Source organism: Rhizobium leguminosarum bv. viciae, assembly GCF_012276115.1.
Taxonomy (GTDB): Bacteria; Pseudomonadota; Alphaproteobacteria; order Rhizobiales; family Rhizobiaceae; genus Rhizobium; species Rhizobium leguminosarum_T.
Genome location: NZ_WIEU01000035.1, coordinates 1 through 41830, shown reverse-complemented (window position 1 = coordinate 41830; position 41830 = coordinate 1). Strand labels below are relative to the sequence as shown.

General features: G+C 58.9%; 46 protein-coding genes and 9 pseudogenes. 28 read left to right on the top strand and 27 right to left on the bottom strand.

The features are described from left to right. Positions 1–174 precede the first annotated feature (174 nt). Together GFM02_RS35365 and GFM02_RS33345 are read left to right on the top strand one after the other, a co-directional pair. Positions 175–399 (top strand): annotated as a pseudogene (locus GFM02_RS35365) (LysR substrate-binding domain-containing protein); the annotation flags it as partial. A 139-nt stretch (positions 400–538) separates the two neighbouring features. Further along, entirely contained in the window at positions 539–1072 is a 534-nt protein-coding gene (locus GFM02_RS33345; RefSeq protein WP_168324068.1) for a GNAT family N-acetyltransferase, read from the top strand. A gap of 178 nt (positions 1073–1250) precedes the next feature. Here the strand turns inward: GFM02_RS33345 and GFM02_RS33340 are convergent, their stop codons facing one another. Both GFM02_RS33340 and GFM02_RS33335 read right to left on the bottom strand, forming a co-directional pair. Continuing rightward, positions 1251–1820, bottom strand: coding sequence for a pyridoxamine 5'-phosphate oxidase family protein (locus GFM02_RS33340; RefSeq protein WP_168324067.1), 570 nt, complete (start codon positions 1818–1820; stop codon positions 1251–1253). Between the two features lie 94 nt (positions 1821–1914). Beyond that, the gene (locus tag GFM02_RS33335) at positions 1915–2619 is read right to left on the bottom strand and encodes an SDR family oxidoreductase (RefSeq protein WP_168324066.1); all 705 of its coding nucleotides are present in this window, start codon (positions 2617–2619) and stop codon (positions 1915–1917) included. Positions 2620–2735: 116 nt separating this feature from the next. Between GFM02_RS33335 and GFM02_RS33330 the strand changes: the two genes are divergently transcribed. The 4 genes from GFM02_RS33330 to GFM02_RS33315 all read left to right on the top strand — a co-directional run bounded on the left by GFM02_RS33330 (position 2736) and on the right by GFM02_RS33315 (position 5509). After that, positions 2736–3623 carry a LysR substrate-binding domain-containing protein gene (locus tag GFM02_RS33330; protein WP_168324065.1) on the top strand — a complete coding sequence of 296 codons (888 nt, stop codon included), beginning with the start codon at positions 2736–2738 and terminating at the stop codon, positions 3621–3623. A 125-nt stretch (positions 3624–3748) separates the two neighbouring features. Next, positions 3749–3991, top strand: coding sequence for a hypothetical protein (locus tag GFM02_RS33325; protein WP_168324064.1), 243 nt, complete (start codon positions 3749–3751; stop codon positions 3989–3991). Positions 3992–4222: 231 nt separating this feature from the next. Then, positions 4223–4672 (top strand): hypothetical protein, encoded by a 450-nt coding sequence (locus GFM02_RS33320; RefSeq protein ID WP_168324063.1) that lies wholly within the window; start codon positions 4223–4225, stop codon positions 4670–4672. Beyond that, on the top strand, positions 4673–5509 hold the full coding sequence (locus tag GFM02_RS33315) for a hypothetical protein (RefSeq protein WP_168324062.1): 837 nt from the start codon (positions 4673–4675) through the stop codon (positions 5507–5509). Positions 5510–6136: 627 nt separating this feature from the next. Here GFM02_RS33315 and GFM02_RS33310 read toward each other — a convergent pair. Both GFM02_RS33310 and GFM02_RS33305 read right to left on the bottom strand, forming a co-directional pair. Next, a pseudogene (locus GFM02_RS33310) lies at positions 6137–6688 on the bottom strand (phosphotransferase enzyme family protein); the annotation flags it as partial. Positions 6689–6796: 108 nt separating this feature from the next. After that, the gene (locus tag GFM02_RS33305; protein WP_020048927.1) at positions 6797–7429 is read right to left on the bottom strand and encodes a TetR/AcrR family transcriptional regulator; all 633 of its coding nucleotides are present in this window, start codon (positions 7427–7429) and stop codon (positions 6797–6799) included. A 90-nt stretch (positions 7430–7519) separates the two neighbouring features. On the opposite strand from GFM02_RS33305, the gene GFM02_RS33300 reads away from it, so the two are divergent. Both GFM02_RS33300 and GFM02_RS33295 read left to right on the top strand, forming a co-directional pair. Beyond that, on the top strand, positions 7520–8326 hold the full coding sequence (locus GFM02_RS33300) for an alpha/beta fold hydrolase (RefSeq protein WP_168324061.1): 807 nt from the start codon (positions 7520–7522) through the stop codon (positions 8324–8326). A gap of 276 nt (positions 8327–8602) precedes the next feature. Then, positions 8603–9031, top strand: a complete 429-nt coding sequence (locus GFM02_RS33295) for a GFA family protein (protein WP_168324060.1) — start codon at positions 8603–8605, stop codon at positions 9029–9031. Positions 9032–9486: 455 nt separating this feature from the next. Here the strand turns inward: GFM02_RS33295 and GFM02_RS33290 are convergent, their stop codons facing one another. Further along, positions 9487–10392, bottom strand: a complete 906-nt coding sequence (locus tag GFM02_RS33290; RefSeq protein WP_168324059.1) for a LysR family transcriptional regulator — start codon at positions 10390–10392, stop codon at positions 9487–9489. 120 nt (positions 10393–10512) lie between these two features. Between GFM02_RS33290 and GFM02_RS33285 the strand changes: the two genes are divergently transcribed. The 3 genes from GFM02_RS33285 (at position 10513) to GFM02_RS33275 (ending at position 14136) form a co-directional block, all read left to right on the top strand. Further along, positions 10513–11478: a tripartite tricarboxylate transporter substrate-binding protein gene (locus GFM02_RS33285; protein WP_168263195.1), complete on the top strand. Its 966-nt coding sequence runs from the start codon at positions 10513–10515 to the stop codon at positions 11476–11478. Positions 11479–11777: 299 nt separating this feature from the next. Beyond that, positions 11778–12863: a tartrate dehydrogenase gene (locus GFM02_RS33280; protein WP_020048933.1), complete on the top strand. Its 1086-nt coding sequence runs from the start codon at positions 11778–11780 to the stop codon at positions 12861–12863. Between the two features lie 109 nt (positions 12864–12972). Beyond that, a complete protein-coding gene (locus GFM02_RS33275) occupies positions 12973–14136 on the top strand; it encodes a mandelate racemase/muconate lactonizing enzyme family protein (RefSeq protein WP_168324058.1) in 1164 nt (387 codons plus the stop codon). Positions 14137–14180: 44 nt separating this feature from the next. Here GFM02_RS33275 and GFM02_RS35655 read toward each other — a convergent pair. Continuing rightward, positions 14181–14327: pseudogene (locus tag GFM02_RS35655) on the bottom strand (integrase); the annotation flags it as partial. A 151-nt stretch (positions 14328–14478) separates the two neighbouring features. Further along, positions 14479–15357 carry an SDR family oxidoreductase gene (locus GFM02_RS33270; RefSeq protein ID WP_168324057.1) on the bottom strand — a complete coding sequence of 293 codons (879 nt, stop codon included), beginning with the start codon at positions 15355–15357 and terminating at the stop codon, positions 14479–14481. A 126-nt stretch (positions 15358–15483) separates the two neighbouring features. Here GFM02_RS33270 and GFM02_RS33265 point away from each other — a divergent pair, with 126 nt between their 5' ends. Then, positions 15484–16128 carry a TetR/AcrR family transcriptional regulator gene (locus tag GFM02_RS33265; protein WP_132610363.1) on the top strand — a complete coding sequence of 215 codons (645 nt, stop codon included), beginning with the start codon at positions 15484–15486 and terminating at the stop codon, positions 16126–16128. Between the two features lie 97 nt (positions 16129–16225). On the opposite strand, the gene GFM02_RS33260 is transcribed toward GFM02_RS33265, so the two are convergent. Beyond that, positions 16226–16609, bottom strand: coding sequence for a winged helix-turn-helix transcriptional regulator (locus GFM02_RS33260; RefSeq protein WP_026265023.1), 384 nt, complete (start codon positions 16607–16609; stop codon positions 16226–16228). A gap of 135 nt (positions 16610–16744) precedes the next feature. Between GFM02_RS33260 and GFM02_RS33255 the strand changes: the two genes are divergently transcribed. Further along, positions 16745–17479, top strand: coding sequence for an NAD(P)-binding domain-containing protein (locus GFM02_RS33255; protein ID WP_168324056.1), 735 nt, complete (start codon positions 16745–16747; stop codon positions 17477–17479). A 96-nt stretch (positions 17480–17575) separates the two neighbouring features. Here the strand turns inward: GFM02_RS33255 and GFM02_RS33250 are convergent, their stop codons facing one another. The 3 genes and pseudogenes from GFM02_RS33250 to GFM02_RS33240 form a co-directional block, all read right to left on the bottom strand. Continuing rightward, a complete protein-coding gene (locus GFM02_RS33250) occupies positions 17576–18169 on the bottom strand; it encodes a flavodoxin family protein (RefSeq protein ID WP_168324055.1) in 594 nt (197 codons plus the stop codon). Positions 18170–18379: 210 nt separating this feature from the next. Further along, positions 18380–18505: pseudogene (locus GFM02_RS33245) on the bottom strand (ATP-binding protein); the annotation flags it as partial. A 65-nt stretch (positions 18506–18570) separates the two neighbouring features. Further along, positions 18571–19554, bottom strand: coding sequence for a phosphotransferase enzyme family protein (locus GFM02_RS33240; protein ID WP_168324054.1), 984 nt, complete (start codon positions 19552–19554; stop codon positions 18571–18573). A 151-nt stretch (positions 19555–19705) separates the two neighbouring features. On the opposite strand from GFM02_RS33240, the gene GFM02_RS35360 reads away from it, so the two are divergent. Further along, positions 19706–20143, top strand: a complete 438-nt coding sequence (locus tag GFM02_RS35360) for a hypothetical protein (RefSeq protein ID WP_432444461.1) — start codon at positions 19706–19708, stop codon at positions 20141–20143. Between the two features lie 225 nt (positions 20144–20368). Here GFM02_RS35360 and GFM02_RS33230 read toward each other — a convergent pair whose 3' ends face one another. After that, positions 20369–21238: a LysR substrate-binding domain-containing protein gene (locus GFM02_RS33230; RefSeq protein ID WP_168324053.1), complete on the bottom strand. Its 870-nt coding sequence runs from the start codon at positions 21236–21238 to the stop codon at positions 20369–20371. A gap of 203 nt (positions 21239–21441) precedes the next feature. Between GFM02_RS33230 and GFM02_RS33225 the strand changes: the two genes are divergently transcribed. Further along, positions 21442–23247 (top strand): amidohydrolase, encoded by a 1806-nt coding sequence (locus GFM02_RS33225; protein ID WP_168324052.1) that lies wholly within the window; start codon positions 21442–21444, stop codon positions 23245–23247. Between the two features lie 124 nt (positions 23248–23371). Here GFM02_RS33225 and GFM02_RS33220 read toward each other — a convergent pair whose 3' ends face one another. Further along, positions 23372–23716, bottom strand: a complete 345-nt coding sequence (locus tag GFM02_RS33220; protein ID WP_129418290.1) for an ArsR/SmtB family transcription factor — start codon at positions 23714–23716, stop codon at positions 23372–23374. Positions 23717–23822: 106 nt separating this feature from the next. Here GFM02_RS33220 and GFM02_RS33215 point away from each other — a divergent pair, with 106 nt between their 5' ends. Beyond that, entirely contained in the window at positions 23823–24569 is a 747-nt protein-coding gene (locus tag GFM02_RS33215; protein WP_246792583.1) for a glucose 1-dehydrogenase, read from the top strand. Positions 24570–24906: 337 nt separating this feature from the next. Here GFM02_RS33215 and GFM02_RS33210 read toward each other — a convergent pair whose 3' ends face one another. Continuing rightward, positions 24907–25095 carry a hypothetical protein gene (locus GFM02_RS33210; RefSeq protein WP_017959409.1) on the bottom strand — a complete coding sequence of 63 codons (189 nt, stop codon included), beginning with the start codon at positions 25093–25095 and terminating at the stop codon, positions 24907–24909. Between the two features lie 505 nt (positions 25096–25600). Between GFM02_RS33210 and GFM02_RS33205 the strand changes: the two genes are divergently transcribed. Then, entirely contained in the window at positions 25601–26338 is a 738-nt protein-coding gene (locus GFM02_RS33205) for an SDR family NAD(P)-dependent oxidoreductase (RefSeq protein ID WP_168324050.1), read from the top strand. Beyond that, on the top strand, positions 26335–27252 hold the full coding sequence (locus tag GFM02_RS33200; RefSeq protein ID WP_168324049.1) for an RNA polymerase sigma factor: 918 nt from the start codon (positions 26335–26337) through the stop codon (positions 27250–27252). Before GFM02_RS33205 ends, GFM02_RS33200 begins: the two co-directional genes overlap by 4 nt. Before the next feature lie 221 nt (positions 27253–27473). Here the strand turns inward: GFM02_RS33200 and GFM02_RS33195 are convergent, their stop codons facing one another. Continuing rightward, positions 27474–28037 (bottom strand): BA14K family protein, encoded by a 564-nt coding sequence (locus GFM02_RS33195; protein WP_168324048.1) that lies wholly within the window; start codon positions 28035–28037, stop codon positions 27474–27476. A 183-nt stretch (positions 28038–28220) separates the two neighbouring features. On the opposite strand from GFM02_RS33195, the pseudogene GFM02_RS33190 reads away from it, so the two are divergent. The 5 genes and pseudogenes from GFM02_RS33190 to GFM02_RS33175 form a co-directional block, all read left to right on the top strand. Further along, positions 28221–28343: pseudogene (locus tag GFM02_RS33190) on the top strand (CopG family transcriptional regulator); the annotation flags it as partial. A 116-nt stretch (positions 28344–28459) separates the two neighbouring features. After that, complete coding sequence (locus tag GFM02_RS33185; protein ID WP_131666400.1) at positions 28460–28870, top strand: hypothetical protein; 411 nt, start codon at positions 28460–28462, stop codon at positions 28868–28870. 24 nt (positions 28871–28894) lie between these two features. Beyond that, a complete protein-coding gene (locus tag GFM02_RS34865; RefSeq protein ID WP_205930573.1) occupies positions 28895–29578 on the top strand; it encodes a hypothetical protein in 684 nt (227 codons plus the stop codon). 3 nt (positions 29579–29581) lie between these two features. Continuing rightward, a pseudogene (locus GFM02_RS33180) lies at positions 29582–29777 on the top strand (CopG family transcriptional regulator); the annotation flags it as partial. Beyond that, positions 29778–30086, top strand: coding sequence for a hypothetical protein (locus tag GFM02_RS33175; RefSeq protein WP_246792581.1), 309 nt, complete (start codon positions 29778–29780; stop codon positions 30084–30086). Between the two features lie 317 nt (positions 30087–30403). Here the strand turns inward: GFM02_RS33175 and GFM02_RS35355 are convergent. The 5 genes and pseudogenes from GFM02_RS35355 to GFM02_RS33150 all read right to left on the bottom strand — a co-directional run. Further along, positions 30404–30546, bottom strand: a pseudogene (locus tag GFM02_RS35355) (non-homologous end-joining DNA ligase); the annotation flags it as partial. A 140-nt stretch (positions 30547–30686) separates the two neighbouring features. Continuing rightward, positions 30687–31199: a hypothetical protein gene (locus tag GFM02_RS33165; protein WP_168324047.1), complete on the bottom strand. Its 513-nt coding sequence runs from the start codon at positions 31197–31199 to the stop codon at positions 30687–30689. 111 nt (positions 31200–31310) lie between these two features. Next, a pseudogene (locus GFM02_RS33160) lies at positions 31311–31876 on the bottom strand (GNAT family N-acetyltransferase). A gap of 171 nt (positions 31877–32047) precedes the next feature. Further along, on the bottom strand, positions 32048–32482 hold the full coding sequence (locus GFM02_RS33155) for a hypothetical protein (protein WP_131641559.1): 435 nt from the start codon (positions 32480–32482) through the stop codon (positions 32048–32050). 72 nt (positions 32483–32554) lie between these two features. Continuing rightward, the gene (locus tag GFM02_RS33150) at positions 32555–33445 is read right to left on the bottom strand and encodes a LysR family transcriptional regulator (RefSeq protein WP_168324046.1); all 891 of its coding nucleotides are present in this window, start codon (positions 33443–33445) and stop codon (positions 32555–32557) included. A 104-nt stretch (positions 33446–33549) separates the two neighbouring features. On the opposite strand from GFM02_RS33150, the gene GFM02_RS33145 reads away from it, so the two are divergent. Beyond that, positions 33550–34419: an SDR family oxidoreductase gene (locus tag GFM02_RS33145; RefSeq protein ID WP_168324045.1), complete on the top strand. Its 870-nt coding sequence runs from the start codon at positions 33550–33552 to the stop codon at positions 34417–34419. Between the two features lie 32 nt (positions 34420–34451). Next, positions 34452–34925 carry an AtaL-like protein gene (locus GFM02_RS33140; protein WP_168324044.1) on the top strand — a complete coding sequence of 158 codons (474 nt, stop codon included), beginning with the start codon at positions 34452–34454 and terminating at the stop codon, positions 34923–34925. A 333-nt stretch (positions 34926–35258) separates the two neighbouring features. Here GFM02_RS33140 and GFM02_RS33135 read toward each other — a convergent pair whose 3' ends face one another. The 5 genes from GFM02_RS33135 to GFM02_RS33120 all read right to left on the bottom strand — a co-directional run bounded on the left by GFM02_RS33135 (position 35259) and on the right by GFM02_RS33120 (position 39077). Next, positions 35259–36197, bottom strand: coding sequence for a sialate O-acetylesterase (locus tag GFM02_RS33135; RefSeq protein WP_168324043.1), 939 nt, complete (start codon positions 36195–36197; stop codon positions 35259–35261). A gap of 429 nt (positions 36198–36626) precedes the next feature. Continuing rightward, on the bottom strand, positions 36627–37355 hold the full coding sequence (locus tag GFM02_RS35650) for a hypothetical protein (protein WP_348644012.1): 729 nt from the start codon (positions 37353–37355) through the stop codon (positions 36627–36629). 54 nt (positions 37356–37409) lie between these two features. After that, positions 37410–37865, bottom strand: coding sequence for an NAD(P)-binding domain-containing protein (locus GFM02_RS35645; protein ID WP_348644011.1), 456 nt, complete (start codon positions 37863–37865; stop codon positions 37410–37412). Between the two features lie 392 nt (positions 37866–38257). Continuing rightward, on the bottom strand, positions 38258–38746 hold the full coding sequence (locus tag GFM02_RS33125; protein WP_205930572.1) for an SRPBCC family protein: 489 nt from the start codon (positions 38744–38746) through the stop codon (positions 38258–38260). Continuing rightward, a complete protein-coding gene (locus GFM02_RS33120) occupies positions 38721–39077 on the bottom strand; it encodes an ArsR/SmtB family transcription factor (RefSeq protein ID WP_168258105.1) in 357 nt (118 codons plus the stop codon). The genes GFM02_RS33125 and GFM02_RS33120 overlap by 26 nt, the downstream gene beginning before the upstream one ends. Positions 39078–39228: 151 nt before the next feature. Here GFM02_RS33120 and GFM02_RS33115 point away from each other — a divergent pair, with 151 nt between their 5' ends. From GFM02_RS33115 to GFM02_RS33105, 3 genes are all read left to right on the top strand, one after another. Beyond that, positions 39229–39870 carry a dihydrofolate reductase family protein gene (locus GFM02_RS33115; RefSeq protein WP_168324041.1) on the top strand — a complete coding sequence of 214 codons (642 nt, stop codon included), beginning with the start codon at positions 39229–39231 and terminating at the stop codon, positions 39868–39870. Positions 39871–39936: 66 nt separating this feature from the next. Further along, positions 39937–40299 (top strand): ArsR/SmtB family transcription factor, encoded by a 363-nt coding sequence (locus GFM02_RS33110; RefSeq protein ID WP_168324040.1) that lies wholly within the window; start codon positions 39937–39939, stop codon positions 40297–40299. Further along, entirely contained in the window at positions 40280–40774 is a 495-nt protein-coding gene (locus GFM02_RS33105; protein WP_168324039.1) for an SRPBCC family protein, read from the top strand. The genes GFM02_RS33110 and GFM02_RS33105 overlap by 20 nt, the downstream gene beginning before the upstream one ends. Before the next feature lie 23 nt (positions 40775–40797). Here the strand turns inward: GFM02_RS33105 and GFM02_RS33100 are convergent, their stop codons facing one another. Both GFM02_RS33100 and GFM02_RS35800 read right to left on the bottom strand, forming a co-directional pair. Continuing rightward, positions 40798–41532 carry a phosphotransferase enzyme family protein gene (locus tag GFM02_RS33100; RefSeq protein ID WP_168324038.1) on the bottom strand — a complete coding sequence of 245 codons (735 nt, stop codon included), beginning with the start codon at positions 41530–41532 and terminating at the stop codon, positions 40798–40800. Between the two features lie 187 nt (positions 41533–41719). Beyond that, a pseudogene (locus GFM02_RS35800) lies at positions 41720–41830 on the bottom strand (IS110 family transposase); the annotation flags it as partial.

The window sequence follows — 41830 nt, the reverse complement described above, 5'->3', positions numbered from 1 at the left end:
CAGATCATGAAAGACGCTATTGTCGTGCCGCACGGTGTTGCTCCTCTTTCGTGTCCGGGAACGTCGCCAAACGCTCGAACATGAGTAGAATCAACACCGTGCACCATGTCCACTAAATTTAAACCGGGCAGCAGTGGCTCGAGGCCTGGGATGACGGAGGGTGGGGCGCCGCCGAGCACCCTGGAGCCGCTCATCTATCTCGCGGAGCGATCTTTCGGGATCACCTGTCTTCCGGCATTTGCCGTGGCCTCCGAGGTTGCTGAGGGCTACCTGGTTTCGCTGGATGATTATCTGGCGGACACCGGGACGTTTCGGGTCCTCTGGCCGACAAACAGATATCTTTCCCCCAAGGTTCGGGTGTTCGTTGACTACATGGCCACTAATCTGTTCTCCGGGTGATGGCTCCGATCGCTGGGCGAAGCGCTTGTCTGCCTTCGCGGCTCCTGGCGCATTGCGACGGCTTTGCGCCAGGGATCTGCCGTTGCTAAGGTCGCAATGGCGTTTAAAGTAGGTGCGGCGGATCAAGCGGGAACCCAAAGTGATTGAGACGACGCGCCTGAAATTGCGCCATTTCGCCGACCATCACCGATCACCATTTGCCGAGATGCACGCCGATCCAGAAGTGATGGCGGATCTCGGCGGCCCAATCGACAATGTCGAGAGCGACCTCAAATTTGCCCGCTACCTCGCCGCACAAGCCGAACATGGAGTCGCGCGATGGGCTGTGGAAGACGTGAATGGCAATTTCCTAGGCTATTGCGGGGTGATGCCGCGGATGGACCCAAAACATCCGCTGGGTTCCCACTACGAAGTGGGTTGGCGATTCCGACGAGCGGCATGGGGAAATGGCTACGCTTTCGAGAATGCCAGAGCAGCCCTCTCTCACGCGATCCATGATATCAGGCTAGACCAAATCGTCTCATACACCGGTGGTGACAACCTCCGCTCCCAAAGTGTGATGCGGAAGCTCGGACTTGTCCGCGATTCATCGCGAGATTTCACGATACGAACGTCTCGACCTTGGCAGGGATTAGTATGGTTGGTTCCAGTCGGGTCTTGGCCGCGTTCTTGATGGCCACGTCGGATCGACAGCGGCCGAAGTGTCTCGACAACGTCCCGCCATTTGCGGACCTCTGAACAGATTGGGGAAAAACCTACAGTTCCGGAACAGTCGCGCAACCTCCGGACGTTCGAAATCCCGACCGACCTACCGCAAAGGCTGATAGCTGTTCATCCACATCGTCTGGCGTTCAGGGATTGACCCAGCGGGAGGAGGTCAGCGCGCCCAGATTGTCGTAGGCAAAGACTGCGCGTCGGTTGTCGGCGTGGCGCAGCTGGAACCAGTCCAGCGTCTCGGCCCGGAAGATCAGCACCCCGAAGAAGGCCTGTCCATCGGCCTCTGCGGCCGTACTCTCGCTTGCCGGCCGTTCGCCGATGTCGTCGCCCGGCGGCCCGCCCATATAGGTGCTGCGCGTCGATCGCGGCAGCAAGCTCCAGGCCTCCGCCGCGCGTTCGCTTGCCGGTCCATTGAGTTCGGCCGATCCCTGAAGGCGAAGCTGCACTTTCGGTTGCGGCCCAAAGCCGAGGATGGTGACCAAAGGATTGGCCGATATTTCCTGCCATTTCGGGCTTCTGACATCCGTATGGATTTCCAGGACGCGTCGCGCCACATCCACGCGCCGCAGCACCACCATGCGGGCTTGGGGCCGGCCGCCGGCGTCGACCGAACAGAGGTTCAGGTAGCGGAAGGCTGACTGCGGATCAGCGGCAGCAGTTTCGAGTTCGGCCCAGGCCGATGCATCGACCTCGGCGAGGGTCACTGTGCCGCCTCCGCCTCAGCCTTCTTCATCTCGCCGGCCTTGACGTTCCAGTTGAAGCACATCGCTGTTCTCCTTGGCGTTGAGAGCGATCCCGTCAGACGGACCGGGTAAGGCCGCCGTCGATCCTGAGACTCTGGCCGGTGATATAGCCAGCCCCTTCGGAAACCAGGAAGGAAATTGTCGCGGCCACTTCGGCGCTGGTGCCGTAGCGCTTCATCGGCACGCTGTCGCGGCGCTCGTCCGTCGCCGGCAGGCTGTCGATCCAGCCTGGCAGCACGTTGTTGATGCGGATGCCGTCGCCCGCATAGGTATCGGCGTAAATCTTGGTGTAGGCGGCAAGCCCGGCGCGGAAGACGGCCGAGGTCGGGAACATCGCCGACGGTTCGGACACCCAGGCAGTGGAGATATTGACGATTGCGCCCGACTTCTGCGCCTGCATGATCGGCGTGACCAGCCGAACCGACCGGATGACGTTCATCAGATAGACGTCGAGGCCGGTATGCCACTGTTCGTCGGTGACCTCAGTGATCGGCGCACGCGGGCCGTGGCCGGCGCTGTTGACGAGCACGTCGACACGGCCCCATTTCTCCATCGTGGCGTCGACCAGGCGCTTGAGGTCGTCGTTGGACTGGTTCGAGCCGGTGACGCCGATGCCGCCGAGTTCGGTGGCAAGCGCCTCGCCCTTGCCTGACGAGGACAGGATGGCGATCTTGAAGCCATCGGCCGCCAGCCGCTTGGCGGCTTCCGCACCCATGCCGCTGCCGCCAGCCGTAATGATCGCTACCTTTTCTACTGTCATCGTCGCTCTCTCTACTCGATTTGCACCCATTGCCGGGCTTCCATCCTTCGAATACCATGGGCTTCAAGCGGGAGCGAACCAGTTTTCGTGAAATGTCCCAGTAGAAAAACTATCGAATGTCCATGCTGATCGGCAATCTTCCATCCCTCAACGGCCTCAAGGCCTTCGACGTGGCAGCGCGTCATCTGAACTTCCGGCTCGCGGCCGAAGAGCTCGGCGTCACCCAGGGAGCCGTCGCCCAGCACGTGCGAGGGCTTGAGGCGGAACTCGGGGTGACATTGTTCGAGCGCCTGCCGAAGTCTTTGGTGCTGACGGGCGAGGGGCGAAGCTACGTCGCGGACGTCCGGCGTGCCTTCGAATTGCTCGCAAACGCGACGGCGAACCTGAAACCCCAGCCGGTCAAACTGGTGGTCAGCACGACACCGACCTTCGCCTCGAGATGGCTGATCCCGCGTCTTCCTGATTTCACCTCGAGACATCCCGATCTCGATCTCCACATCCTGGCGACGGACCGCATTTCCAGCTTCCAGGCAGACGGCGTCGATCTCGCCGTCCGCTATGGCAGCCCTCCCTTCGGTCCCGGCCTCGCCGCCGAACTGCTGTTCGAGCAGGAGATTATTGCCATCTGCAATCCGAGCCTCGTCGCCGAGGGAGCCGAGCCTCAGAACGCGGAAGAACTCTCGCACTATACGCTGCTTCACGATGCCCATAATTCCTGGCCCGAATATATCGATCGCTTCCTCGGCGGCGGCGATCCCACGCTGTTTCGGGGCATCAGCTTCTCGCAGACATCGCACGCGATCGAAGCTGCCATCGCCGGACAGGGCATCGCCGTGGCGACCCGCGCTTTCGTCTCGACCGAGATCGAGGCGGGCAGGCTGAGGCAAGTCTTCGACGGCGCCCTCAAAACGCGGTCGCACGTCTATCTGGTGAAGCCGCGATATCGGAAGTCCGGAGCGGTCGAAAAACTGCAGGACTGGCTGCGGTCAAAGGTGCAGGTCTGATGGTCGGATTACGACACCTCTTCATCAAGTGGGACCATTTGACTTCTAGACCCGATCGCTCGGCAGATAAGACTTGTCGCCGCCCGAACCACCGTCCGCACGGCAGCTTTTAAAGGAGAGATTTATTGCGACAGCTCGGTTTGGTCATGATGCTGCTCGGCTTGGCTGGAACCGTGATCGGTTACCTCGGCTCGGTGTCGCCGTGGGCCTTGGATTTTAATCTTTGGCTCAATCCCAATTTTCTCCTGGAAGGTTCTTATCCGGAATGGGGATTTGTGTACTTGCTTGTGTGGTCCTTCGTTTTTTGGATTTTCGGCGCTCTTCTTCGCAACCCTCGGCCGTCGCGCAAGAGTGGGCGCAAGCTTTAACGAAACGATACCTCATCATCAAATGATGGGCAGCTATCGGCGCTTTCCGAAGTCGGTAGTCGTCCACTTTCGGCCCAAAGCGGATAATGAATGCCACCGCAGATTGATGATGGCATGTGCTCGATAGAGACCTTGAGAGTCCTGAGGGTCGCCGCGTGCGGTCAGCTTGACTGACTGCAGGAATTGCATAGTGATGGTGTGATTCAGGGATCGCGTTCAGGACGTTACACAATGACAATCGTGCATACTAAAGAAAATCTCATCAACACTATAGAGAAGAAAACTAAGGAAATTTGGGATGAGCACGAGAAACCTTGGCTGCTTTCGGACGTTGAGCCGTTTCTAAAAAGAGAGGGTTTCTCATATAAAGACCTGATCGCACCGTTGACTCTGAAGAAGTTTGCGGCCGGTTTGGACGGTAAGGTCAAAGTAGTGCAGCACTCGTCTCGAAGAGCGCGCGTTGGCATTATACCCGCAGACAAGACCTACTCGTTCGATGGAGAGATACCGGCTGCTACGACGACTCCTGACCGGGAAGTTTCTACAAGCCGCCCGCACTCGCGTAGCACCAAATATGCGGTTATTAATTTCCTGCATGCCATTTCTACACTCGACGAGGCAGACCTCGACAAGATTATCATTCCGACCAGTGTATTGGCTAAGCTTGTAAAAGATAAATAAATGACGTTTCACTTCCTGATCGTCACGACGTCCGAAGACGTCCACCGCCATGTCGGCGTTAAAAAGCTGAACATCATTCCAAAAGATGTCAGGGATAATTTCCCAGACCTCTTTAGCAGTTGCAACGTCGCTTCGATCATTATCGAGCCTGAGAAAAATGCCGTCTCGGTTCTCATCGATTATTTATCTCAAGATATTGATGGACGGACCGGCGTGCTGCTCCTTGTCGAAGATAGTCTTTCTTACGTGTCAAAAATATTAGGCACGGGTTTTTTTATCTCGTTCTATGATCCTGGGCTCGGTGGAAAAAATATCCAGAACTATTTTGGGATGGTGACACCAAAGCTGACAAAGGCGTTCGCATATTTTGCGAGAAAGTTCGACAACGAAACTTTCCGCAAAATGTGCATTCTTCCGATCAGGAATTTTAAATCTCAGGAGTTGGCCGACTTTAACAACATCTTCATCTCGGGAATTCAGCCGAAGGGCTTCGAGGATCAGGTCGACTCGTATTTCAAGAAAATGAGGCAACGGCAGAAGCCGAAAACGACGAGTAACCGAGATGATCAATATTATGTCGACGATAACGAGCGATATTTTTCTTACGGAAAAGAAGAGCACTCGTTACCGGAAACGAAGATGCCGCCTCACGAACATACATGCAGCTTGAACGCGTGGCTTAGGTTCGGAAAAAAATACGATCACGTCCGACACTTCAATGTATCCAACGAGACGGGCACAATCGGCGGTGATTTTTCGAATTGTCACGGCGAAGTGACGACAGTGAAAGGTGGCAGGAAACACGTGAACATGTTTCCGAACGACAATCTGCCATAAACGGCAACGGGGAGTGTACCGAGTACGCTCCCCGTTTAATCGATTGTCTATGTGGACTTTCACTTCACAGCTGCGGTAAAACCAGATCACGACCGATGGCCGCTGTTCCAGAGAACCGACACAGACACTTGGCGAAACGATACCTAAAAAGATAGGCTACATCATAACGCATGAAGTGACACTAGACATTATCATTTATGCGACGCACACTAAAAAATGTCAACGACATTCGCACGCGACGACAAACACGATGTCCTGTTGGGGACAACATAGTAACGACAGCGTAAATTTCAAGATCGCGATCGAACGCACAATGCGACGCGATAATTAATTGGCCGTCGTCTGACCGTTGCAACGACAGAGATAACTATAGCCACTGAGACCTGCCACGATGACCGCTGTTGGCGCCTTCCGGAAGCGGCGATGGCTTGGCCTGACCGGAGTCGTGGGTATCGCCTTCAGTCGCGAAAATCGCACCACGCTTCCTTCGCTGATATCCCTGACAAGTTCCCCTATATCGACCTTCTCGGGCGTTCCTTTACCCTGCCCCAGGAGTGGGCTAAGGTCGAAGCGATCGCTCACCTCCGGGTCTGCTACTCCGATCCTCCGGGCTGAGCAGAACTGAATTCAAAACAGCCGGTCGACACATCGCTCGGTCTCCCACGTCCTGAGGAAATTCGCCTGCCTTGCAATCCAGCCGACAGTCTCGCTTCCCCATTCCTGGGCCCGGCTGGCATATTCGCCCATCAGCCAGATGTGGCGGACGATCACGAAGCGGTGGGCGGCTTCGAAGTCATCAGGCGTGATCGGCCGGACGGCTCGATAGCCATCGACGAAGGCGTCCCACATGGCGGTCGACCTCCGGCCGAAGGATGTTTGCGCCCACAAAAACACCGACAAGTCGTAAGCGAGGTATCCCGGACCGCCGTCGTCAAAGTCGAAAAACACGGCTTCGCCGGCGTCGTTGATCCGCGCATTGAAGCCATGACAGTCGCCATGGCAATAAGTCCATGTCAGATCGGCGAAGGCATCGATCGCCTGTGCGGTCCGCGCCGCGATGTCTTCAAGGTCGCTGCGGACCTCGGCGTCTTCCGGGACAGTTGCCAGTGGCCCTAGCTCCAAGCCCCGGTTGACGCGGCGCGCTTCTGGGTTCCTGCAGAGCGCGTGCGCAGACAACCTCGCTTATCGTTCCCGCACGATCTTCGGAGCGCCGTCCAACTCCGTGAGGTCAAGCTCGAGTTGATCTCGCTCACGTCAGTTGAGCTCGCTCACGTCAGTTGATCTCGCTCACGTCTTGTCCTCGGCAACGCGAAACAGAAGGCGGATATAGCGCTCCAAATGAGCGAGACTTTCGCGCGCCAGCTCCGCATTATTTCCTGCTTTCGCAAGAACAAATCCTCCTTGAATAACCGTCTGCGTGTATCGAGCCAGGCTTTCGGCAGTCCAATCATCCATAATGCCGCGTTCACCGCGGGCCAGTTCAATGTCGGCCTCTAACGTTGACGCATGACCGAATATGCTGGTTCCACACGCATCGCGGATGCGAGGGAAGGTCATGTAGGTTTCTTGAACCATCGTTCCGACTAGGCAGCTAGACTCTGCTACATCGTCGGTAATGATTGCTTTGCGAAAAGCGACATAGGCAAGCACCCGATCCAGCGCGCCGAGAGGATGATGATAGGGAGCAGCGGCGAAAAAGTCCGAGGTGGTCCTCGCCCAAAATTCCGCAGCTGCAACTCCCAGAGCTTCCTTGCTGCCGAAGCTGTGGAAGAATGCCCCCTTAGTTACCGCAGCCGCCTTGCAAAGATCATCAACGCTGGCCGCGGCGAAGCCTTTGGCGCGAATAATGTCTCTTGCAGCTTCCAGGAGCCGGGTTCGAGCATCACCCCGCTCGGGTGCGTGTTTGGTTGGTCTAGACATACGAATATTTATACCGTACGATCGGTATAAGTCAACGATGAAGCATCTATTCGCTGGGGGCGCATAGCTCTTAAAACACGGGGACGCGATATGAGTTTATATGACGACGATCTTAGCCAGTTTGCTGAGCATGGAGCCGGCCTTCCTGCCCCCGATCGCGAGGATCGAGTAGAGCATGACGGAGCCCTGATCTGGTATGCATCATTTGGCAGCGGTCCTCCCATCATCCTCTTGCATGGCGGACTCGGCCACAGCGGCAACTGGGGAAATCAGGTTTCGGCATTGGCGGCGGCGGGCCACCGCGTGGTGACGATCGACAGTCGCGGGCACGGCCGCAGCACCCGCGATGACAGACCATATTCCTATGAATTCATGGCTTCCGACGTCGTGGCTGTGATGGACCACCTGTCCCTCGACAAGGCTACCCTCGTCGGCTGGAGTGACGGCGCCTGCGTCGCTCTGGTGCTTGCCTCCAAGGCACCAGCACGCGTGGCAGGCGTCTTCTTTTTTGCCTGCAACATGGATCCTGGTGGCACAAAGCAGATCGAACCGAGTCCGCTTCTCGATCGCTGCTTCAGCCGCCACAAGAAAGACTACGCCATGCTCTCCGCCACGCCAGGTGACTTCGACCAGTTTGTCGGCGCGGTGGGACTGATGATGCGTACCCAGCCAAACTATACCAAAGAGGACCTTGGCGCCATCAAAGTGCCTGTGGTCATTGCACTCGGCGAGCATGACGAGTTTATCAAGCGAGAGCATGCCAACTACCTGGCTGACGCTATTCCGGGCGCCGAATTGCTCATTTTGCCCGGCGTTAGTCACTTCGCGCCGTTACAGCGTCCGGACGAATTCAACGCGACGGTCCTTGCCTTTGCAGCCAAGGTTTCGGACCGATAACCACTAGAGCAATTCCAGCAAAAGTGCGGAGCGGTTTTGCGTCCGGAATTGCGTGAAAACAAAGAGATAGAGCATTTCCGTGATTCGGAGAAAAACGGAAATGCTCTAGTGGCGGCCGCGCGGAGTTACCGGCGTTGAGTCGTGTTGAATTGCGACGCGGCGAAGGCCGATCACATCCATCACTTGTGCGGGCGCTTCGGCGCTGGGCGGAAACGATCGACGAAGTCTGGGGCAGGGCAGAAGCTCGGCAGCGATGACGACGTGCGGAGAACCTAGATGAGCGAGACCAACCGTAAGCGCCCGTTGCTGGGCACCTGCCTGTGCAAAGCAGTCTGCTATCGGGTCACAGACGCGTTCATCTTTGCAGCAAACTGTCATTGCGCAGCTTGTCGTCGCACAACGGGGTCGGCGTTCAAGGCATTCGCCCGCATCCATGGTAACGAACTGACCATCGTTCGGGGTGAAAGCGAGATCTCCTCATTCGAAAAAGACCAGTTCAGCGATGAGCATTGCAAGACATGCGGCTCGCTGCTGTTTTCTCGCGTTGACGGAGGGTTCGTGCACGTCGCGATGGGGACGCTGGTCGATGCTCCGTCAATTTCACCGACGGACCACATGTTCGTCGGTTCGAAAGCGCCCTGGTTCACCATCACCGACGCATTGCCCCAGCACGAAGGGCACGTAACGCGGAAAGAAGCCGATTAGGCTCGAAATGTGGACCAGCTGCCCGTCAACGGTTTGCTGCATACCTGTAGGGCAAGGTCATCGCTGTGCTGGTCTCTCACATCCCCTGCGGATCGGCATCCCGCATTCGACCCCCATTATGCCACTGTCCCCCATTATGCCACTGTAATGCATCGAGCGTTACGCGAACTGTGGCAAGTTGTCGTGTATCTCGTACCACTCGGCCTTCGAGGCCACGAAATAATGCGCGGTCGGCGGCGCCGGCAAGGGCGTATCGAGCGTCCCCAGCCGCAAGCGCACAAATGCACGGCGTTCAGATCATTGCTGCACCCTCACCACGGGCGTCAGTGTCGCGCGAGCGGCTTAGTCCTCGGGCCGCACCTGACCATAGTTGAGCATGCCCAGCGCGGGGCTGGCGCTCCGTGGGAATATTCGTCTGGTTCCTCTCAGGACCTTACAGCTCAAATCGCCTGAAGTTACTTCCGTGCAGCCATCACCGTCGACCAAAACTGCTCCGCGAGTTCCGTCATCCTCGTCCGGGGACGGATGAGAACGATATGGACAGCAACTGTCCATTCTTCATCCCCCGCAATGGCGAGCTTGCCGTCGCTAGCCAATTCTGCAGCCGCCAGACTCTGTGGAATCCACGCGACGCCCTTTCCCTCCATCGCCAGAGCCTTCAAGACCATCGCGAGGTGGGAGGTGAATACCCGAACTAGCTTCAGGTGTCCCGCCCCAGTTGGGATGGTGGCTGCCAGTATCCGTCCCATGCCAGACTTTTCGTCGAACGCGATATGCGGGACGGGGTCTTCAAGCGTTCCAGGAAGCTTGTAGGTTGGTTCCCCGCTGTCGGAGCGCATCGCGACGGGTATTAGAAGATCGCTAGCCAACTGGACATGCTTGAAATCGGTGTCGTGCAGTCGGATCTCGCTGTCTGGATGGTGATGACAGAGCAGAAACTGAGCGCGTCCTTCCGCCATCATCTTCTCGCACTCGTTCATATTGTCGGACAGGAGCCGTATCGGCACCGTCGTGGTGAAAGAGCCCAGGCTCTGGACCCAGCCTGGAAAGAACGTAAACGATAAAGCGTGGGTCGCGGCGAACGTCAGCGTCGCGCTGGCCGATCGTGTCTGTTCAAGCTCGTGTCTCGCCCTTTCGATGCGTTGTAGTACATCGGCGGCTGCCGAAAGCACGATCTCTCCGGCAGGAGTGATCTTCAGGCGGTGCGTGGAGCGGTCGACCAACGGTGTCCCGCTCCAGTCTTCGAGCGCGCGGATCCTTCTTCCGAAGGCCGGCTGTGTGATGTTTCGGAGCTCAGCAGCTCTTGAAAAGTTAAGGGTCTCGGCGAGTGCACGCAAATCGGCAAGCCAGGCGGTATCCATCTCATCTCCTCGTCGGCATCAAATGAAGCCGGATCGGCATTGGACCGTCAACCGGTAGTCGGCAAAGGTTCGCGAAGGAGTGCCGTTGTTGACGTCAACGGCAAAAAGAGGAGGAAAGAAATGAAGCTCGCTCTCACTATAGCCGCGCTTGCGGTTTCCGTCACCCCTGTCTTCGGAGCCGACTATCCGGACCGAAACATCTTCATGGTAGTGCCATATGCGGCAGGAGGCCCCACCGACACGATCGCACGGCTTACCGCCGCCGCGATGTCAAAGTCGCTCGGCCAGCAGATCGTGGTCGAAAACGTGGCGGGCGCAGGCGGCACCATCGGTGCTCGTCGTGTCGCCGACGCAGACCCGGACGGCTACACCATCCTGGTTCACCATATTGGGATGGCGACGGCGCCTGCTCTCTATCGCCAGCTCCCCTACAAGCCGCTCGAAGCCTTCGAGCCCATTGGTCTTGTCAGCGATGCCCCCATGACGGTCATCTCTCGTGCCGACCTGGGCCCGGAGTCCTTCGAAGACCTTCTTGCCTTTATCAAGCAGAAGGGTACCAACGTCACCTATGCTCATGCCGGACTTGGGGCTGCCTCCCATCTGTGCGGCACGCTCTTCATGTCAACGATCGGCACACAGATGACCACGGTCCCATACAAGGGCAACGGCCCCATCATGACCGATCTAATCGGCAAACAGATCGACATGACCTGCGACCAGGCGACGAACACAGTTGGCCCGATCACCCAGAACCAGGTCAAGGCTTACGCGATCACGAGCGACGAGAGAGCCGAAACGCTTCCGGATGTGAGGACCACCACGGAGGCGGGCTTGCCCACGTTCAAACTTGGCGTCTGGCACGGCGTCTATGCTCCGAAGGGCACTACCAAGGAGATCGTAGACAAGCTCTCGTCAGCTTTGCGATCCGCCATGGAGGACGCGACGCTCAAAGAACGCTTTGCCCAGATCGCGACTATTCCGGCGACCAAGGAACAAGCAACTCCCGACGCCCTCCACGCGAAGCTGGACAGCGAAATCAAGCGGTGGGATCCGATCATCAAGGCCGCCGGCCAGTTCGCCGACTGAGGTCGGACTGTGGGCTCAGGATTTCCTGGGCCGACACCAGGTGTTCCAATGGATATAAAAAACCTCGCGGCGTCGCTCCTGTTGTTGGCGACCGGGTTGAGCTTCGGTCTACTCGGCCTTCCCGTCCGGCCCTCGGGCCGTGGATTGGAGTTTGACGAAATGGACTTCATCAGCAACTTGGCGCTCGGTTTGAGCGTAGCCCTGACTCCGTACAATGTTCTCTTTTGCTTTGTCGGAACCCTCCTCGGAACCCTCGTCGGCGTACTTCGTAGAAGAAGACTGATCGATTGGAGACAGGCATGACCAACCAAAAAACGAACAGGATCTACAGGATCGCCTCCATCGCCGGCGACGGCATCGGCAAGGAGGTCGTACCTGAAGGGCTACGAATCTTGGAGGCCGCGTCGAAGAAGTTCGGATTCGAGTTGCAGATCGACTCCTTCGATTTCGCCTCATGCGACTACTATTTGAAGCACGGGCAGATGATGCCCAAGGACTGGAAGGCTCAGATCGGCGGCCACGATGCCATCTTTTTTGGGGCAGTGGGCTGGCCTGAAGCTGTTCCCGATCATATCTCACTGTGGGGCTCTTTGATCCAGTTCCGTCGCGAGTTCGACCAGTACGTGAGTCTGAGGCCATGCCGGCTGATGCCGGGAGTGGCCTCTCCTTTGGCGGGTCGTGGTCCAGGTGACATCGACTTCTACGTGGTCAGGGAGAACACGGAGGGAGAATATTCTTCGATCGGCGGCAAGATATTCCCCGGCACCTACCGTGAAACCGTCGTCCAGGAGACGGTCATGACCAGGATCGGCGTCGACAGGATCCTTAAGTTCGCGTTCGAGTTGGCCGATAAGCGCCCAAGGAAAAGATTGACCTCAGCGACCAAGTCGAATGGGATTTCGATCACGATGCCCTATTGGGACGAACGCGTCGAAGAGATGGCGAGATCTTACCCTGGCATCACCTGGGACAAGTACCATATCGACATCCTGTGCGCGCATTTTGTGCTCAATCCCGACAGATTCGACGTGGTCGTCGCTTCCAACCTGTTCGGTGACATCCTCTCGGACCTCGGGCCTGCCTGCACTGGAACGATCGGAATAGCACCCTCCGGCAACATTAATCCAGAGAGAGAGTTCCCATCGCTGTTCGAACCAGTACATGGTTCGGCACCTGATATAGCCGGGAAAGGCGTTGCCAACCCCATCGGCCAAATATGGTCCGCAGCCATGATGCTGGAGCATCTAGGTGAGGAGGAAGCGGCTGACGCTATCATGGCGGGTATAGAAGGATCGCTCGTCGATTCACGGCTGCGGACGCGGGATCTCGGCGGAACTGCCAATACCGTGACATCCGGAAAGGCCGTGGCCGACTTCCTCATCTGAGTGCGAAGCGGTGGTTGGCGGGCAGCGCGGCGAGGCCCCCGACGGATCACTGCCACGACCCTCAAAGCTCAATACTGATATCAACGTTTTCTATCTAACGGAGTACATGATGCGTATCATCGACGTCTGCGAAGTTACGAAGCCGATCGCTTCGCCTATCCGCAACGCGTATATCGACTTCTCGAAGATGACAGCCAGCCTCGTCGCGGTCGTGACGGACGTCGTGAAGGACGGCCGGCGCGTTGTCGGCTACGGTTTCAATTCGAACGGGCGTTACGGCCAAGGCGGCCTCATCCGCGAGCGCTTCAAGGATCGGATTCTTGAAGCGTCTCCGGATGGCCTGATGAACGACGCCGGCACCAATCTCGATCCGCACAAGATCTGGGCGACGATGATGCAGAACGAGAAACCTGGCGGTCACGGCGAGCGTTCGGTGGCCGTCGGCACCATCGACATGGCCGTTTGGGACGCTGTCGCCAAGATCGAAGGCAAGCCACTCTTTCGACTCCTCGCCAAAATGAAGGGTCGTGAAGCTAACCCGAAGGTCTTCGTCTATGCGGCAGGCGGCTACTATTATCCTGGGAAGGACAACAGCGCGCTGCGCAAGGAAATGCGCGGATACCTCGACCGCGGGTACAATGTCGTCAAGATGAAGATCGGCGGCGCCTCGATCGACGAAGACCGGGGCCGGATTGAGTCGGTTCTCGAAGAGATTGGCTCCGAGGCGCGCCTCGCCGTTGACGCGAACGGCCGTTTCGACCTGGAGACGGGCATCGCCTACACGAAGATGCTCCGCGACTATCCGCTCTTCTGGTACGAGGAGATCGGCGATCCTCTGGACTATGCGCTGCAGGCTGCCATCTCGGAGTTCTACGACGCGCCGATGGCGACCGGCGAGAACCTTTTTTCGCATCAGGATGCTCGCAACCTGCTCCGTTACGGCGGAATGCGGCCCGATCGCGACTATTTGCAGTTCGACTGCGCCCTTTCCTATGGGCTCGTAGAATACCTCCGTACTCTGGACGTCCTGCGCCAGTTCGGCTGGTCGCCGTCGCGCTGCATCCCGCACGGAGGGCACCAGATGTCGCTCAACATTGCAGCCGGGCTGGGGCTAGGGGGCAACGAGAGCTATCCGGACCTATTCCAGCCGTACGGCGGCTTCCCGGACGGTGTCAAGGTCGAGAACGGCCACATCGTGATGCCGGACCTTCCCGGCATCGGCTTCGAAGGCAAGTCCGACCTCATCAAGGTGATGCGGGAACTAGCGGAATAACAAGACGCTGAGCGGGGGACTGCCTCGCCCGCTCTTTCTCAGGACATATTAACAAGGTCGCAGCTTCGGAGCTTACTGTCGATCGCGAGATCAAACAGCGCGCGATCTCTCATGCGCCCCTCCCGGTCGAGGAAGAAGCGGATCACCCAAATCTGACGCTGACTTTTCGGCCGGCGTTCCAGGCCATTTATCCCGCCGTCAGGCGGCTTAGCGCCTTGCGGCGGTAGCAGTGGCTCAGACACCATGCGCGGCAGCGAAGCTACTGCGCCCTTTATCTCACATGCAGGTCCGAGTGGCCCCCTCCAGGGGCGGCAGGTGGCACCACCCGCCAACCGCAGAGTGTCAGATCATGCTCGACATACCGAGCGACGTGAGCAGGTCGTTCTGGATTGGGCTGACGGCTTCGTTCAACCGCTGGACACCGAGATCCATGCCCTCAGGCATGACGACCGTGCGCAATGGACGCCGTTGCGTGGCCTCGACCAACTGCGCAATGGCATCGGCCACACGTTGGGGCCGTGGCGGATTGGCCTCGTCGTGTCCGTCGTTGGCGTGGGCCTTGATCTGACCCGGTATCGCCGCAACCTCGCCGTAGGATGCAAGCACGGTCTGATCGGAGGGCTCCGGGCTCGATGAGATAAGGTTGCTCGGGAATGGCCCAGGCTCAACGATGACGGAGTCGATTCCGAAGCCCTTCAGTTCGTACCGATAGGCTTCGGCAAGCGCCTCGAGCGCGAACTTGCTCGCAGAATAGACGCCGAAGAACGGAAAAACCACGCGCCCCATCAGGGATGTCACATGAACGAGAAGTCCGCTGCCGGCGGCACGCATGTGCGGTAGTACGGCGCGGTCGGCCCGTAGGGCGCCAAAGAAATTGACCGCAAATTGCCGTTCGACGTCCGCGACCGTATAGGCTTCCGTGACCCCGACGGCCATCGTTCCCGCGTTGTTGATCAGGGCATCGATTTTTCCGTGCTGCCTGATGACCTGCTCGATCGCGGAATTGACCGATGCCTCGTCGGCGACATCCATTTCAAGGACGTGCAATACATGCCCTTCAGCCTTCGCCGCGTCGATGAGCTCGCCCCGGACCTTGGCATTTCTTCCTTCGACGTCTCGCATAGTCGCAACCACCGTATGACCCCGCCTGGCGAGCTCCAATACTGTTAGTTTCCCAAAACCACTGCTCGCGCCGGTCACAACAACGACTTTTCTGCTCATCTTAAGTCCTTTCTCTGAAATCCAAGGGGCGTCCCATCCTAATAGACAGACCTGTATGTATTTGCAATCTTTAAATTGACAGAATAGTCTGTATACCAATGTACGAAGAATCTGAGGTGGCGAAGGATGGAAACGCGCGGCATGCTTGAGTTCGTGGATGTGGAGGGGCAGCCGCTCAACGCCCTTGCCCCGCGAGAACGTATATTAAAGACGGCGTCGGACCTGTTTTACCGGTTCAGCATCCACTCAGTTGGGATAGACCGCATCATCGCCGAAAGCGGCGTGGCCAAGATGACGTTCTACAAGCACTTTCCATCAAAGGCAGACCTGATCGCTACCTATTTGCGTTACAAAACGGACACCTGGTTTCAGATGCTCGCAACCTCGACTGAAAGAGCCGGGCTGTCGCCGCTGGAGCGTGTCCTCGCCATCTTTGACGCGCTAGAGGAACCGTTCCGTGCGCCTTCCTTCCGCGGCTGTCCCTTCGTGAAAGGACTGGCCGAGTTCGGGCCGGAGGCTAACTCCCCAGACGTGCAGGCAACCATCGCCGCGTATTTTAAGGGCTTACATGGATTTGTTGCGTCACTCATCGAGCCTTTGCCATTAAGCAAACCCGAAAGAGCCGTGATCCAGATTCTGTCGCTCTTCCAGGGCGCGATGGTGATCGCACAATCGACGCGCGATCCTGCCATAGTGGAGGCAAACCGCGATGCAGCCAGGGTGCTGCTTGAGGATGCGTTGATCACGTCGCCTGAACCTGAATTTCGTTAAGCGGCGGGGTAGACGATCTCGGCCAGCGCGGCTCGACGCAGCGGCTCCTTTTGATCTGGCGATGCACAGCGGGCAGTCACCGAAATATTCTGGTCGCTTACGCCGGATCTTGCGACGCTGCGGCACGCGCATCACGTCGCATGAACGCCCAGTCGATGAGTTCCGCCATCGATGGACCGAGTGCGATCCCCATATCACTCAGTGCATATTCGACCTTTGGCGGCACCTGTGGATAGACGGTTCTTGTCACGATACCATCCTTCTCCAACTCCTTGAGTTGCTGGATCAGCATCTTCTGGTTCACGCCCTCGACGCGCTTTTCGAGTTCCGAGAATCTTAGCGGACCCTTTGCGGCGAAGAGCTGGCAGATGATGACGATCTTCCACTTCCCTTCAAGGACCCGCAGAGCATCCTGGGTTGCCGCCGCCCATATCATTCGCTGCTTCGGGTCGTCGCAGCGCCAGTCTCGTTCAACTGCCATACATACCTCTGGGTAGGTTACCCACCTTTTAGTCGGTTCTTGCCGTACCCGGTAGCTAATCCTATTCTTCGGAGCACAACAAGTCACGCTTCCGTTGGCGTGCGTTGAATCCAATATTCGCAGCAAGGAAATGATATGAAGATCGGAATTGTCGGCGCGGGGAACATCGGCGCGACACTTGCACGCAAGCTCGCGGCCGCAGATCACGAGGTGAAGTTAGCCAACTCAAAGGGTCCGGAATCCATCCGCGATCTCGCCGCGGAAGTCGGTGCGACGGCAACGACCAAGGAAGATGCCGTGACGGGGGTGGACATTGTGATCCTTTCCATCCCGTTTTCGGCTCATCGCGATCTTGCCAATTTATTCGCAAATGTTCCCGAGGACGTCGTTGTCGTAGACACGTCCAATTACTATCCGTTCCGTGACGGAGCGATCACCGATGTTGATGGTGGCAAACCGGAAGCGGTCTGGGTCAGCGAGCAGATCAACCGACCGATCATTAAAGCCTGGAATGCGGTGCTTTCTGCGACTCTCGCGGAAAAAGGCGTAGACAAGTCGCAACCCGGCCGCATCGCCCTTCCGGTAGCGGGTGATGACCTCGAAAAGAAGTCGGTTGTTATGCAACTGGTAGAGGCGACGGGCTTCGACGCTCTCGATGCCGGGGGTCTCGCGACCTCATGGCGACAACAGCCAGGCACGCCTGCCTATTGCACGGAACTGACTGCTGACGAGCTGCAAGCGGCGCTCGAAAAAGCTGATCAGAACCGCTCGGCGGGCAACCGCGACGCCCTGATCAAGGTCTTCATGGAAAAAGGCGGCAGCCTTACTCACGATGAAATCGTAGCCAAAAACCGCGCCGGGACCGCTTGAGCGATAGGAGCATCGTGAAAGATTAGTATCCTCGGACTAATTTTAGGCCGTGATGGCGACTCGAGTTTTTCCAGTGACACCCGTTTACTTGCCTGCCTACCGTACACTTCCGACCCACTGCCGGATATCGTCAGCCAACTGCTCGAGAACGCCCATCGTCCCGGCGGGGAGCGGGTCCGGAAACCGTTGCTCGGGATAGGCGAGCGTTCCCCCCAGATGGACCGGCTGGACGCAGGGCATCTCGTGCTGTTCGAAAAACTTGATCATGTTGTCCGCGCATAGGCGCACACTCGGATCGTCCGCGGGATCGGTGGCGCCGTTAACGATGACCGCTCCGAGTTTTCCTTTGAGCTGTAGTCCGTCGCGCCACAGGGGATCCGATCTGTCGAGCAAGACGACGCCCAGGGCCGGCGGCATTCCGAAGCAGGTGGGAGTAGCCATCAGAATCACGTCCGACTCTTTCATGAGCGACAGAACACGATCGATCCCGTCGCCGTGGTATCCGAACGTTTGATAACACTGCTCGCACCCGAGACAGTCGATACGCTCATCGGCCAGACGCACCTGTTCCACGACCTTCACCCGCCGATCTCTCTCGAGCGAGCGAAGAACCTCGCCGAGCATCCGCGCTGAGTTACTGGACGCGCGTGGGCTGCAGTCTATTCCAATGATGGTCGTCGCTTTGTCCATGTGAGGATCCCTAGTAAGGCGTGACAGCTCGATACCGAATGGCACGGGGCGAAGTTTTGAGTATCCCCACCGATGGCTTCAAAGTCGACGATACTCGCTTTTTACCTTTGAATTTTCCGGATCACAATATTGACCCCTAAGGTCGGTGAGCTGATCCGATCCGTCGAGGCTGCTCGGGTTGCGCACCTGGGCGGTTCAGCGGGTTGGGGTTCAGGCGCGGTTCTTTACGCGCCAGTTCTCGTTGCCGGTCTCGACGATATCGCAGTGGTGAGCGAGCCGGTCGAGGAGCGCGGTGGTCATCTTGGTGTCACCGAAGACCAAGGGCCATTCCCCGAAGGTCGAAGCGATCACCGACTGCGCCGGCGCACCGCCGATCCTCCGGTTGCCGAGCAGAGCTGAATTCAGAGCAGCCGATCGACACATCGCTCGGTCTCCCACGTCTTGAGGAAATTCGCCTGCCTGGCAATCCAGCCGACCGCCTCGCTTCCCCATTCCTGGGCCCGGCTGGCATACTCACCCATCAGCCAGATGTGGCGGACGATCACAAAGCGATGGGCGGCTTCGAAGTCATCAGGCGTGATCGGCCGGACGGCCCGATAGCCATCGACGAAGGCGTCCCACATGGCGGTCGACCTCCGGCCGAAGGATGTTTGCGCCCACAAAAACACCGAGAGGTCGTAAGCGAGGTATCCCGGACCGCCGTCGTCAAAGTCGAAAAACACGGCTTCGCCGGCGTCGTTGATCCGCGCATTGGAGCCGTGACAGTCGCCATGGCAATAAGTCCATGTCAGATCGCCGAAGGCTTCGATCGCCTGTGCGGTCCGCGCCGCGATGTCTTCAAGGTCGCTGCGGACCTCGGCGTCGTCCACGACGCCGCTATCGCATATGCGGGCAAGCGGCCGGTGCAGCAAATGTTCGAGGTCGAGCCGATAGAGCGCTCCGTCCGGCTGGAATGTCTCGGCGGCGTTGTGCATCAGAGCAAGGGTCTTGCCGTTGGCCCGCGCATCGCCGGCATCCGCCGCATCCGGCTTGCGGCCCTCGATCGCCCGGAAGAGCACCGCCTGGCGCACGCCCTCCGGCGCATCTCCTTCAACGAACAAGCTACCCTCGCGGGTCGGGATGGCTGCTGCGACCGGAACGCCCGATTGCGAAACATGCGCCAGGAACGCCGTTTCGGTCTTGACGTCGGCTGGACCGCGGGCGCGGCGATGGGAAAGCCGGAACACATAACGCTCGCCGTTGCTTGCAACGGCAAGATACACGTCATTCAAGCCGCGTTGCAGCATCCGGCAGGAAACCGGCCCAGCAAGCGGATAATGCTGATCGATGAACTGTTCGATAGCCGCAATCTGCGGGGTCGAATAGAGCGGATCAAAGTCGAGCATTGGCGCTGTACCCTCGAGCTTTGCTGGCAGGCTGCTTCCGCGGTGAAAAGGCCATGAAGGCAGTGGCGGCCGCAGGCACCTACGATTGCAATAGGCTGCTGTTTGGATAAGGTGAATGACGCTATTAATAAACCAAGAGATGAAAAACAAAATGCAGGCTTCGCGATTTTTGAAAGAAAACTCTCTTTCGATTTCTGTCCTTTCCATCATTTTCGGCCTGTCTGGATGCGTCACCACTCAAAACGGTGTGGCTATTTCTGCGGATCACAGTCGGGCTCTGAGTGGAGAGCGGACAAAGATGGGCCAGTCCTACAATTTGAATGAAGACTGCACGGCTGCAACAATAGCCAATATAAAATTGGTGGAAGCCCCGGCGCATGGCTCGGTTGAATTCGTTAAAGAGAATATTTATTCCAATTACAAAGATGGCATCCGCAATAAATGCAATTCGAGGAAATCTCTCGGCGTGTCGGAATACTATACTTCCAACAGCGGCTATTCTGGAGGTGACATGTACAAGGTGAGGGTGTCCTACGGGGAGGGGACCATCAAGGACGTCACCGTCAACATCAATGTGATCAAGAACTAAAGTCGCTGGCAGAGCTGGGCTTATGCGGCTTTCTCAACGATATCGTCGCGAAGCGGGGTTGGGTCTCCTTCCGCAGCTGCCGCCCGCTGTTGGTGCTTCCGCGCATTGGGTAGGCTGCTGAGATCGCGGATGCCGCATTTTTCAACATTCGCGGCGTAGTGCTGACCAGGCCAGCCTTTCTCCGGGGCGCGGAGACCATAAAGGCGGGCGTGGCGCACGCTGTGATTAACGAGTTCCAAATCGTTCGATAAGCATCTCGGTGAGGGTTCGCACTTTTCGAGAGGGATATTGGCCGGGCGGCCTCACGACGAAGATTCCGGCTGGCGGAATTGGATGACGCGTCATGATTGGCACCAGTGCACCCGAACAAATATGGTCCGCGACAAGCGGTTCTGGCAGATAGGCGACCCCGAGCCCATCCAGAGCGGCCACTACCAGGGACAACGCGTTATCGGCTATGAATCGTCCCTGGGGACGCACCGTGACAATCTCGTCGCCATCCACGAATTGCCACTTCTCGGCGTCCCGCATGACGACCTGGTGATTCACGATCTCGTCCGGTGTTTCGGGGGCACCGTGAGCCTCGATGTAGGCAGGACTCGCAACCAGCTTGCCAAAGATCGGTCCGATACGTCTTGCGACGAGGTTCGAGTCCGGCAGATGCCCCAGCCGGATTGCGCAATCAAAACCCTCTCCCACGAGATCTACGAAGCGATCGGTATAGGAAGAAAGGATTTGCAGTTGCGGGTGTCGGCTAGCCATCTGGGAGAGGACGGGAGCAAAATAGGTCGGACCAAATGACAGGGGCGCGGCCACGCGCATGCGGCCTCGAAGCTCACCGGCGGGCAGGATCGTTTCGCGCACCACATCCAGGTCAGCAGAAACCCGTGCTGCGTAATCTCTAAATGTAAAACCTGCTTCCGTGAGCGCTATACCACGGGTCGTCCTTGCAAATAGCTGTGCGCCGAGTTCCGCCTCAAGCTTGGTGATCCGCCGGCTGACCATCGACTTGGAGATGCCCAGTCGCAGCGCTGCAGACGATACTCCGCCCGCATCGGCAACTTCGACAAATATTCTGAGATCCTCAAGTTCCACAAAGCGTTCCTTATTTTGCAACACGGCTTCACACGGCCGAGGACTACCAAGGCAAAGAAGAGAATGACAACTTCGCTGCGGCTGACTCTCCCGCGGGCATCCTCGCTAACGGCTTCGGCTCACTTTTTCATCCATCGCACGCATCCGTAAGGCGCCGGCTTGCGCATGACCGCAATTCATAAAATCACTCGAACGAGGGTAAAATGATCAGAAAAATATTCATCGCGTTTGTGACAAGTTTTTCTTTCTCTGCGGTTCAGGCGCAAACGACGCAGGAACAGCCCGGTGCTGATCGGATCATTTTCAACGCAAAGATCTTCACCGGCAACCGTGCTCAGCCCGAAGCCTCGGCTTTGGCGATCAAGGAAGGCCGCATTTATTCCGTCGGCTCTGATGTGGATATTCTCGCTCTGAAAAATTCGGAGACCAGGGTGATCGATGCGCGCAGCCGTCGGCTCATCCCCGGCATCATCGATGCTCATACGCACGTCCTCAACGACATGGCTTACAACTACAATGTAAGATGGGATGGCGTGCCGACGTTGCGTCGCGCGTTGACCATGCTCAGCGAGCAGGCCGCACGCACGCCCGAGGGCCAATGGGTCAAGGTAATCGGAGGCTGGTCCCCCTATCAGTTCGAGGAGAACCGCTTTCCCACGCTGGACGAACTGCACGAGGCCGTGCCCGATCGCCCCATGATCGTGCAATATGCCTACAACCGCGCCTTCTTGAACAAGCAGGCGATGGAGGCACTCGGCGTCGGCACCGATCGGTTCCCAAAGTTGCCGGACACCGAATTCGAAAAGGACAGCCGCGGCAATCCGACCGGTGTGGTCCACGGCTATACCTGGTTGTTTCTCGCCCTCGAGAGCATGGTGCCGCAACCCACGTTCGACGAAGAAGTGAGTTCGTTGATCTATAGCATTCACGGTCTGAACCGGTTCGGCGTGACCTCGATCATCGATAACGGCGGCAGGTGGCCATACCCGGAGGCCCAGGCGAGGGTAGACGTGCTTGCACGAGACAACCGCCTCAATGTGCGCATGCCCTTTGTGGACTTGCAACTCGGCGACGGCGGGCCGGTAAACATGGTGGATCTGGAACTCGACGCGATCACGAAAACGGCGCCAGTAAGCCCAGGACAAAACCTGCACCCCACTCTGGCACATGGCCATGTATATCGAGGGGCTGGGGAGGTTCTGAGCGCGGAAGTGCACGATCATGAGAACTTCGACCGTCCGGCGGTTGTCATCGAGCCTGAGAAGATGCGACGCTTCGTCGAGCAGGATGTGATGAAGCTGGTCCAGCGGCGTATCCCGTTTCGCATGCATGTCAGCTACAACGAGAACATCTCCCCCTTTCTCGACGCTCTGGAGAAGGTGGACGAAACGGTCCCGCTCGATGGCCTGAAATGGAGTCTCGAGCACGCTGAGACCATCAATCCGGAGAACATCGATCGGGTGAAAAAGCTGGGTGGCGGAATTGCCCTGGACGCCAAAATGGCGCTACACGGCGATGGTTTCATCAAAACCCATGGTCGCGAGAAGGCTCTGGAGACCCCGCGTCTGCGCAAGCTCGTGGATAGCGGCATGCCGCTGGCCATGACCACCGACGCCTTCCGGGCAGCCACGTTCAACCCTTGGGTCGGTATAAGTTGGATGGTATCTGGCAAGTCTGTGTCCGGATCCGAAATTCTTGGCGAGGACAATCGCCTATCCCGCGCCGAGGCGCTGAAACTGTTTACCAATGGTGCAGCGTGGTTCATGAATACAGAATCCGAAATGGGCGTCATCGCTCCCGGATACCTGGCGGACTTTGTTGTGCTCGACAGGGATTACTTCACCGTGTCGGAAGATCAGATCAAATCCATCTCTTCCGTGCTCACGATCATGGACGGAGAGGTCGTGTTTGGTGCGCAGGACTATAGCGCTCTATCGCCAAAACTGCCCGCGATCCTTCCGGCTTGGTCACCGGTAAAATCCTTCGGCAGCTATCATGGGGAAAAATGAACCCAGCGGAAAGGTTCTCCCGCTTTCCCCCACAGTTCCATTGCAGAACCTCGTTTGACTCCGGTTTCGCCGCATGGCCGTACCGCCGGCAGCGGCTATTGGGGCTGTGCTGCTTTAGCGGCGATCAGTCCGTCTTCGGCTGCCCGGGAAGCTGGCCGTAAGCCGTCAGGATGGCTCTGATCAGGCCCGGGAAGCGTTCGTCCAGCTCGGTGCAGCGCGTTTGATTGCGCATCTCCACACCCTGGCGCTCGCTCCGGATCAGCCCGGATTCGCGCAGCACCTTGAAATGGTTGGACAGCGACGACTTTGGAATGACGCGGTCGCCGAGATCGGCAAGCGCAGAGCACGTCCCGCCACCGCTGGCGCCGGCAAGCTTCGCATAAATGGCAACGCGCTCCGGATCGGACAGCGCATAGAGGATCGCCTCGGGCTTGATGTCCTCCAGGGCTGGGTGAAAAAGCGGTCTCATGAATTTTATATAGCTACCCTTGACATCGAGATCAACAGTTCCGAATTTCTGAACTATGGAACAAATCCGCCACTCCGGCGGCTGTCCAGATCTGAAGGAACGAGAAATGGCTAAACTTACAGGAAAAGTCGCTGTCGTAACCGGGGCCTCCAAGGGTATCGGTGCCGCGATTGCCAAGGCACTCGCGGCTGAAGGTGCGCAAGTGGTGGTCAACTACGCATCGAGCAAGGCGGGAGCCGACGCCGTGGTCGAGGCGATCAGCGCGGCCGGCGGCAAAGCCATCGCGGTGCAGGGCGACGTTTCCAAAGCCGCTGAGGCGCAGGGATTGGTCGATGCGGCGGTCAAGGAGTTCGGCAAGCTCGACGTGCTGGTCAACAATTCAGGCGTCTATGAATTCGCGCCGATTGAGGAGGTGACCGAGACGCAATATCGCCGCATCTTCGACGTGAATGTTCTGGGTGTTCTCCTGACCACGCAGGCAGCGGTCAAGCATCTCGGCGAGGGCGGCAGCATCATCAACATCTCCTCGGTGGTCACCAGCCTGGCGCTGCCGGCCACTGCCGTCTACACCGGCACGAAGGGAGCCGTCGAGGGCATCAACAGCGTGCTTGCCAAGGAACTCGGCCCGCGCAAGATCCGGGTCAATGCTATCCTGCCGGGGATGGTCGAAACCGAGGGCGCGCACTCGGCCGGTGTCATCGGCTCGGATTTCGAACAGACCATGGTCGCCCAGACGCCGCTCGGCCGCATCGGCCAGCCGGACGATATCGCCAGCGTCGCCGTCTTCCTCGCTTCCGACGATGCCCGCTGGCTGACCGGCGAACGATTGGCGGCCAGCGGCGGTTTCCGCTAAAGCACGATGATTACCGAATCCTGTTCTCATGAAAGAGTGAGAACATCATGTCGTCGGAAAAGCGCTTCGCAGTTTTACTGGAATTGCTCCAGGGCGGAGACCTGAACCCCGCAGATGCAAACGGCGACGTCCACCTCTTCGATAATGTCGAGGGGTGATCGATGAACAGCATCCTGGCACGCATGATCGGATAGCCGGCGTTGCCGACTCTTCAGCCGGGACATCCTCCGCTGTCCCGGTTTGAACATTGCGGATGGGCGTGTGCCTCCGCCGGCCTCAAGTCGCCTTGAACTTCAGGACCGCTGCCCTTTCCGACGCCTTATGCCTTTCGCAAGTCTCAGATCGCGGTCTGCATGAGATATGGAGATTTTTCGACGGGAACCCGCGCGACGATCTTCATCACCAGAGTGGGAGCGACGTCAGGAACAGAGCTCACTCGGCCGTCTTTGTAGAGCACCCGCAAGACGCAGGTCTCGCTATCATATTCAAGTTCGGCGATCGTCTTTGAATGGACCAGAAATTGCATCTTCAGCTGCCTCCTGCACTGCAGCATGACCAAATGAAAACGACCGACCGCGGCCCATCCTAAAGGGACAATGCTTGATCGGCGCGAAAACTCTTTGCCACTTCGGCGGCCGGCGCTGTCCGAAACGCGATCCAGAAGACAATGCGTCCCGCCAAATCGTGCCGGCGAAGTCGTGAAGATATCTTACAAAATCCGCCATCGAAATCGCGTGAAATCAGCGTGACACACGCCCCGCGACTATATGTGACGCGGGACCACCAGAATAAGATGTGCGTAGCGCCTGCCGCAACGAAGACACCCGGAGCATGAACCGAGCGAACTCTCCGAAGACGACTGAAATGGGCAGCTTTCTGCGCAACAAGACCTTCCTGCTGATGTCAGCGCTAAAGGTTTGGCGACACAACTAACTCAATGACGAGCGCGAAAATAATGACTCTTTTCAGCTCATTCGAACGTCCTTGTAGCGACTGCCTTTGCGCGGTTTGGATCGAATGAGGAAAAGAACATGGATGGAAAACGGATCGTTGTCGTCGGTGGTAGCCGCGGGTTGGGCTTCGGAATGGCCGAGGCGTTTGTGGCGCGCGCAGCCAAAGTGACCGTCGTGGCGCGCGACGCGACGACGTTGCAAGCGCTGGGAGAGCAACTAGCCGTCACGACTGTGGCTGCTGACGCGACCAGTGCCGACGCCGCAAAGAGGATCATGTCGGAGACAAGACCCGATGTCGTCATCATGAACGCCGGCGCGGAACCGCCCATGGAACGGATCGACCGTGTTGGCTGGGAGGCGTTCACGACCAACTGGAACGTCGATGTGAAGGCCGCTCTGCATTGGGTCCAGGCCGCTTTGACGTTGCCGATGGCGTCGGGCGGGCTGGTCGTTCTCGTTTCCAGCGGAGCCGCGGTGCAAGGCTCGCCGTTATCGGGAGGCTATGCAGGAGCAAAACGGGCGCAGTGGTTCATTGCAAAATATGCTGAGGGCTTGTCGACCCAGCTCGGCCTCGGCCTGCGTTTCCGGGTCATCGTTCCCCGGCAGATGTTTGCAGGAACCGGCGTGGGCAACGCCGGAATCTCCGGCTATGCTGCGGCGGCGGGCCGGACATTCGCCGAACAGGCCGCGACCTGGCCGGACATGACACCGCGTGGCTTTGGCGATACGGTGGCCGAGCTGATCGGCAACACGGCGCTGGAAGAGGCCATGATCTACGCCGTGCGTGGAGATACAGGCGTGACGGTCATCGAATGATGGATGAAGCTGCCCTCGAAGCAGAAGCGAAGAACACACTCTACGCGGCGCTGGCCAAGGAGGCGGATGCAGTGCGCCCGGAACTGCATCGCTATGCCGCCCGATTGGTCGGCTCGGTGATCGACGGCGAGGACGTGATACAGGACGCGTTGGTCAGTGCGTTCGCGACGGTCGGTTCGATCTCGTCCGAGACGCCGCTGCGACCCTGGCTGTTTCGCATCGTTCACAATCGCGCCATCGATGCACTGCGCCAGCGAAGTACCCGCCGTTCGGAGCCGCTGGAGACGGCCTTTGATCTGGCTGATGTCACTGCTGTCGATCCGGAGGATGCACTGATAAGGCAGGACACGGTGCGGATCGCCTTGGCTCACTATGCCAAATTGCCGGTGCCGCAGCGTAGCGCAGTGATCCTCAAGGATGTGCTGGGAGAGCCGATCGCAGACATCGCCGCGCTATTGGATCTGAGTATCGATGCTGTCAAAGCCCATCTCTCGCGTGGTCGGGCGGGATTGCGATCCATTTCCGAGAGAGAGTCCGAAGTTCCGCTGCCCCCAAGTGCCGAGGTTCTGAATTTCGCAGCGCTCTTCAACGCGAGGGATTGGACGGCCCTGCGCAGCCTGCTTGCCGAGGATGTTCGGCTTCGTCAAGCACGACGGCCGCAGGTCTCCGGTGCGGCGAACGTTGGCCGGTTCTTTTCCTATTATGCGGACTATCCGCGGGTTTGGATCGAACCGGCATGTCTGGAGGGCAGGGAAATATTGCTGGTCTCGGCTGCGCCGTCCGCTGCTCCTGCTTACTTCATGCTGCTTGAATGGAGGGACCAAAAGATAACACTGATCCGCGACCATCGATATGCGACCTACGTCATGGAGGACGCGGCTGTGACGCGGTCCGCATCGCAACGCGAATACTAGGCCTCGCGCTCTCACGGCTTGTGTCGGCGCAGGGATCGTCGCGTCAAATCTATGCGATGGCCGTTTTCGGTCTGAGGCAACAACCGCCTCTATGACCGACAAGGGGCGCATTCCTGATGTGGCAACGGTGTGGCCTGACCGGAACCGTGGGTATCGCCTTCAGTCCCGAAAATCGCGCCACGCTTCAACGGCGAGCGCCCAGGCATGCGCGCCCGCAATCATCAGTAGGGCGAGATGCACGCCCGTCGCGGACCGTAATAGGGCTGGAACGTGTTGTCGTAAGCCCTGTAGGACCGGTAGCGCGCATAGCACCAGCGCGTATGTCCGTTGCCGCCACTATAGACCTGGCGGTAATAGCGCGGCGCGTAGTAGCGCGGGCGGTAAGGCGCGTAGTAGCGCGGACGGTAAATAGTCGACCCGTAGTAGCGCGGCGGACCGTAATAGGGCGATCCGTAGTAGCCCCGGTCGTAGTAGCCTCCACCGTAGTAGCCCCCACCGTAGTAGCTGGGGCCATAATACCGCGGCTGCGCCAGCATTCCGCCGATGATCGCGCCGGTGGCGAGCCCGCCGAGTGCCCAGGCCCAATCGTCGCCACCATGGCGGTATCCACGCCCGCGATAGCCTCGATAGCCGCCTCGGTACCCACCGCGATAATTTCTGTACTGGACCGGCTGCGCCTCCGAGGCTTCGATCTTCGGCATGGCAATGGTGGGAAACGCCACGGCCTGCGGGACGCTCGTCAGCGCCGTCACCAGCGACAGGATAACGATTGCTAACCTTTTCATCGGCTCATCTTTCCTTCGTAAGCGCTGCGCGACGCATGCGGCGCGCAAGGACGTTTCCGCCCTCTCGATGCACTGGTTAATTTTACCCTAAAATCGACTTTGATTCGAGGAGTTTCGCAGGAAGGCTTTTCTTCGACGGCGGGGTCGCGGCGAAAGCACGCGCCCACCCTTCGTCATATCCGTATTAGCCGCGAATTGGGCATGACGCGCAATGACACGATCAGGCTTATCGTCCGGGAGTGGACGGAGAAGAACACCTATCTGCCGGTGCATAGTGTTGATGAAGACAGCGACGTGGATGGAAACCGCTTGAACCACCGTACCGCCCTCTGTAAGCGAAACAAGGCTCAATTCACAGCCTGTACTCTGCTTGACTTCCCGATAAATTCAGTGTTCGTTCAAGCAAAAGTTGAGGATTTTCAGTGAGAAGTATTGTTTCTTTTTTGATTGCAGCGGCAATGATTGCGCTTTGTGGCTGCACCACAACCTCCGACAGCTTCCGGCAGAACTCCGTATCCAAAACGGTGCTCAGCGGTGAGAAGACGAAGTTGGGCCAGACCTGGCGTGTCAACAAAGACTGCAGCTTTGTCGGTTATCTGCCTACTCACGTCGTCGAACAACCCAAGCACGGGCGTTTCCAGCTCGTCCGCGAGGCGGTCTTTCCCTACGAAAAGGGAGAGCTTGCGAAATGCCGAACGGTCAAGGTGCAAGGCGAGGTTGGCTACTATATTTCGGAACCAGGCTACATCGGCAGCGACAAGATCGTTGTCAGATCTCCCTCCGGAAATGGGAGGGTCGACGAGACCATCATGAATGTGAATGTCGTCAAGTAGCAGGCGCCGTCTGGGGACGTGCAAATGGGAACGAGTTTGAAAAATTTCTTATCGCTATGCGCGGGGGTTGGCTTTCTCGCATCCGGAGCGATTGCCCAAGATGCGACGCCGGGATCGGTCGAGGAGCTAATGAATGAACTTGCAAGTACCAATGCTTTGCTCCACGCGATTTTCACAGATCATATGGATGAAGCGAAGGAGATAAACGAGAAGTTTAAGGCAGGAGACGAGGAGGCCGCGTTGAAAGCCGCATACGACATGCTTCGAAAATACGGACACCCGGCACTCTCGCGTGCGAGCGACGCTTCTGCGATTGAGGTGCTGAAGAAGGCAGGCGATGTCGTTGATGCTCTGGGCGATCACTATCCGCGAGGATGCATCGAGTTCGTTCACAATGATATCTCTGACGAAGCGCTGTCTGTTCGCAGCGTGAATGAAGCCTATCGGAAGTACCAGAAGGCTGAGCTTGATGCATATGAGGATGGAAAGTATCGCGAACCTATTCCGAGGATGGAAATCGGAGATATGTTCCAGGTAGTTACCGAGGATCTGAAAGTAAGCAGAGGCGAGATGCATACGTTGCTGAATCCAGAAAACATTGCCGCCATCGAACTATGCGCAATCATCAGAAAGAACTTCAACATATCAGCAGTGCGGGAGCCAGTGCGAGGGGCATTCGCGAGGGCCAATATATCATCTAAGAAATAAGAGGCACTGCGGCTGCGCAATTCCGGCGCAGTGTCGATGGAGGATGATGTCGAGGACGCCCCTGCGCGACCTAGTCGGCGAGCTTGGCATGGCGCGCAATGATACGATCAGGTTTATCGTCCGGGAGTGGATGGAGAAGAACACCTATCTGCCGGTGCACGTGCTGGACGAGGACGACGATGTTGATGGGGAAGCTTGATTGAGTGACGATAGATTTCAACTGTGGCTTGGCCTGTGCCTCATGGGCAGCTTTTGCGCTTACAACTGGTATTGGTACATCAGATTGGTCATTTTCTACCGCAAGAACGGCTTCGATTTCAGCAAAGATTTTGAGCAGAACGACTATTTTGTAAATTATCGCTTCTTTGAGAAACCGAAAGCGAAGTTTTTTTTCGCTATGCCTTTTGCGGTGGCGGTAAGCTCTTTTATAACGCTAGGTTTTGCTTTGGGCCTGATGCGAGTTATCGAGCTTTGCATGGGTTGCGGACGGTACGGGTTGGGAAATTAATCTAAGTTATAGACCGCGGCGTTATCCTGCTCCTCCCGCAGCCCCTTATAAGAGGCGTGCCGCAGCTTGCACGCAATGACACGATCAGGCTTATCGTCCGGGAGTGGATGGCTTCGATTTCAGCAAAGATTTCGGCCCGAAGCTCCAGCGATCTGAGTTCCCAGATCATGATCAGGACTGGGCGGCGCCGAGACAGAAGTTCCTAATCGACTGGCCTTTTTGGGTGCTGACGACGTCGTTCGTTCTGCTCGGCATCGTGTTGGCTCTGACGGGAGTTCTTAAGCCTTGTATCGATTGCGCGCTGTAGCGGGCAGCCGTTACACAATCTCATAAACGGCCGCATTGTCCTGCCCCTCGCGCAGCCCTTATAAGACGCGTGCCGCAGCTTCCCGTCATGTGTCCAGGCCCGATATTCGATCTCGGCAACAAGCTCCGGCCGGACGAAGATCGCATTCCGCTTCCTCCCGGTATTGGAGAATGGGGAGGCCTCGGCCGCAGTGCCACAAAGGACGAACCGCCTCGCTGGTGGTGCTGGGAGCACTTCCCCGAGCACTTCAAGGACGGCTGGGCCTTCAATTAGTGCCAGGCTCTTTTTGTGGCCTACTGCGTGGCCGACTGCTTCTTGATGCAGGCGACGATCGCGGCCCCCGACGTCGTCGAGCCCCGCGCATTAAGCAGATGCGGCTTGTCGGAAATCCCGGCGTCGATGGCAATCTGCTTCTTGGCTGCCGCGAACGCCTCGACGAATTGTTGCGCCTGGTCTCCGGTAAGCTTTGTCTCCGAAGCCGCAAGATTGTCACCGACCGCGCCCGTCTCACCTTCGGCGGTAAATAGCAATTTGCCGTCGAAGGCGAACTTGACGGTCGGCTTAAAGCCTTGGAGCCGTTCATCGAAAACGAAGCCGGGAATCGCCCGAACTTTCAGCCCAGCCTCGGCGCTATTGCATGTCACGATCACGCCGGAGCGAAGCGAACTGGTGAAACTTACAGCCACACTGTCTCCGCCGGAAAAAGGATCATCCTCTTTCTCAACGGACCACGATTGAAAATCAGCATGGGCAGGAATGGCGGAGACACCGCACAGCAGGCAGGCAAGAAACAAGAATCGAGACATGATCACCCCTCAATGAGGGCTGGATTGTGATTGCTTCTCTACCGAAATCAACTCCTAGTTTTGCTAAAACCGGTGAAGAAAATACCTCCCAACTCCCTATCGAACTGGAGCTCAACGCGGCCGCCGCAGCATCGGGACCAGCGTCGGCGACGAACCGACCTGGATCGCGCCGAGCGGTTCGAAGCCGTAGCGTCGGTAGAACGGAATGTTGCGCGGGCTGGCGCGTGGTCGTGATCGCATCGTGCGAGCGCGTACGCCATCAAGGCGTCGCCGTGACCTTTGCCTTGATGCGCCGGGTCGACGCCGATCAGGGGCAGGTACCAATGTGGTTCGGTCGGGTGGTACGTGGCCATCTGCTCGAATATGGCCGTGGTTTCGGGGGCAAGAGTGGGCGCAACCGTGCTCTCGAGCACAGCACCAAGCCCCTCCTCGTCGGAATGCACCCCGGGCGATAGCCACAGCGCCGTCCCGGCGTAGTCGTCGGTGCAAAAGGCGCTTCCGTTAGAGAATGCCCTGCTCCCGAACGCCCGGGTCATTCGCGGCATGGCCGCAAGGTACTGGTGTGCATGCGGCCAGGTCCATCGCGCCATAGGATCCGCTGCAAACGCCAGCATGACCGTTTCGATCGCCAGATCTTCCTCGGCCGCGGCCATGACTCTCACTGTTGGCGATTTCATACTGCCCTCCAGAGGTAGGTGATCGGACGCGGCGACTGCGCCAGTCCTCAGTTACGCATCTTAATCCCTCTGGCGTGGGAGCGAAACCGACTGCTACTGGCTCAGTGGCTCCCGTTTGAACCTATTCACCGAGCCGCAATGCATGCCGCTAACAGTTTCTGTTATCGCGACCTACTGCTGAAGCTCGGCATCGTGCGCGGCTTTCAATGCGTCGCATCCCCCAAGCTCTTTCGTCGTGGCCGACGCCCACTCCTGCACCTGCGGTTCGGAGATCGTTAGTCCGGCTTCTCCATTCTGAGCGAGAAGCTTCAGGCTCGCTCCCTCCATCTTGGCAATCGCCGCCTCGAGATCGGAATAGATCTCGGTTCCAGGACCACAGCCTTGTTTCTCGACATATTGTAAAAATCGCGGGCGCATCGGCTTCGGCTCCGCCCCGCAATATCTCTCCGCAAGCACATGCATGATCAGCGCGTACTCGATGCCCATAAAACGCGACTCGATAGGTTCGTTAGGTTTGACACTGGTTCTGCAAAAATTTGGAGGTTGTGCATTGGCGGCAGCGAGCGGCGCGGACGCTAATACTGCGCCAAGTAGATAACGAAACACACGGCTCTCCTTCGGATGTCGATCTCGTCGATTATGGACCAGACTCTCTACGCCCGAAAGCGGGTTCGGCCATCACCGGCCGATATAGGCGGCCAGCTCGTCAGCCGTGCCATTGGGGAAGGCCTGCTTCAGAAAGTCGAGGAACGCCGAGACGCGCGCGCTGAGCAGGCGCCTGGAGGGGTAGAGCGTCCAGAGAGAGATCTCGGGGCCGTCGATATCCCCCCAATTGACCAGCGTGCCGTCCGCCAGGTCGTGGCTCACCAGCGAAATGGGTAGACGTCCTGCACCGACGCCGGCGCGCACCGCATCGCGGATGGTGATGAGCGTTGACAAGGTGAGGACCGGCTCGATTTTGATCGTCGATCGGCCCCCTGATGTCTTCACCTGCCATGTTTGCGTTTCGCCTACCCCGCGCGCAACGCCGGGCGCGGCACGTCCGCCGGTCGGCCGGGGAAGGTCGGGGCTTGCCACCACCACCAGGCGGTCGCGCAGAAACGCCCGTCCGACCAGGCTTTCGTCGGGATCGGGATTGACCCGGATGACCAGATCATAGCCTTCCTCGATCATATCGACGGCCCGGTCCTCACTCGTCACCTCAAGCCTCACCTCCGGATATTTGAGGGCAAAGCCGGCGGCGATCCTGCCCATGGCGGTCTGGGAAAAATGTAAAGGGGCGCTGATCCGCAATCTTCCCTTGGGTTTCTGACCGCCCGAGGCAATCGCCGCAGCCGTCTCGTCCAGTTCGGCAAGCAGCGCCCCGGTTCGCTCGAACAGCGCCCGTCCTTCTTCGGTGAGCCTCAGGTTACGCGCACCCCGTTCAAACAGCCGCAGAGCGAGATCGCTTTCCAATTCGGCGACACGGCGCGACAATGTCGCCTTCGGCCGGCCGGTCGCCCGTGCCGCTTTGCCGAAGCCGCCATGGCGGGCGACAAGATTGAAATCGGTAAGCGCAAGAAGATCCATGGCCGTTCCACCAGTGAGACGGTCTGTCTAAAATCGCCGTCTATCGGACTGCCAGTGAACCACACATATTCGAGGTGTCAAGCAACCCAACACGGAGAAAGACCATGACTATTCTCGTCACCGGCGCCACAGGCAATGTTGGCCGCCAAATCGTCGAACACCTCGTCAAGCGCGACGCCGATGTCCGCGCTCTTGTCCGCGACCCGTCGAAAGCGGATTTCCCGGCTGGCGTCAGCGTCGTGCAGGGCGACTTCCTCGACGTCGACTCATTGCGCAACGCCATGTCAGGCGTGTCGACGCTGTTCCTGCTCAGCGCCGTGGTGCCGGACGAATTCACCCAGGCTTTGATCGCGCTGAACGTCGCCCGATCGGCCGGCATCGAGCGGATCGTCTATCTCTCGGTGATCCACGCCGACGTCTATGTGAACGTGCCGCATTTCGCCGGTAAGTTCGGCGTCGAGCGCATGATCGAGCAGATGGGTTTCAAGGCGACGATCCTGCGCCCGGCCTACTTCATCCAGAACGATCTGACGGTCAAAGACGTCATCACCGGCTACGGCGCCTATCCGATGCCGATCGGCGCCAAGGGTCTCGCCATGATCGACGTCCGTGATATCGCCGAGATCGCCGCCGTTGAGCTGTTGCGCCGCGAACAGGCTGCAGAGCCGCTGGCGCTCGACCGGATCAACCTCGTCGGTCCGGAGACACTGACGGGGGCTGGTATCGCCGCCATCTGGTCGGACGTGCTCGCCCGCCCGATCCACTACGGCGGCGACAATACCGAGGGCTTCGAGCAGAACCTCAGGCAGTTCATGCCCGCCTGGATGGCCTACGACATGCGGCTGATGGGCGAGCGTTTCCTGACCGACGGAATGCTGCCCGAGACCGGCGACGTCGAACGTCTGACAAATCTGCTCGGACGCCCGCTGCGCTCCTATTCCGCCTTCGCCTCGGAAACCGTTGCCTCCGCCTGAGGCAGCACAGCGATCTCGAAAGGACGATCACCATGATCTATTCGACCGCCACAGTTCCGGTGAACCCGGAAGGCGAAACCCCGTTGACGCGCGCCGAGGCCTGGCAAGGTCTCGAACGCAAAGCACGCGACGCCCGGCTCTTTCTTCCCGCCGGTCTCTGCACCCGATGCGATGTCATCGAGGAAAGCCCGACCCACTTCGTGCGCGAGGCGACGATTGCCGGGCAGGATCTGCGCGAGATCATCACCCTGGAGCCGCAAAGCAAGGTCACCTTCTTTCAGGCGACGGGGCCACGCGAGGGAGCGATCGTCAACGAGCTTTTCGAGGATCAGGACGGTCAGTTGCAGCTGCGCTTCTACTGCTATCTCGGCCTGCGCGGCAAACAGCCGAACGGCCCGGAAGAGCAGGCCGAACAGGCTCAATTCGACGGCGAAACCGGCTACAAGGCCGCCCTGCTGTCGACGCTGAAGCGAACCCGCGAACTGCTGGCAGAGGGAAAGCTCTGAATATCGCCGCAACACAAGCAACACGGCTGCGACCTTTCTCCAACCTCCCGCCCTCGTCCTTCGAGGCTCCGGCCTTTGGCCTGCGCACCTCAGGATGAGGGCTGGTCGGTGTGCCCTGCCGCTTCGCTTCCCGTTGAACCAGGGCGCGACCTCTCTCCAGCCTCATCCTGAGGTGCCCCGGAAGGGGCCTCGAAGGACGGGGCTGGCCATGGGCCGAGCCGCTTGTCGGCCAAAGCGGACAAGCGCCTTGCCGGTGCAGCGCTCACCGGGCGGGAGTTAATCTTGCTGGCATCCATATGGCTCGCGAAGGCGCGAAAGCCGGTTCAGACCAGACTATCGCGAGCTTTCCAGGTGGCCGTCGGAGCGCAGAAGGTTCAGCCAGGCCTGCGACACTTTCTCCCCGCCTGTGGCCCCGAAATGGCAATCGTCGTAGCGGTCGTCTCCATCGAGTAACGCGTCGGAATTGACGCCCTCTCGGATACCGTGGCCGCTTTTTGACAGGGCCACTTGCGCCCGCACGACCGCATTGTCCGGAATATGCTCCTTGAAGCCGCCGTTGCTCGGTTCAAGGCATTTCGATGCGGTCGAAATGTAAACAGGTGCATCGACGCCGTGCTGACGCAACGTGTCGACCATCGACATGAAACGTTCCTGGTAGGCCTCCGCAGGGGTGCCGATAACGAGGTCCGCCTCTCCTTGCACCCAGAGGACGTTCGTTATCCGGTAACCGGAATCCTGAAGCTTTTTCACTGTATCGACCAGCACGGGATTGAAGTCACCACCTGCCGCCCATCGTGCGACCTCGGATCCGGAATAGGCGAGAGGTGCGAGGATGACGTTGTCATTTTGTCCCGATGCGATCAAATTATTCGCAAGCAGCGTCCAAAACTCTCCCCTGGTATTGGTCGATCCAAGAAGTGGCGACGCCGCGATGAAGCAGCGTTTGTCAAAGGCGTTTACAACGCGAGCGCCATAATTCGACCGGTGCCGTTGTCCTCCGTAGTTGGCCGCGTTCGATTGGCCAAGAATGAGCAGGACAGCAGTTCGGTCGGTCTGAGCCGGGCAGGTCACAAGCGTTTTCGATTCATCCCCGATGAGCCGTTCCTTGTCGTCGAACGTGTAACGGCTTGGAGCCGCCACCTTCTCTCCGCCAACCATTTTCTTCAGCGCGGAAAGTTGTGGCCAAGGAAAGATCTGATGTCTCGCGCTCATGCCGCCGAGAAAGTAGACGGCGATCAAGGCGGCCAGGCCGACTGCCAGTGTTTTGCGCATGTCGTTACCTTTCAAACATCATCCGATCACATGGAGCCTATCGGGCCGATCAAGGCTGCTCCAGCCATGAAGGTTCCTTTACACACCAGCCACATCTGCTTTCTTCGGGCATGATCTTTGAAAAGACAGTTCGTCGCGAAGATCGAGCCCCCATCGACGACCATTTCGCGCGGAGTCGCCGGAAACCTGCTCTAAACTATAGATCGGACCAGTGATTACAATCATCCGGATGGGTTAGATCGTACCTGTTATGGGCGGGTCCAGATAAAACAGCGAGCCGCCGATCGTACGCGCCGGGGCAGGTCTCCAGCAGACCCGCGAACTGCTGGCAGAGGGAAGGCTTCGCCGCAACAAAAATAACAGAGCGGCTGCCGCGGCCTGAACGGTAGGCTCAAGGGCCGGGACGATGGACGGTCCCGGCGAGCGTCATCAGGCGTCCAAACGACGCCGGATATCGTCGGCCAACAGGGCTGCCTCCTCCTCGATTGCCAATATTGTGCCCGACCGTCGCGAGATCGCGAAAGGCAGGCCGGCAAAATAAACGCCAGGAACGCTCGCGAACCCGTTCTCGTGCAATGGCTGGCCTTGTGCATCGAGCACATCGGGAAGACGCACCCACCCGAAATCTCCTATGAACCCGGTGCACCAGATCACCGTTGTGATCCCCCGCGCGACGAGATCAATTGATCGGATTGGTGGATTCGGCAGAAGCGCACCAATCACCTCCGCCGGGTCCGGTTCAGCCCTCGGGGCATTAATCCCGTTGCGGGCGATATACTCGTCGATCAGGCTGCGAACCATAGCGGAGCCCTCGTCGGCATGGCGAACGTGCTCTTCTGCATCGTCGCTGAACGAGAGGCGGCCGTCGTCGACGCCCGTGAGCCGGCCCAGCAGGACAACGCCTTGCGCGCTGAGGGACTGCAGGCTGATCGTATGGAGCGCTCCTTGCAGCGGTCTTCCAGGGATAGGCCCCTGTTCAAGAATTTCTCGGCGCGTTATATCCATCCGTCCGCTCAGAACCAGCCAGACACTGATGTGACGACCTCGGTACATTCGGGGCAGCCGGCCGACCCGGCCTGTTGCAAGAAACACGGTTCGCCCCGCCTGGACCAGGTCCTCGGCGATTTGGCCGCCCGACTGGGCGCTACCGACCACCAACACGGCTCCACTGTCGAGACCGGATGCGTTGCGGTAGGCCGGTGCATCGATCTGTTAGACTTCGGGCGGCAACAAGGCAGAAAAAGGCGGGCGCACCGGGCAATTCTGGTTACTGCTGGCGATCACCACATTCCTCGCCCACAGTGGGCCACTTGGAAGCACCAACCGGTACAGGCCATCGCTCGCAACAAGGTCGGTCACCGGCGTACCGGTCTCCACCGGGAGGCCATACCGGCCGGCATAGTCCTCCAACAGCGCGACAAACTCACCGCTTGTCATTGCACCGTCGGGATCGGGGCCGACATAGGTGTCCCCGGGCATGATGGTTTGGATATTGGGTGTGTTTATCCGAAAGGAGTCCCAGCGCTGGGTCCGCCAAGTCTCGCCGATGCGACCTCGCTCCAACACTCTATGACGCAAGCCGCGCTGCGTCAGCGCATGACTGACGCCCAGCCCCGCCCAACCGGCGCCGATGACGACGGCATCAAGAATATCCGTTCCGCTCATCATGACGTTCCCCTCTGATATCAACTCTATTGTACTTTGTGAAATCAGTAAATGGTCGGATTTATACTATGGAGTTGCTCTCCCGCATGGCGGAGCCGAAGACAGCAGCACTTGGCGAGGCGATGGCCAAGATGTCGCCTCTCGTGCTCGCTCCCTCTTCTTCCCTGAGGGGCGAAGGACGGGTCGCCGGAAGGATCGGATAAGGGGCCACACGGCACATCATTCATTGCCCTTCGCTCGCGCTCGGCGCATTCGCGGCTTCGCCGCTCACCCCCTCATCGCCTCGCTATCGCTCCGGCACTTCTCCCCGCTGGGGAGAAGAGGACGGTCGTGGCGCCTTCATCCCCCTCCGGACGGCATCGAGCGGCCGAGGGCTCAGCCGCGCGGCCTAGGGCTCAGCGGTCCAGCCAGGCGGCGAGTCCGTCAAGCGTCTGCAGCCCGTATTCCACCGCGCCGAAGCCGATGACCACCTGACGCCGCTTGGCGCTGGGGTGGAGCTGGCGCATGGTCAGCACCGTCTTGCCGTCGGCCTGCTCGTCGAAGGTTATCGTGGCGCGGAAACGGTCGGGGTCGTCAGGATCGGGTGTGCCATAGTCCATTACGATCCGCTCGTTCGGCACGATCTCCAGAAAGCGCATGAGGTTCGGGAAGCGCTGCTCCCGGCCCTCGAACACGCCCACCATATCGAACCGCCAGACCCCGCCCTCGCGGATATCGGCTTCGTGGGTCTCGATGCTGAGGCCGGCCGGGCCGTACCATTCGCCAAGCGCCTTGGGATCCATCCAGGCGGCAAAGACCTTGTCGCGCGGGTGGTTGAGCAGCTTCACCAGCACGATTTCGCGGTCGAGCGACCATGTCTCAAACAGGCTTGCCATGTCCTTCATCATCCTCTTCGGTTTTGTCCAGGTAGACTTCCAGGCGATCCAACCGCTCGGTCCAGCGCCGGCGCTCCGCGACCATCCAGTCCGCCGCCTCGTCGAAGCGCGCCTGCACCAGCCGGCACCAGCGGCTGCGCCCGCGCTTCTCACTGGCGATCAGCCCGCAATCCTCAAGCACCTTGAGATGCTGGGCGAAGGAGGGCAGCGCCATGTCGAAAGGCTCGGCAAGCGCGCTGACCGGCAACTCGCCCTCGACCAGACGCGACACCACGGCACGGCGGGTCGGGTCGCTGAGAGCGTGAAAGGCGAGGTCAAGGGGGGTCGAGTGGTAAGGCATGTGCATCCGTAAAATGGTCGGCGGCGCCGGTCAAGGATAAAAAGGTACTTGCCTTAGTATCCGCCTCCGAATATGAAGGTACTTGCCTTAGTGTTCGGCCCCCAAATGGAAGGGCGGCTGTGGTGCAAACAACCCGCAAGGAGGATTCCCAGTGGTAGTTCGTGTCGATCTCATGATCTCGCTCGATGGTTTCGCGACAACGACGGACCAGACGCCCGAAAGCCCGTTCGGCGAGGACTGGCCGCGTCTCGTCGGCGCCTATGCGGCAACGCGAACGTTCCGTGAGCGCGTGCTCAAGGATACGACGGGGGAAGGGACCACAGGTCTCGACGACGACTATGCGAAGGAATATTTCGAGAATGTGGGCGCCGAGATCATGGGCGCCGGCATGTTCGGTCTCCACAACTTTCCCGACGATCCGAACTGGCGCGGCTGGTGGGGCGACGAGCCACCGTTCGGGTGTCCGGTCTTCGTCCTCACCCGCAAGTCGCGGCCCTCCATCGAGATGGCCGGTGGCACCACTTTCCACTTCCTCGATACCACGCCTGGTGATGCGCTCCAGCAGGCCGTGAGGGCCGCAAACGGCAAGGATGTAAGGATAGGCGGTGGTCCTACCGTCGTTCGCGACTATCTCAAAGCTGGCCTTGTCGACCGCCTTCATGTTGCTATCACGCCGATTTTGCTCGGGCGCGGCATCCGCCTGTGGGACGATCTGCGCGGCCTGGAAGCCGGCTGCAGCGTCAAGGCGGAAACGTCACCGAGCGGCACCATCCACCTTACTTTCCAACGCTAGCCGCTAGCCTCCGGCCGGTCTCGGCCCCTTGCATGACGCCGATCCGCATGTTAAACACTGAACTATATGGTTCAGTTTTCGACAGCTCGCCTTGATGCCTCCTTTGCCGCGCTCTCGGACGCCACACGACGCGGCGTTCTGGAGCAGCTCGGGAGCGCGGATGCTTCGATCACGGAGCTCGCAGAGACATTCCACATGACCCTCACGGGCATGAAGAAGCATATCGGCGTCCTGGAGCAGGCGGGCCTGGTGACGACGGAGAAGGTCGGCCGTGTGCGGACCTGCAGGCTGGGCTCACGCGGGATCGAGGAAGAGGCGGCCTGGATCGAAGCGCGCCGCCAGATCTGGAACGCACGCTTCGACGCGCTTGATGACGTCATCGAGGCCCTGAAACGGAAGGAGAAAGTCGATGGGGGACAGAGCGAGTAACGGCCGCACGGCGGTCGAACGGAGATCCGAGCTTGAACTCGTGGTGACGCGCACCTTCAACGGCCCGGTTCGCCTCGTGTTCGACGCGTGGACCAAGCCGGAATTGTTCAAGCTGTGGTGGGCGCCGAAGTCGATGGGCGTGCCCCTGCTTTCCTGCGAGATGGATGTTCGCACCGGGGGCAGCTATCGCATCACGTTTGGACACGACGCCTCGGACGCCATGGCCTTCTTCGGCAAGTATCTCGACGTGTCGCCGCCATCGCGCCTCGTCTGGACCAATGACGAAGGCGGGGAGGAGGGCGCCGTCACCACGGTGACCTTCGAGGAAAAGGACGGCAGGACGCTGCTGGTGCTGCGGGAACTCTATCCCTCGAAGGAAGCGCTCGACCAGTCGTTCGTCGGCATGGAAGACGCGTTGCCCGAGCAGTTCGAGCAGTTGGATGAACTTCTCATCACCCTCAGCGCGAGCATGTGACAGCCCGCCTTCAATTCAACTGCTTAGACCGCTCGAACCTCGGCAAGCCGCTTGACTGCGTATTCGTCCTGCCAGCAGACGGCGGCTTCCCATGCGGCTGAGGCCTGCGCGGCGATGTCATACGCGCCGTCGTCGAGGCCGGCAGCGTTGCCGGGCAGCACAAGGTCAAGGTCGGGGACGTCGACATGTGACTCATCCCAGTCGATCAACGCGACCCGATCTGCGGTGATGCGGACGTTGCCGGGGCTATTGGGATTGCCGTGGACGACGCATGTCTGACGCCCGGTGAGCCGCGCCCACGCTGCTCGACATCGAATAACAGCCTCAGGCGGCATCGCGGTCAGGTTGATTCTCGTTCCGGTCTCAGTATGCAGGAGGTCGGTCGACGATCGCCAGCCTGGGCGCTGCGGCCAGCCCTGCGTCAACCGATGCAGTTCGCGGAGCGTTTCGGCGACGCGACGCCAGTCGGATCCCGTCTCGGGCGGTCCGCCCTCCATATATTTCATCACCACCAGACCGTCCACGAACAGCCGGCCGTCAGTCGTCGGAATCGGCACTGGAACGGTCATGCCTTCACGGTCGAGATGTTGGAGCAGCTCGGCTTCCCATGCAAGATCAGCGTCGCTCCTGGAGCCGAGACGAGCGACCGCGATATGCCCGTGGACGCGAACGCTCCACACGTCGTTGGCAACTCCACCCGTGAGCCGTTCGATGCGAACCGCGTCTTCGCCCCATTGCCCGATTGCTTCCCATCCCATTGGCGATACCCTTGGAGGCCATGATGAAATGACGAAAGAAATAGAGAAAGTTTACGACGCCACGAAGGCCGCCGCGGCGCGAAGCTGCCGTTGGTAGCAACTGCTCGACAACCGCAACCTAACCTGAAGCTGCCGCCGACTTGCGCGAACCGGCAGGCGCCCACTTCTCCTCCCTCACCAAGTCAGTTTATGCGTTGATCTTCCCTATTTCATTTTGGTGTCGCACGGCGTCTCTGACGCGGGCGTTTGCGATGGTGATGATCTTGCGCATGATGGCTGTGAGGGCGACGCGCTTGGG

Coding starts and splice junctions, on each gene's coding strand:
- GFM02_RS33255 (WP_168324056.1), top strand. CDS start 16,745: ATGAAGATCGGAATTGTCGGCGCGGGGAACATCGGCGCGACACTTGCA.
- GFM02_RS33320 (WP_168324063.1), top strand. CDS start 4,223: ATGACAATCGTGCATACTAAAGAAAATCTCATCAACACTATAGAGAAG.
- GFM02_RS33260 (WP_026265023.1), bottom strand. CDS start 16,609: ATGGCAGTTGAACGAGACTGGCGCTGCGACGACCCGAAGCAGCGAATG.
- GFM02_RS35360 (WP_432444461.1), top strand. CDS start 19,706: ATGCAGGCTTCGCGATTTTTGAAAGAAAACTCTCTTTCGATTTCTGTC.
- GFM02_RS33125 (WP_205930572.1), bottom strand. CDS start 38,746: ATGAAGGACATGGCAAGCCTGTTTGAGACATGGTCGCTCGACCGCGAA.
- GFM02_RS33315 (WP_168324062.1), top strand. CDS start 4,673: ATGACGTTTCACTTCCTGATCGTCACGACGTCCGAAGACGTCCACCGC.
- GFM02_RS33335 (WP_168324066.1), bottom strand. CDS start 2,619: ATGACAGTAGAAAAGGTAGCGATCATTACGGCTGGCGGCAGCGGCATG.
- GFM02_RS33140 (WP_168324044.1), top strand. CDS start 34,452: ATGATCTATTCGACCGCCACAGTTCCGGTGAACCCGGAAGGCGAAACC.
- GFM02_RS33305 (WP_020048927.1), bottom strand. CDS start 7,429: ATGTCTAGACCAACCAAACACGCACCCGAGCGGGGTGATGCTCGAACC.
- GFM02_RS33210 (WP_017959409.1), bottom strand. CDS start 25,095: ATGCAATTTCTGGTCCATTCAAAGACGATCGCCGAACTTGAATATGAT.
- GFM02_RS33205 (WP_168324050.1), top strand. CDS start 25,601: ATGGATGGAAAACGGATCGTTGTCGTCGGTGGTAGCCGCGGGTTGGGC.
- GFM02_RS33265 (WP_132610363.1), top strand. CDS start 15,484: ATGGAAACGCGCGGCATGCTTGAGTTCGTGGATGTGGAGGGGCAGCCG.
- GFM02_RS33100 (WP_168324038.1), bottom strand. CDS start 41,532: ATGGGATGGGAAGCAATCGGGCAATGGGGCGAAGACGCGGTTCGCATC.
- GFM02_RS33295 (WP_168324060.1), top strand. CDS start 8,603: ATGAGCGAGACCAACCGTAAGCGCCCGTTGCTGGGCACCTGCCTGTGC.
- GFM02_RS33195 (WP_168324048.1), bottom strand. CDS start 28,037: ATGAAAAGGTTAGCAATCGTTATCCTGTCGCTGGTGACGGCGCTGACG.
- GFM02_RS33220 (WP_129418290.1), bottom strand. CDS start 23,716: ATGAGACCGCTTTTTCACCCAGCCCTGGAGGACATCAAGCCCGAGGCG.
- GFM02_RS33135 (WP_168324043.1), bottom strand. CDS start 36,197: ATGCGCAAAACACTGGCAGTCGGCCTGGCCGCCTTGATCGCCGTCTAC.
- GFM02_RS33330 (WP_168324065.1), top strand. CDS start 2,736: ATGTCCATGCTGATCGGCAATCTTCCATCCCTCAACGGCCTCAAGGCC.
- GFM02_RS33275 (WP_168324058.1), top strand. CDS start 12,973: ATGCGTATCATCGACGTCTGCGAAGTTACGAAGCCGATCGCTTCGCCT.
- GFM02_RS33215 (WP_246792583.1), top strand. CDS start 23,823: ATGGCTAAACTTACAGGAAAAGTCGCTGTCGTAACCGGGGCCTCCAAG.
- GFM02_RS33250 (WP_168324055.1), bottom strand. CDS start 18,169: ATGGACAAAGCGACGACCATCATTGGAATAGACTGCAGCCCACGCGCG.
- GFM02_RS33290 (WP_168324059.1), bottom strand. CDS start 10,392: ATGGATACCGCCTGGCTTGCCGATTTGCGTGCACTCGCCGAGACCCTT.
- GFM02_RS33280 (WP_020048933.1), top strand. CDS start 11,778: ATGACCAACCAAAAAACGAACAGGATCTACAGGATCGCCTCCATCGCC.
- GFM02_RS35645 (WP_348644011.1), bottom strand. CDS start 37,865: ATGATGAGCGGAACGGATATTCTTGATGCCGTCGTCATCGGCGCCGGT.
- GFM02_RS34865 (WP_205930573.1), top strand. CDS start 28,895: ATGGGAACGAGTTTGAAAAATTTCTTATCGCTATGCGCGGGGGTTGGC.
- GFM02_RS33120 (WP_168258105.1), bottom strand. CDS start 39,077: ATGCCTTACCACTCGACCCCCCTTGACCTCGCCTTTCACGCTCTCAGC.
- GFM02_RS33150 (WP_168324046.1), bottom strand. CDS start 33,445: ATGGATCTTCTTGCGCTTACCGATTTCAATCTTGTCGCCCGCCATGGC.
- GFM02_RS33285 (WP_168263195.1), top strand. CDS start 10,513: ATGAAGCTCGCTCTCACTATAGCCGCGCTTGCGGTTTCCGTCACCCCT.
- GFM02_RS33200 (WP_168324049.1), top strand. CDS start 26,335: ATGATGGATGAAGCTGCCCTCGAAGCAGAAGCGAAGAACACACTCTAC.
- GFM02_RS33240 (WP_168324054.1), bottom strand. CDS start 19,554: ATGCTCGACTTTGATCCGCTCTATTCGACCCCGCAGATTGCGGCTATC.
- GFM02_RS33270 (WP_168324057.1), bottom strand. CDS start 15,357: ATGAGCAGAAAAGTCGTTGTTGTGACCGGCGCGAGCAGTGGTTTTGGG.
- GFM02_RS33225 (WP_168324052.1), top strand. CDS start 21,442: ATGATCAGAAAAATATTCATCGCGTTTGTGACAAGTTTTTCTTTCTCT.
- GFM02_RS33105 (WP_168324039.1), top strand. CDS start 40,280: ATGGGGGACAGAGCGAGTAACGGCCGCACGGCGGTCGAACGGAGATCC.
- GFM02_RS33110 (WP_168324040.1), top strand. CDS start 39,937: ATGGTTCAGTTTTCGACAGCTCGCCTTGATGCCTCCTTTGCCGCGCTC.
- GFM02_RS33165 (WP_168324047.1), bottom strand. CDS start 31,199: ATGTCTCGATTCTTGTTTCTTGCCTGCCTGCTGTGCGGTGTCTCCGCC.
- GFM02_RS33300 (WP_168324061.1), top strand. CDS start 7,520: ATGAGTTTATATGACGACGATCTTAGCCAGTTTGCTGAGCATGGAGCC.
- GFM02_RS33145 (WP_168324045.1), top strand. CDS start 33,550: ATGACTATTCTCGTCACCGGCGCCACAGGCAATGTTGGCCGCCAAATC.